Raw genomic sequence first — 52581 nt, forward strand, 5'->3', positions numbered from 1 at the left:
TCCCCCTTCCCCTCCCAACAACCGTCTGCCACAGAAAACACCCAACAGCGAGGGGGGGAGCGACGCAACGGAAAGGGGGGCCAGGGCAAAGCCCCCCCCCCCCCCCCCCCCCCCCCCCCGCCCGCCGCGCGGCGGGCGGGAGGCGCCGAACGGCAGGTGGGGATCGGCGTCCCGCAGCAGCTCACCTAGCGGACCAGGCCCCACCGGAAACCGAGCGCCACGGCGTGCGCGCGGTCCGAGGCGCCGAGCTTCTTGAAGAGCCGGCGGGCGTGCGTCTTGACGGTGTCCTCGGAGAGGAACAGCTCGCGGCCGATCTCCGCGTTGGAGCGGCCGTGGCTCATGCCCTCCAGCACCTGGATCTCACGCGCCGTGAGCGTCGGCGCCGCACCCATCTCGGCCGACCGCAGCCGGCGCGGGGCGAGCCGCCAGGTCGGGTCGGCGAGTGCCTGCGTCACCGTGGCCCGCAGCTCGGCGCGCGAGGCGTCCTTGTGCAGATAGCCGCGGGCACCGGCGGCGACGGCGAGCGCCACACCGTCCAGGTCCTCGGCGACGGTGAGCATGATGATGCGGGCACCCGGATCGGCGGAGAGCAGCCGCCGGACCGTCTCGACGCCGCCCAGACCGGGCATGCGTACGTCCATCAGAATCAGGTCCGAGCGGTCGGCGCCCCAGCGGCGGAGGACTTCCTCGCCGTTGGCCGCAGTCGTCACGCGCTCGACGCCGGGCACGGTAGCCACCGCGCGGCGGAGCGCCTCTCGGGCGAGCGGGGAGTCGTCGCAGACGAGGACGGATGTCATGACCGCCCTCCGCAGCTGATGCGCGTCACCTTGAGCCTCCAGGCTGGTACGAATCGTCACCTGTGCGGTCGACACTCGTGGACGGATTCTGCCGTCTGCCCGAGCGCTTGTTCCTTCAACCGCCTCGCACTCTCAACGATGGTCACTCGAAAGAGTTACGGGGCCGTCCGCCATCTTCGGCACTCTACGTGAGGGGGCGGACACGGTGCAGACATGCGCCACGGACCCTCAACGTTTCATCACAACCCATGCCCCATTTAGCCGGTTTTCTTCCCTTTTGCTGGTGTCTATGGCTAGATTCGCAATGAGTCATATTTTCATCTCCTTAGATCGTAGATGTACGGTCGGTGGGCACATACCAGCCCAGAACGGCAACAAGGGGACACGCAATGGCAGATTTCTCCCGCCTTCCCGGTCCGAACGCGGACCTCTGGGACTGGCAGCTCCTCGCGGCCTGCCGTGGGGTCGACAGCTCGCTCTTCTTCCATCCGGAGGGCGAGCGCGGTGCGGCACGGAGCGCTCGCGAGAACTCGGCCAAAGAGGTCTGCATGAGATGCCCCGTGCGCGCCCAGTGCGCAGCCCACGCCCTGGCGGTGCGCGAACCGTACGGCGTGTGGGGCGGACTGACCGAGGACGAGCGCGAAGAGCTGATGGGACGCGCCCGCAACCGGCTGGTCACGGCGACGAGCAGCGGTGGCCCCGCCGCCCCGTCGCACAACTGAAGGAACGTTTCTCCAAAGATGGGCACGCGCGGGCGTGCCCCTGCTTTTGGTGCGGTGCCGCCTGCCTCGGCGGTCCTTTTTGCGCGCCGCAGCCCGCCTCAGCGGTCTTTTGCCGCGCCGCCGCCCCGGCGGCCCCCGGGTGCGCTGCCGCCCGTCCTCAGCGGGCCGCGGCCCGGGCGAGCCGGTCGAGGGTCGCCGCCACCGCGGGCACCTGGGCGAGATCCGGCAGTGTGAGCGCCACGATCTCCCGCCGCACCGGGGGTTCCACCGTCACTGTGCGTACTCCCTTGGCGCGTACGGACTCGACGGCCAGTTCGGGAAGGACCGCGACACCGAGGCCCGCGCCGACCAGGCCGACCACCGCCGGGTAGTCGTCGGTGGCGAAGTCGATGCGGGGCACGAAGCCGGCGCTCTCGCAGGCCTCGATCAGCTGGCCGCGGCAGCGCGGGCAGCCCGCGATCCACGGCTCTCCGGCGAGATCTCCCATGGCGACCGACTCCGCCGTCCCCAGTCGGTGCCCTTCGGGGACGAGCCCGACGAGCCGGTCCACCAGCAGCGGCCGCACGACCAGGTCGTGCCATTCCTCGGTGGCCGCCGCTCCCTCGTAGCGGAAGGCGAGCGCGATGTCGCAGTCGCCCTCGCGCAGCATCTCCACCGAGCGCGGCGGTTCGGCCTCCTCGAGGGAGACGCGGGTGCCGGGGTGGTCGGCGCGCAGCGCGGCGAGCGCGGTCGGCACGAGGGTGGAGCTGCCGCTGGGGAAGGAGACGAGCCGGACGCGGCCCGCGCGCAGTCCGGCGATGGCGGCCACCTCCTCCTCCGCGGCGGTCAGCCCGGCGAGGATGCCCGCCGCATGGCGCACGAGAGCCTCGCCGGCCTGGGTCAGGCGCATCTCCCGGCCGGTGCGGATCAGCAGCGGCGTACCGACGGAGGACTCCAGCGCCTTCATCTGCTGGCTGACGGCGGGCTGGGTGCAGCCCAGTGCGCGCCCCGCCGCCGAGAACGAGCCGGTGGCGGCCACGGCGCGCAGGACACGGAGATGACGGGCCTCGATCACCCTTCGAGCATAAGTGACGCTTGGGTAGGGCGCCGAATACTGCGTCGACGCTTTGCCTTCCGGTCGCCTAACGTGCCGCCATGAAGCTTCTCTCACTGAACATCGGCCGGGCGCGGGCGGTCACCTACACGGATCAGCCGGAGGGCCTGACCGGCATCGACAAGCGGCCGGTGGACGGGCCCGTGCGGGTCGCGGCCCCGGGGCCCAAGGGGGTCGGCGCCGGCGGACTGGCCGGGGACGCCGTGTGCGAGAAGCGCCACCACGGCGGGGACGACCAGGCGGTGTACGCGTTCGCGCGCGAGGACCTCGACGAGTGGGAGCGGGAGCTGGACCGCCCGCTGGCCAACGGCGCGTTCGGCGAGAACCTGACCACGTCGGGACTCGACGTGTCCGGCGCCCGCATAGGCGAGCGGTGGGGCGTGGGTCCCGACGTCGTCCTGGAGGTGACCTGCGGACGCATCCCCTGCCGTACCTTCCAGGGCCACCTCGGCGAGCAGGGCTGGGTGAAGCGCTTCACCCGGCGGGGTGCGCCGGGCGCGTATCTGCGGGTGGTACGGCCGGGGGAGATCAGCGCGGGCGACCCGATCCGGATCCTGCACCGCCCGGACCACGACGTGACGGTGGCGCTCCAGTTCCGCGCCGTCACCCTGGAGCGGGCCCTGCTGCCGCGGCTGCTGGCGGCGGGGGACGCGCTGCATCCGGAGGTGCGGGACGACGCGCGCAAGTACGTGGAGAAGTACGGGTGTTAGCGCGGGGCGCAGGTGCGGCAGACCGGCGGGTACGGGCCCCGGCCTGGTGGGCGGGGCCGGGGCGCGTCCGTGGGGCCACCGGCCGGGCGGCGGTGCAGCGGTGCGGCGGCGAGAAGGCGGGTGGGGAGGCGGCCGGGGCGTGGCCGCGGGACCGCCGGGCACGGTGCGGTAACGGGCGGCGGCGGGCGCGGGCTCCTGCCGCGGTGGTCACTAACCTTGGTCCATGACAACGGCTTTGATTACGGGATCGACCGCGGGCATCGGCGCCGCCTTCGCGCGGCGGCTGGCGGCCGGCGGGCACAACCTCGTCCTGGTGGCGCGGGACACCAAGCGGCTGCGCGAGCAGGCCACCGAGCTGCACGACCGGCACGGCATCGAGGCGGAGGTGCTGACGGCGGACCTGGCGACGGACGAGGGCATCGAGGCGGTGGCAGCGCGCCTCACGGACCGCCGGAACCCGGTGGACCTGCTGGTCAACAACGCCGGTTTCGGCAACAAGGGCCGCTTCCTCGACGTGTCGACGGCAGACGAGCTGAAGATGCTCAAGGTGCACTGCGAGGCGGTGCTGCGGCTGACGTCGGCGGCGACCGAGGCCATGCGGGAGCGGGGCCGGGGCGGTGTCGTCAACGTCGCCTCGGTCGCCGCTTTCGTGCCGCGCGGTACGTACGGGGCCTCGAAGGCGTGGGTCGTGCAGTTCACGCAGGGCGTGGCGAAGGACCTGGCCGGCAGCGGCGTACGGCTCATGGCGCTGTGCCCCGGGTTCGTGCGCACGGAGTTCCACCAGCGGGCCGGGATGGGCACGGACAACATCCCGAAGTGGATGTGGCTCGACGCGGACAAGCTGGTCGCGTCGGCGCTGTCGGACCTGGCGCGGGGCAGGACGCTGTCCGTTCCGGACCCCCGTTACAAGGCCCTGATGGGCCTGGTGAAGGTGACCCCGCGGGCGCTGCTGGGCGGCGTCACGTCGAGGACCGGACGCAAGTACGGCCCGCAGTAGGGGCGTCCGCGCAGGTCGTGCCGCCGGGGAGCGGGCCTGGGCGTGGAGTGGATGGTGTCGTCCCTCCGGTGGGACGATGGAAGTGTTCCACCGGACCCAGGGGGCCGGAGGCGGCGCCATGACATTCGTACAGCTCATCGACTGCAGGACCAGCCGGTTCGACGAGATGAACCGGCTGATGGACACGTGGGTCGAACAGACCAGGGGGAAGCGGACCGCGACGCACAGCGTCATCGGCCGCGACCGGTCCGACGGGGACCATTTCGTGGAGATCGTGGAGTTCCCGTCGTACGAGGAGGCGATGCGGAACTCCGGCATGCCGGAGACGGAGCGGATCTTCCAGGACATGGTGGCACTCTGCGACGAGATGCCGACGTTCACCGATCTGGACGTGGTCCGGGACGATCAGCTCTGAGCGGCCGGCATCCGCAGGCGGCCGGCCGGGAAAAGGGGAAGCCCCCCTCACCCGGTGGGGGGAGGGGGACTTCTTCGAGGCGTCCTCCCTCTTCCCGTGGGGGGAGGGTGGGCTTCCTCAGGTGCTGCCGACCTCAGTGGGAGTGGCCGTGACCGTGGCCGTGGCCCGCGTCGCCCTCGTCCTCGGCCGGCTTCTCGACGACCAGGGTCTCGGTCGTGAGGAGCAGGGAGGCGATGGACGCGGCGTTCTCCAGGGCGGAGCGGGTGACCTTGACCGGGTCGATGACGCCAGCCTTGACCAGGTCGCCGTACTCGCCGGTCGCCGCGTTGAAGCCCTGGCCCTTGTCGAGTTCGGCGACCTTGGAGGTGATGACGTAACCCTCGAGGCCGGCGTTCTCGGCGATCCAGCGCAGCGGCTCGACGGCGGCCCGGCGGACGACCGCGACACCCGTGGCCTCGTCGCCGGTCTTGCCGAGGTTGCCCTCGAGGATCTTCACGGCGTGGACGAGCGCGGAGCCACCACCGGAGACGATGCCCTCCTCGACCGCGGCGCGGGTCGCGGAGATGGCGTCCTCGAGACGGTGCTTCTTCTCCTTCAGCTCCACCTCGGTGGCGGCGCCGACCTTGATCACGCACACGCCGCCGGCCAGCTTCGCGAGGCGCTCCTGGAGCTTCTCGCGGTCCCAGTCGGAATCCGTGGACTCGATCTCGGCCTTGATCTGGTTGATCCGGCCGACGACGTCCTCGGACTTGCCGCCACCGTCGACGATGGTGGTGTCGTCCTTGGTGACGGTCACGCGGCGGGCGGTGCCCAGCACGTCAAGGCCGACCTGGTCGAGCTTGAGGCCGACCTCCTCGGCGATGACGGTGGCACCGGTGAGGGTGGCCATGTCGCCGAGCATCGCCTTGCGGCGGTCGCCGAAGCCGGGGGCCTTCACCGCGACGGCGTTGAACGTGCCGCGGATCTTGTTCACGACCAGGGTCGACAGGGCCTCGCCCTCGACGTCCTCGGCGATGATCAGGAGCGGCTTGGAGGAGTTGGTCTGGATGACCTTCTCCAGCAGCGGCAGCAGGTCCTGGATCGAGGAGATCTTGCCCTGGTGGATGAGGATGTACGGGTCGTCGAGGACGGCCTCCATACGCTCCTGGTCGGACACCATGTACGGCGACAGGTAGCCCTTGTCGAAGGCCATGCCCTCGGTGAAGTCCAGCTCAAGACCGAAGGTGTTGGACTCCTCGACGGTGATGACACCGTCCTTGCCGACCTTGTCCATCGCCTCGGCGATGAGCTCGCCGACCTGGCTGTCCTGGGCGGACAGACCGGCGACGGCGGCGATGTCGGACTTCTCGTCGATCGGCCGGGCGGTCGCGAGGAGCTCCTCGGACACGGCCTTGACGGCGGCGTCGATGCCCTTCTTGAGGAGGGCGGGCGACGCGCCGGCGGCGACGTTCTTCAGGCCCTCGCGCACCAGCGCCTGGGCCAGCACGGTGGCGGTGGTCGTACCGTCACCCGCGATGTCGTTGGTCTTGGTCGCCACCTCCTTCACCAGCTGGGCGCCGAGGTTCTCGTACGGGTCGTCGAGCTCGACCTCGCGGGCGATGGTCACGCCGTCGTTGGTGATGGTGGGGGCGCCGAACTTCTTGTCGATGACGACGTTGCGGCCCTTGGGGCCGATCGTCACCTTCACCGTGTCGGCAAGCTTGTTGACGCCGCGCTCAAGGGCGCGACGGGCGTCCTCGTCGAACTTCAGGATCTTCGCCATGGAGCGATTCAGCCCTCTCGGAAAACTTGGGAGAAACGAACTGCGCCCCCAGCGCCCGGCTTATTAAGGTCGCGGGGGCCAGGGGCGCAGCTCACTGCAAAACTGGGATGAACTACTTCTCGATGATCGCGAGCACGTCGCGAGCCGAGAGGACGAGGTACTCCTCGCCGCTGTACTTCACCTCGGTGCCGCCGTACTTGCTGTACAGCACGATGTCGCCGGTCTTCACGTCGAGCGGCAGGCGCTCGCCGTTCTCGAACCGGCCCGGGCCCACGGCCAGGACGACGCCCTCCTGGGGCTTCTCCTTGGCAGTGTCCGGAATGACCAGGCCAGAGGCGGTGGTCTGCTCGGCGTCGAGCGGCTGGACCACAATGCGGTCCTCGAGCGGCTTGATGGCAACCTTGGAGCTGGTGGTCGTCACGATCCGACCTCCCCCTTCGGAGATCTCACGGGGTTAACTGTCTGAGGTGGCGACCAGGTGGATCCGTCGTCGCGGGTGCCGGACCTGCCCGTCGCTATTGGCACTCTCCAGGGGGGAGTGCCAGACCAGAGACTATGACCGCGATTAGCACTCGGTCAAGCGGAGTGCCAAACGAGGAGCGCGCGCCGCGCACTTTCCGCTCCCTTCGGGCACCCCCGTGCGCCGCTACAGGTAGTCCTCCAGGCGGGCCGGCGTGAGGCCCTGGGCCTGGATGCGCCGCAGCAGGCGCGTGGTCGTCGCCGTGAGGTCGGGTTCGTCGGTGCCGAGGAGGATGTCGCCGGGGCGCAGGCGGTCCCGGCCGGGCTCGCGGCCCAGCACCACGGCCGAGACCCCGCAGTCGGCGGCGGCGCGCAGGGTGGTGGCGTCGTAGGTGCCGTACGGCGGGCGGAGCAGCCGGGGCAGGACGCCGAAGCGTTCCCTGAGCTTGTCCCGCTGACCGCAGATCTCGGCGCGCTGGCCCGCGTACGGCAGTCCGCGCAGGGAGGAGTGGTCGAGCGTGTGGTTCTGCACGCTCGCGCCGACCGCCCGGAGGCGCGCGACGTGCCCGTACCCCGGCCCGACGACACGGTCGGTGAGGAACAGGCTGACCGGCAGCCGCAGTTCGCGGACCATGGCGGCGAAGCGCGGATCGCGTTCGGCACTGTCGTCGTAGGTCAGGAAGACCACCTTGTCGCGGGTGGGGACGCGGGCGAGGACCGGCGGCAGGCCGGGGCCCGCCGCGCGTACGGGGGGCCGCCGGCCGGGCGGCCGGGGGGCGGAGGCGAGCGGCGCGGTCAGCCCCCAGCGGCGGTAGGTCCCGGCGGGCCGCCCCGGCCGCGGAGCGGTCGGTTCCCAGCGGCGGTACGTCCCGGCGGGCGGCCCCGGCCGGCCGTGCGGGCGCACCTGCTGCGCCGCCTTCCTTCCCAGGCGCTCGATGGGGTCGACGGACTGGGCGCAGCCGGTGGCTCCGGCGAGCAGCCCGGCGACGAGCAGCCAGGCGAGCAGAGCGCGCCCACGCCCGGCCACCGCCCCCACCCCGGTCGCGGTCGCGGAGCACCGCTCGCCGCCGGCCACCGCCCCCACCCCGGTCGCGGGGCGCCCCCGGCACCCGGTCACCCTCCCGGCCCCCGTCTCCGGGCACCCTTCGCGCCCGGTCACCGGCGGCGCTCTCGGCGTGGAAGACCGCTCGCGGCCGTCCGGCGGGGCGCACCGCTCACAGGTAGTCCTCCAGCCGCGCCACGGCGTACCCCTCGTTCGTGACCTTCTTCAGGAAGCGGCGGACCATGTCCGGCATGGTGCCCTTCCAGTCCTCGCGGCCCCGGAAGTGGGTGAGGACGATGTCGCCGCGGTGCAGGGACCGGTCCCACTCGCGGTAGTCCCAGTGGTCGACGAAGACCTCCTCGTTCCAGAGCGGGGCCGCCTTGATCCCGCAGGACGCGGCGGCGCGCAGGGTGTTCTCGTTGTAGTTGCCGTAGGGCGGCCGGAAGAGCGTGGGGCGCTTGCCGAACTGCTTCTCCATCACGGTCTGCATCCCGCAGATCTCCCGTTTCTGCTCCGTGTACGAGAGGTTCGGCAGATACGGGTGGTGGAGGGTGTGGTTGTTCAGGGCGACGCCCGCGTCCCGCATCTTCCGGAAGTACCCGTAGTCCTCCTTGGCCAGGTAGTCGCTGAGGAAGGCGGTGTACGGGATCTTCAGTTCGCTCATCATCCTGAGGAACGCCGGGTCCTTCTCGGCGCCGTCGTCGATGGTGAGGAAGACGACCTTGTCCTTGGTGGGGACGGTCGTGAAGACGGGCGGCAGTTCGTCCTGGCCGTCCACCTCGAACCCCGCGCGGGTCGTGATCTCCGGCTTCCTCGCCGGCGGGGCCGGCGGGGTGAGCGGGACCCTGGCCAGCCCCCAGCGTCTGGCCGCGGCGACTCGCGCGACGTGCGCGGCGCGCAGCTTCGAGGCGTACGCGTCCAGGGCGCGGGCGGGCGGCGCGTTCAGCGGCTGCTGCCCGGAGGCCGGCCGCGCACCGGAGCCGGGGTCGGCGCAGCCGGCGGCGAGTGCCGCGGCGGCGAGCACGACGATGCCGCCCCGGACCCGCCGCACCGTCCTTCCGCCCGCCGTCCCACGAGGCACCGCACCACAAAACAGCGTCCGCTCCGAGCGATTTTCGTCATTTTGTCGTACTGGTCGCATGGTGCCGGATCCTCGCAGGCCACCTTCCGCGGGCCGGTCCGACACCGCCGCCGGACGCGCACCGTCCACCGACTGGCCCACAATGGGCCGGTGACCGATCTGGACCCGCTGGCCTCCTTCGCCTCCCTCCACACGCCCGAGGGCCGCGCCCTCCTCGACGAGGTGCGGGGCACCGAGCCCGCCCGGGAGCTGGCCGTCGCGACCCGGCTGCGCCGCGCGTACCCGGCGCCCCTGGTCACGGCGGCGCTCGCTCAGGCGCACCTGCGCCGACGGGCGGCGGCCAAGTTCGGGGCCGCGGACGCGGAGCGGATGTTCTTCACGCCCGACGGCGTCGAGCAGTCCACGCGGACGAGCGTCGCGGCGTACCGCGCGGAGCGGTTCCGGGCGCTCGGGGTGCGCTCCGTCGCCGACCTCTGCTGCGGCATCGGCGGCGACGCGATCGCCCTGGCTCGCGCCGGGATCCGGGTGCTCGCCGTGGACCGGGACCCGCTGACGGCGGCGGTGGCCCGCGCGAACGCCGAGGCGCTGGGCCTGGCGGAGCTGATCGAGGTGCGTGAGGCGGACGTCACCGAGGTGGCCACGGCGGAGTACGACGCCGTCTTCGTGGACCCCGCCCGGCGCGGCGGCCGGGGCCGGATCTTCGATCCCGAGGCGTACTCGCCGCCGCTGTCCTGGGCGACCGCGACGGCCCTGAAGGCGCCGCGGGCCGCGCTGAAGATCGCGCCGGGCGTCCCCCACGAGGCGATCCCGGCCGAGGCGGAGGCGGAGTGGATCTCGGACGGCGGGGACGTGAAGGAGGCCGTGCTGTGGTTCGGCACCGAGCCGGGGCTGGTGCGGGCCACGCTGCTGCCCGGTCCGCGCGGGCTGCGCGGGCGGGGACTCCCCGACCCGCCGGTGCGCCCGCCGGGCCGTTACCTGTACGAGCCCGACGGCGCCGCCATCCGCGCCCACCTCGTCGCCGAGGTGGCCGAGGAACTCGACGGCGGCCTGCTCGACGAGACGATCGCGTACATCACCTCCGACCATCTGCGCCCGACCCCGTACGCCACCGCGTACGAGATCACCGACCGGCTGCCCTTCAGCGTGAAGAAGCTGAAGGCGCTGCTGCGGACGCGGGAGGTCGGCATCCTCACCGTCAAGAAGCGCGGCTCGGCCGTCCAGCCCGAGGAGCTGCGCCGGAAGGTGAAGCCGCAGGGGCGCAACGCGGCGACGGTGTTCCTCACGCGGGTGGCGGGGGCGCCGACGATGCTGGTCGGGCACCCGGCGTAGGTCCCGTCCCCCGGCGTCAGGCGCGGTCCGCCGCGCGGGCCAGCAGCAGTGCGCGTTCCCGTTCGTTGCGGGCCAGGGACGCGGCCCGCTCGAACTCCGCGCGGGCCTCGGCCGTACGTCCGAGGCGTGCGAGCAGGTCCCCGCGCACGCTGGGCAGCAAGTGGTAGGAGCGCAGGGCGGGTTCGTCCGCGAGGGCGTCCACCAGGGCGAGGGCGGGCCCGGGGCCTTCGGCCATGGAGACGGCGACCGCGCGGTTCAACTCGACCACGGGGGACGGGGAACGGGCGGCGAGGACCCCGTACAGGGCGGCGATCCGCCCCCAGTCGGTGTCCTCGTACGCGTACGCCTGGGCGTGGCAGGCGGCGATCGCGGCCTGAAGGACGTACGGTCCCGGGCCGCCGGCGGATACGGCGTCGGCGCGGGCGAGAGCCGCGAAGCCGCGGCGGATCAGCATCCGGTTCCAGCGGCGGCGGTTCTGGTCCCTGAGCAGCACCGGTTCCCCGGACGGGCCGGTGCGGGCTGCCGATCTGGACGCCTGGAGCTCCAACAGCGCGGCCAGCCCGTGCACTTCGGGCTCCTTGGGCATCAGCCCGGCCAGCACGCGGGCCAGCCGCAGGGCGTCCTCGCACAGGCCGGGGCGCAGCCAGTCGTCGCCCGCGGTCGCGGCGTACCCCTCGTTGAAGACCAGGTAGATGACCTCGAGGACCGAGCCGAGGCGGGCCTCGCGCTCCGGGCCGCAGGGCACCTCGAAGGCGACGTTCCTGGTGGCCAGCGTCCGTTTCGCGCGGACGACGCGCTGCGCGACGGTCGCCTCCGGGACGAGGAGGGCGCGCGCGATCTCGGGCGTGGTCAGGCCGCCGACGAGCCGCAGCGTGAGCGCGATGCGGGCCTCGGCGGACAGGACCGGGTGACAGGCGGTGAAGACGAGCCGCAGCAGGTCGTCGTCGATGTCGTCGGGATCGGCGGGGGTGTCGAGGTGGTGCGGGGCGGCTTCGAGGTCCCGGCCGACCTCAGCGAGCTTGCGCGCGTACCGCTCCCGGCGGCGTACGAGGTCGACCGCGCGGTGCCTGGCCGTGGTCATGAGCCAGGCGCCCGGGTTGTCCGGGACCCCGTCGCGCGGCCACTGCTCCAGCGCGGCGACCAGGGCGTCCTGCGCGAGTTCCTCGGCGATCCCGACGTCCCGCACGGTCCGGGCGACACCCGCGATGATGCGAGCGGACTCGATCCGGAAGATCGCCTCGACCGCCTCGACCGCCCGCGCGGCGGCGGATGCGTCGGCGCCCGCCGCACGGGCCGGGCCGGCTACCGCGCCGGCGGAGGGGCCGGCGACACCGGCTGCCGCGGGGGCGGAGGGGCCGGCTGCCGCGTCGGCAGGGGGCTCGGCGACACCGGCTGCCGCGGGGGCGGAGGGGCCGGCGGGGGGCTGCTCGGTCACAGCTCACACCTTGGCACATCCGCGCCGCACGGGCCGGGCACCGGCTCAGCCCTCCATGATCTCCCGCACCTCGGAGGTGACCGTCCAGTACGTCTCGTGGACCTTCAGGAAGCGCGTGGTCCACTCGATCGCCTCGGCCTTGTCCTTGGCCTGGATGAGCGCGTAACCGCCGATGACCTCCTTGGACTCGGTGAAGGGACCGTCGGTGACGGAGATCTGCCCGTTCTCCCAGTGGACGCGGGTGCCCTGAGCGGTCGGGGTGAGCCCGGCGGTGTCCAGCAGGACCCCGGCCTTGGTCATCTCCTCCAGCAGCTCCCCCATCCGCTGCATCAGCTCGGGGCTCGGGCCCTCGGCGGGCGCGTTGTTCTCGTCGATGCGGACCATCGTGAGGTAGCGGGGCATGGTGGCTCCTTCGGTACGACGGCCGGCCGTACCGGTCGTCCCGGGCGGGGTCTCTCCCCGCTCTCACCCCTGCGTCGAACGGGAGACGTCCGGATCGACACGTCCTCCGAGATTTCTCCGGACTTTTTTCGCGACGCGCTCGCGGGGGCGGTGCTGCCACCGGATTCTCAGGCCGGACCGGGCTCCCCGTCGGGAACCCCGGGGCTCGCAGGGGCCGTGGGAACCGCGGGGCCCACCCCGCCGGGCGGCGGCGCCGTGCTGCTGCGCACCACCAGGCTCGTGGCCAGCTCGACCCGCGTCGCCGCCGACGACTCCTCCTCCCGGCCCAGTTCCAGGACCAGCTTCGCCGCCGCCTCCGCCATCTCCATCAGCGGCTGCCGCACCGTGGTCAGCGGCGGTCCCACCCAGCGCGCCACCGGCAGGTCGTCGAAGCCGACGACGCTCAGGTCCTCCGGAACGCGCAGGCCCAGCTCGCGCGCCGCCTCGTAGAGACCGAGGGCCTGGAGGTCGTTGCCCGCGAAGACGGCCGTCGGACGCTCCGGCGAACGCAGCAGCTCCAGGCCCGCGCGGTACCCCGTCTCGTGGTGGAAGTCCCCGGCCCGGATCAGCGCCTGGTCGACGGGCAGCCCCGCCGTCTCCAGCGCCGCGCGGTAGCCGTCGACGCGGGCGCGGCTGCACATCATCCGTGAGGGCCCGCTGATCGCGCCGATCCGTGTGTGCCCCAGCTCGACGAGATGGCGGGTCGCGGCGAGTCCGCCCTGCCAGTTGGTGGCACCGATGGACGGCACGTCGGCGCCCGGATCGCCCGCCGGGTCCATCACCACGAACGGGATGGAGCGGCTCGTGAGCAGCGCCCGCTGGGACTCGTCGAGGCCGGACAGGACGAGGATCACGCCGTGCGGCCTGCGTGCGGCGACCTGGTCGGCCCAGCTGCGGCCGGGGGTCAGCCGGCCCGCGCTCTCCGAGAGGACCACGCTGAGGCCCGCCTGCCGTGCCACGTTCTCGACGCCCCGGATGACCTCCATGGCCCAGGCGCTCTCCAGCTCGTGGAAGACCAGGTCGATGAGGGGCGAGCGGCCCGCCTCGGCCCGGCGGCGCCGGTAGCCGTAGGCGCGGAGCAGCTCCTCGACGCGGGTACGGGTCCCCGGGGCGACGTCGGCCCGCCCGTTGAGCACCTTCGAAACAGTCGGAGCCGACACGCCGGCCTCGCGGGCGATCTCGGCGAGTGTCGCGGTCTGCGACACAGGGCTCTTCACGGGTTTCATGGCCGCGATCGTATCCCCGCACCTACCACCGACGGACCCCCTGTACCGCCTCACCTTCCCGTAACTTTCGGCCACCGAGCCGAAACATTCGGCGAGGCGGCATCACGGGAGGTCCTGCCGGAAGCCCCCGGGGCGCCGCCGCCGGAGCCCCGCCGAGCCCCCTACGTCACCGACTCGAACCGCCACCGGTGCACTGCCCGGGTCACCAACTCCTCGTCCGGTTCGGGGAGTTCGGGAAGCTCGGCATCGTACGCCGCGTCCCACCACGTGATCACCAGCACCCGGTCCTGCGGCGCGCGCAGGATCTCCCGGCGCAGGGGCCGCCCCGCCGGGTCCTGCGCCCGCACCCAGGCCAGCAGGTCGTCGCCGCGGCCGGCGACGGCGCGGGCCTCCCACATCAGGGCCACGGTCACGAGTACAGGTTCTCCCTGCCGGTCTCGTGCATGTGGTCGTGGTCGTGCGCGTGGGAAGTTCCGGGCACGTGCGGCTCCGTCACCGGCAGCGAGGAGTCCGCCGACAGGTCCCAGTCGGAGGGGGCCCGGTTGCGGGCGACCATCTCCGCGCCGAGCGCCGCCACCATCGCGCCGTTGTCCGTGCACAGCTTGGGCCGCGGCACCCGCAGCCGGATCCCGGCGGCCTCGCAGCGCTCCTGCGCCAGGACCCGCAGCCGCGAGTTGGCGGCCACCCCGCCGCCGATCATCAGGTGGTCGACGCCCTCGTCCTTGCACGCGCGGACGGCCTTGCGGGTGAGCACGTCCACGACCGCCTCCTGGAAGGACGCGGCCACGTCGCGCACCGGCACCTCCTCCCCCGCCGCCCGCCTCGCCTCGATCCAGCGGGCCACGGCCGTCTTGAGACCGGAGAAGGAGAAGTCGTACGCCGGGTCGCGCGGGCCGGTGAGACCGCGCGGGAACGCGATCGCGCCCGGGTCGCCCTCCTTGGCGTACCGGTCGATGACGGGGCCGCCGGGGAAGCCCAGGTTCAGCACGCGCGCGATCTTGTCGAAGGCCTCGCCCGCCGCGTCGTCGATGGTCGCGCCCATCGGCCGCACGTCGGAGGTGATGTCCGTGGACAGCAGCAGCGACGAGTGGCCGCCGGAGACCAGCAGCGCCATGGTCGGCTCGGGCAGCGCGCCGTGCTCCAGCTGGTCCACGCAGATGTGGGACGCGAGGTGGTTGACGCCGTACAGCGGCTTGCCGAGCGCGTACGCGTACGCCTTCGCCGCGGAGACCCCGACGAGCAGCGCACCGGCGAGGCCGGGCCCCGCGGTCACGGCGATGCCGTCCAGGTCCCTCGCCGTCACGCCCGCGTCCTTCAGCGCCCGCCGGATGGTCGGCACCATCGCTTCGAGGTGGGCACGGGAGGCGACCTCCGGCACGACCCCGCCGAAGCGGGCGTGCTCGTCGACGCTGGAGGCGATCGCGTCCGCGAGCAGCGTCGTGCCGCGGACGATGCCGACGCCGGTCTCGTCGCAGGAGGTCTCGATGCCGAGGACGAGGGGTTCGTCGCGCGAGTCAGCCATTGGTCTCGGTTCCTTGTGTTCCTTGTACGGAGGTCGGGTCCGCGGCGGGCCCGCCGTCGGAGGCCATGGTCAGCCGCATCACGAGGGCGTCGACGTTCCCCGGCTGGTAGTAGCCGCGCCGGAAGCCGATGGCCTCGAAGCCGAAGCGCTCGTACAGCTTCTGCGCCCGGACGTTGTCGACGCGGCACTCGAGCATGACCTCGGCGCACTCGAAGGCGGTCGCGGCCCGCAGCAGGTCGGTCAGCAGCCGCGCGCCGAGCCCGGTGCCCCAGTGGTCGCGGCCGACGGCGATGGTCTGTACGTCGCCGACGTCCCCGGCGGCGGCGAGTCCCGCGTACCCGACGAGCCGGTCCCCCTCGACCGCGACGACATAGCGCCGGGTGGCCTCGGGGCCGCGGGCGTGGGCCAGCTCGGACCAGAACATCCCCCGCGACCAGGCGTCCTCGGGGAAGAGGTCCTTCTCCAGGGTCAGCACGGGTTCGATGTCCCACCAGCGCATCTCGCGCAGCTCGGCGGTCACTTGGGGGTGACCACCTTGTAGTTCCGGGGCACCTGGGCGTCCGGGCGGCGCAGGTACAGCGGCCGGGGCGGGGACAGCTCCTCGCCCGCGGCGAGCCTCTCCGCGGCCAGTGCGGCGAGGGCCGCCGCCGCGACGTGCTCGGGTTCACGGGCCACCGGGAAGGTGTCGGGGTAGAGCAACGCGCCGGCGCCCACGGCGGGCAGTCCGGCGACCGTCTCGGCGATCTCGGCGGGCCGGTCGACGGCGGGCCCGGTCACACGGGTACGGGCGTCGTCGTACCGCGCCCAGTAGACCTCTTTCCTGCGCGCGTCCGTGGCCACGACGAAGGGCTCGTCGAGACCGGAGGCGTACGCGAGCCCGTCGAGGGTGCACAGGCCGTGCACGGGGACCCCGAGCGCGAGTCCGAAGGTGTCGGCGGTCATCAGGCCCACCCGCAGCCCCGTGTAGGGGCCGGGGCCGACGCCGACGACGATGCCGGTGACGGCGTCGAGCGACGTACCCGCCTCGGCGAGCATCCGGTCGACGGCGGGCAGCAGCAGTTCCCCGTGCCGCCGTGCGTCCACCTGGCTCGACGAGGCGACGACGGACGCGCCGTCGTGCAGGGCGACGGTGACGGCGGGGGTGGCGGTATCCAGAGCGAGCAAGAGCACGCAAACAGCGTACGGCGCCCGGGACCGGGGCACGGCCGCCCCGGTCTGCCGCGCCCCGGCTGCTACCGTCACCACAAAGGACGTACAGGGCAGGTACGTGGTACGAGAGGTGGGCACACAAGGTGGCTAGGAGCAGCTCGGGATTCGTGGCCGGGCTCACCGTGGCGGCCGTCGCCGCAGTCGGATTCCTCGCCTACCAGGCGTCGGCCAACGTGCCGGACACGCTGGGGAAACCGCACGCGGCCAAGTCGCCCACGGCCACCACGTCGAAGGCGCCGCGGGACAAGAAGAACCCGGCGGCGCTGCCGGTCCGGTCCGGCACCGGCGAGCGGGTCGTCTACTCCGTTGACGACGACCGCGTCTGGCTGGTCGGCGCGGCCGGCAAGGTGCAGCGCACGTTCAAGGTCACCCCCAGCGCGGTCGACCCGCTCCCCGGCGCCTACACGGTCACGTCCCGGTCGAACGCCGTGACGGGCTCCGACGGCACGCCGATCGAGCACGTCGTCCGCTTCGCCACCAACCAGGGCGTCGCGATCGGGTTCAGTGCGGCGGTCAGCGGTTCCACCGCGCGGCCGGAGTCGGCCGCGAAGACGGGCGGCATCCGTGAGTCCCGCGAGGACGGCAGCGCGATGTGGGCGTTCGCGACGATCGGCCAGAAGGTCGTCGTCATCAAGTAGCCGTGTCCGCGCGGCGGACAGGGCACCCGGCGACCGCTTTCGGCGTGCCGGACAGGGTGCCGGGCCCTGGGACGGGTCCCGGACTCAGGCCGCCTCCTCGTGCCGTACGTCCGCGGGCTCGGTGCGCGGCGGGGCGGGCGCGCGGGGCGGGGTGGAGACCGCGTCGGCGGCCGCGCACGAGGCCAGCAGGTCCCGCATGGACACGGCGGCCACCACGCGCGGCAGCGTCTCGTCTCGTTCTGAAGCCGGCATGGACGCCTCCTGGGGCCGCGGGGGCAAGCGTGGTTAGGTAGACCTAACTACGAGCTGGTGTCCATGTGACCACGGCCGGGACGCGATGTGCAACACGTTGCCGACGCGTTGTCGGAACGTGTGGATTCCCCGCCCCGGCGCCCGCACCGCCGCCCGTCAGGCCGTGAGCACGCCCAGGCCGGCCCGCGCCCAGCGTCCGCCGAGCCCGGTCACCGTCACATGCCGTACCTCGTCCGTGGTGTCCCCGACCGCGCGGTGGATCACCACGTGCAGCCGGTCGTCGGTCAGCTCCTCGACCTTGCCCTCGCCCCATTCCACGACCACGACCGAGTCGGACAGCGAGACGTCGAGGTCGAGGTCCTCCATCTCGTCCAGTCCGCCGCCGAGCCGGTACGCGTCCACGTGCACCAGCGGCGGACCCTCGCCGAGGGACGGGTGGACGCGCGCGATGACGAAGGTCGGGGAGGTTACCGCGCCCCGGACGCCGAGTCCCTCACCGAGCCCCCGGGTCAGCGTGGTCTTGCCCGCACCGAGCTCCCCGTTCAGCATGACGAGGTCGCCGGCGCGCAGCAGCTGGGCGAGGCGGCGGCCGAGCTCCTGCATCTGTTCGGGGGAGGTGACGGTGATCCGGACGCTGACGCCCCCCGCGGCGGGCTCAGCCGGGCTGTGCGGTGCTGCTGGTGCTTCCATAGCCACCCACGGTAGCCCCTGCCGGTACGGCGCCCGCGCGCACGAGGAGGTCCGCGAGGCGGTCTATGACGAGCTCCGGGTGCTCCAGCATCACCAGGTGCCCGGCGTCCGGCACGAGCACCAGCTCGGCGTCCGGCAGCAGGTCCGCGATGGCCTCGCTGTGCTCGCTCGGGGTCACCAGGTCGCCGACGCCGGCCAGCACGAGCACGGGCAGCCCGGTGAAGTGCGCGAGGGCCTCGGCCTTGTCGTGCTCGGTGAACGCCGGGTAGAACTCGGCGACCACGTCGATGGGGGTGCCCTCGATCATCCGCTCGGCGAACCGCTCGACCGCCGGGTCGACCTCGCGGGAGGCGAACGAGTACCGCTGGATGATCCCCGCGAACAGGTCGGCCGTGGCCCGCCGCCCCTTCTCCACCAGTTCCGCCTGCTGTCCCAGTGCCTTCAGCACGCCGGGCAGGATCCGCCGCACGGCGTTCACGCCCGCGACCGGCAGCCCGAAGTTGACCTCGCCGAGCCGCCCGGACGAGGTGCCGACGAGGGCGACGGCGACGACCCGCTCCTCGATCAGGTCGGGGTACCGGTCGGCGAGGGCCATCACGGTCATGCCGCCCATGGAGTGGCCCACCAGCACGACCGGGCCCTCGGGCGCGGCGGCGTCGATGACGGCCTTCAGGTCCTGGCCGAGCTGGTCGATGGTGACCGGCTGCTGGTTCTCCACCTGGGCGACGCCCCGCCCGGACCGTCCGTGGCTGCGCTGGTCCCAGTGCACCGTGCGCACCACTCCGCGCAGCGCGGCCCGCTGGAAGTGCCAGGAGTCCTGGTTGAGGCAGTAGCCGTGGCTGAAGACGACGGTGACGGGGGCGGGGGCCTTGCGTCCGAAGAGCCGGCGGCGGCGCGGGGAGAGCGCGGCGTCCGTGTCGACCTCGTCCACCTCGAAGTACAGCTCGGTGCCGTCGTCCGCGTACGCCTTGCCCGGGGTGCCGCGCAGCGCGCCGTAGGGTCCCGTCGAGTCGAGCGCGAGCCGGGCCTTCCTGCGCATGCCGCGGCCGACCGTGAGCCGCTCGATCGCGACACCGGCGGCGGCGCCCGCGGCGACCACGCCTATCGCGGCACCGGCGAACCCGGCCCGGCGCCAGCTCCCGGCGGTACCGGCGGCGGAGGCGGCGACCGACACGGCGGCGTCCGTGACGGCCTCCGCACTGCTCTCGCTCACGTACCGCTCCTCTTCGCCGGGTTGCCGGCTGTCGTCCGGGGCCGGATCCCGGGCCGGGTCCGGAGGGGTGGGTGCTGCCGTCGACGACGGTACCCGGGGCGCGCGGGCCGTCGGACGGGTCATTTCCCGTTGTCCTGTGCAGGTCACCGTTGGCGGTTACCCGCGCTGTTGCTTCTTCACCTTGTTCTTTTCTCCGTACCGCACGGTCCGCGCTCCCCCGGGCGTCAGACGCCCGCGTCTTCCCGCACGTAGACGCGCGGGACGCGGGTGCCGATCCGCGTGACGATCTCGTACGCGATCGTGCCGGCCGCCTGCGCCCAGTCCTCGGCGGTCGGCTCACCGCGGTCGCCGGGTCCGAACAGCACCGCCTCGGCACCGGCCGGCGGCTCGTCCCCGCCGAGGTCGACGACGAACTGGTCCATCGCGATCCGGCCGGCGACCGTCCGCCACTTGCCGCCGACCAGCACCGGGCCGGTGCCGGAGGCGTGGCGCGGGATGCCGTCCGCGTAACCGACGGGCACCAGACCGAGGGTCGTTTCGCCCGGAGTGACATAGTGGTGCCCGTAACTGACGCCGTGACCGCCCGGCGCGTGCTTCACCAGCGCGAGCGACGCGCTCAGCGTCATCACCGGACGCAGACCGAAGTCCTCCGGCGTGCCGACCTCCGGGCTCGGCGAGATGCCGTAGAGCGCGATCCCCGTGCGTACGAGGTCGAAGTGGCTCTCGGGCAGGGTCAGCGTGGCGGGCGAGTTGGCGATGTGCCGCACCTCGGGGCGCGCGCCCTGCTCCTCCGCGTACGCCACCATCTCGCGGAACCTGCCGAGCTGGTCCGCGATCGAGGGGTGACCGGGCTCGTCGGCGCAGGCGAAGTGGGACCAGAGGCCGGTGATCCGGACGTGGCCCGCCCGCTCGGCCAGCAGCGCCTGCGTGACCAGCTCGGGCCAGTCGGCGGGCTGGCAGCCGTTGCGCCCGAGGCCCGTGTCGGCCTTCAGCTGCACCCGCGCGGCGACACCCGCGTCCCGGGCCGCACCGACGGCCTCCCGCAGCGCCCACATCCCGCTCACCGACACGTCCAGGTCCGCCTCGACGGCCTGCCGCCAGGGCCCGCCGGGAGTCCAGAGCCAGCACATGACGCGCCCGCTCAGCCCCGCCGCCCGCAGCGCCAGTGCCTCCTCCGGAGTCGCGGTCCCCAGCCAGGTGGCCCCCGCCTCCAGGGCGGCCCGGGCACACGGCACCGCCCCGTGGCCGTACGCGTCCGACTTCACGACGGCCATCAGGGCCGCGCCGGGCGCGTGGGCGCGCAGGCTCCGCACGTTGGCCCGCAGTGCGGCCAGATCGATCTCGGCGCGAGCGCGCAGGTGTGCTGTCTCAGTCATGGCGCCCTCAGTGTCTCAGAAGCACCGGGACAGCCCGCCCGGAGACGATGACGATCCAGCCCGTCCGGCGTTTGAGGACGAGCGCGAAGCGCGAAAGGGGGTCCGGGGTCGCAGCCCCCGGGAACGGGACGGGAAGGGGCGGAGGGGGCGAACGAACAGACCCGAGGTCACCCTGGGGACGACGGACCGGGCACACGCGGCCCGAGGTCACCCTGGGGACGACGGACCGGGCACACGCGGCCCGGGGTCACCCTGGGGACGACGGACCGGGCTCACGCGGCCCGGGGCAGGGGCGGCCCGCTCAGCCCCGCACGTCCCGCCACGCGTCGGGAACGGCCGCGGCCACGTCATGTGCCCCCGCCGGCGCCCCACCGGACGCGAACCGCCCCGCCAGCCCGTGCAGATACGCGGCGACACTCCCCGCGTCGAGCGCGGACAGCCCGGCCGCGAGCAACGACCCCGCCAGCCCCGACAGCACGTCCCCGCTCCCCGCGGTGGCCAGCCACGGCGTCCCCGTCGGGTTCACCCGCACCGCCCCGCCCCCGGCGTCGGCGACGAGCGTCGTCGACCCCTTCAGCAGCACGGTCGCCCCGTACAGCGCCGCAAGCTCCCTCACGGACGTCAGCCGGGCCCGCTCGACCTCCTCGCGCGCGACACCGAGCAGCGCGGCGGCCTCTCCGGCGTGCGGGGTGAGCAACGTGGGCGCCGTACGCCCCCGTACGGCATCGCGGTCGGTGAGGCGCAGCCCGTCCGCGTCCACGAGGACGGGCACGTCCGCCGCGACCACCTCGGCCACCGCGGACGCGTCGTCCCCGGCGCCGGGGCCCACGACCCACGCCTGGACCCGCCCGGCGTGCCGGGGCCCCCGGTCCGACACGAGCGTCTCGGGGAACCGGGCGATCACCGCGTCCCCGGCCGACCCGACATAGCGCACCGCCCCCGCGCCGCCCCGCAGCGCGCCGGCCACGGCGAGCACGGCGGCGCCCGGATAGCGGGCCGACCCGGCGGCGACGCCGACGACACCGCGGCGGTACTTGTCGCTCTCCGCTCCCGGCGCGGGCAGCAGCGCGGCCACGTCCGCGTGCTGCAACGCCTCCAGTTCGGGCTCGACGGGCAGGTCGAGCCCGATGTCGACGAGGCGCACGGAGCCGGCGTGCCCGCGCGCCGGATCGATGAGCAGGCCGGGCTTGTGGGTCCCGAACGTCACCGTCAGATCGGCGCGCACGGCGCTCCCGGAGACCTCGCCCGTGTCGGCGTCGACCCCGCTCGGCAGGTCCACGGCGACGACGGCCGCGCGGGACCCGGCGGCGTGCTCGGCCAGCGTGACCGCGTCACCCCGCAGGCCGCCGCTGCCGCCGATCCCGACGATGCCGTCGATCACGAGGTCGGCCCGCCGGATCAGCGGCTCGGCGGCGTCGGGTGCCACCGTCGTGCCGCCCGCGCGCCGCAGCGCCGTGAGACCGTCCGCGTGAGCGCGTCCGGGGGCCGTCAGCACCGCGGTGACGCCCGCCCCGCGCCGGGCCAGACGTGCCCCGGCGAAGAGGGCGTCACCACCGTTGTCCCCGCTCCCCACCAGCAGCACCACCCGGCTGCCGTACACCCGCCCCAGCAACTCGGCGCAGGCGGCGGCGAGTCCGGCCGCCGCGCGCTGCATCAACGCCCCTTCCGGGAGCCGCGCCATCAGCTCCCGCTCGGCAGTCCGCACGGTCTCCACTCTGTACGCAGTACGCATGACGTCGAGTGTCCCGTACGGCCGCCCGCACCGCGCCGGTGCCGCGCACGCACCGCTCCCGTACGCCCGCCCGCACCGAGCCCGTGCCCGCCACGCCGCACAGCCGACCGGCTCCGCCGCACGGCCGGTCTCCCCCCGCCGCACGGCCGGCCACCGTCGCGCTACCCCTCCGCCACCACCACCGCCGACGCCACCCCCGCGTCATGGCTCAGTGAGACGTGCCAGGAACGGACACCCAGGTCGGCGGCCCGCGCCGCCACCGTCCCCGTCACCCGCAGCCGCGGCCGGCCGCTGTCCTCCACGTAGACCTCGGCGTCCGTCCAGTGCAGGCCCGCCGGCGCGCCCAGCGCCTTGGCGAGCGCCTCCTTCGCCGCGAAGCGCGCGGCCAGGGACGCGATGCCCCGGCGCTCGCCGCTCGGCAGGTGCAGTTCCTGGTGCAGGAACAGCCGTTCGGCCAGTCCGGGCGTACGCTCCAGCGACACCCGGAACCGGTCGATCTCGGCCACGTCGATACCGACCCCGATGATGCTCATGCCCGCACCCTATGGCGGCCGCGGCCCCCGGTCCGGCGTCACTCCACCGTCACGGACTTGGCGAGGTTGCGCGGCTGGTCCACCTCGTTGCCGCGGGCCGTGGCCAGCTCGCACGCGAACACCTGGAGCGGGACGGTGGTCACCAGGGGCTGGAGCAGGGTCGGCGTCGCCGGGACGCGGATCAGATGGTCCGCGTACGGCACCACCGCCTCGTCCCCCTCCTCCGCGATCACGATGGTGCGCGCACCCCGTGCCCGGATCTCCTGGATGTTGGAGACGATCTTGTCGTGGAGGACCGAGCGGCCGCGCGGCGAGGGGACGACCACGACGACCGGCAGGTCCTCCTCGATCAGCGCGATCGGCCCGTGCTTCAGCTCGCCCGCCGCGAAGCCCTCGGCGTGCATGTACGCCAGTTCCTTCAGCTTCAGCGCGCCTTCGAGGGCCACGGGATAACCCACGTGCCGGCCGAGGAACAGCACCGTGTTCTTGTCGGCGAGGGAACGCGCCAGCTCCCGCACCGGCTCCATGGTCTCCAGCACCCGCTCGACCGAACGGGAGATCTCCGCCAGGTCCCGGATCACCGCCCGGATCTCGTCGCCCCACTTGGTGCCCCGCACCTGGCCGAGGTACAGCGCGACCAGGTAGCAGGCGACGAGCTGGGTGAGGAACGCCTTCGTGGACGCGACGGCGACCTCGGGGCCCGCGTGCGTGTACAGCACCGCGTCGGACTCGCGGGGGATCGTCGACCCGTTGGTGTTGCAGATGGCCAGCACCCGGGAGCCCTGCTCGCGGGCGTGCCGCAACGCCATCAGCGTGTCCATGGTCTCGCCGGACTGCGAGATGGCGATCACGAGCGAGCGCGGGTCGAGGATCGGGTCGCGGTAGCGGAACTCGCTGGCCAGCTCCACCTCACAGGGCACCCGGGTCCAGTGCTCGATGGCGTACTTGGCGATGAGCCCCGCGTGGAAGGCGGTACCGCAGGCCACGATGACGACCTTGTCGATCTCGCGCAGCACCGAGACGGGGATCCGCACCTCGTCCAGCGACAGCGAGCCCGCCGCGTCGATGCGCCCCAGCAGGGTGTCGGCGACCGCCTTGGGCTGCTCGGCGATCTCCTTGAGCATGAAGTAGTCGTAGCCGCCCTTCTCGGCCGCGGAGGCGTCCCAGTCGACGTGGTACGACCGGACGTCGGCGGGCCGGCCGTCGAAGCCGGTGACCGTCACCCCGTCCCGGCGCAGCTCCACCACCTGGTCCTGGCCCAGCTCGATCGCCGACCGCGTGTGGGCGATGAAGGCGGCGACGTCCGAGGCGAGGAAGGCCTCGCCCTCCCCCACGCCCACCACGAGGGGCGAGTTCCGCCGCGCCCCGACCACCACGTCCGGCTCGTCCGCGTGCACGGCGACCAGCGTGAACGCGCCGTCCAGCCGGCGGCACACCAGCCGCATCGCCTCCGCGAGGTCGGCGCACGAGGAGAACTCCTCGGCGAGGAGATGCGCCACCACCTCGGTGTCCGTCTCCGACGTCAGGTCGTGCCCGCGCTCGGACAGTTCGGCGCGCAGCGCGGCGAAGTTCTCGATGATGCCGTTGTGCACGACGGCGACGCGGCCTGCGTTGTCCAGATGGGGATGGGCGTTCGCGTCCGTCGGGCCGCCGTGCGTGGCCCAGCGGGTGTGTCCGATGCCGGTCGATCCGCTCGGCAGCGGCCGGTCGACCAGCTCCTTCTCCAGGTTGACCAGCTTCCCGGCCCGTTTCGCGGCGGCCAGCCCGCCGTCCGCGAGCACCGCGACGCCCGCCGAGTCGTACCCCCGGTACTCCAGCCGCTTCAGTCCGGCGACCACCACATCGAGTGCCGACTGCGACCCCACGTATCCCACGATTCCGCACATGGCTGGCAGCCTAAGGGCCCGTACTCGCCGCGGCCCGGCACCGCGTGCCCGATATCTGAAACCGGGCCCCCGCCCGGCTCAGTCCCCGCATTCGATGCGCTCGATCGCGTCCCGGACCATCCCGAGGTACTCGGCCTCCTCGCAGCGCGGCTTGCTGCCCAGCTCGTAGAGGGCGAGACAGTCGTCGAGGTCCTCGCCCAGGTCCTCGTCGGGCAGGTCGACGGCCAGCTCGCTGCACACGCGGCCGGCCAGGTCCGGGGGCGCGGCCACCGGGGCGGGCGCGGACCTGCGGCGCAGGACATCACGGATGCGCATGGCGTTCGCCACTCCCAACCCCCCGCGCTTCCGGGGTGCGGCGCTGCCTCCCGGATGGCGGGAACCTATCGGCGCCGACCGCCCCGGTCCAGGCCTGGGACACGGTTGTCACCCGGTCGTGCGTGACGGATCCCACCTCTCGTCCCGTTCAAATCCCCGTAACAATGGACTGTGATCTCTCCGGTCTCCTCGTTGCCGCGGAGCGCCCACCGGCCCAGGCCGGAGGCGACTCCCTACGTCGACCTCACCCGTACCGAGTGGAGCGCGCTGCGCGAAAAGACGCCGCTCCCGCTGAACGCCGAGGAGGTCGAGAAGCTGCGCGGCCTGGGCGACGTGATCGACCTCGACGAAGTACGGGACATCTACCTCCCGTTGTCCCGGCTGCTCAATCTGTACGTCGGCGCCACCGACGGGCTGCGGGGCGCCCTCAACACGTTCCTCGGCGAGCAGGGCTCCCAGTCCGGCACCCCCTTCGTCATAGGGGTCGCCGGTTCCGTCGCGGTCGGCAAGTCCACGGTGGCCCGGCTCCTGCAGGCCCTGCTGTCCCGCTGGCCGGAGCATCCGCGGGTCGAGCTGGTGACCACGGACGGTTTCCTGCTCCCCACGAAGGACCTCGAGGCGCGCGGGCTGATGTCGCGGAAGGGTTTCCCCGAGTCGTACGACCGGCGCGCCCTCACCCGTTTCGTCGCGGACATCAAGGCCGGCAAGGCCGAGGTGACGGCGCCCGTCTACTCGCACCTGATCTACGACATCGTGCCGGACCAGCGGCTGACCGTCCGCCGTCCCGACATCCTCATCGTCGAGGGCCTGAACGTGCTGCAGCCGGCGCTCCCCGGCAAGGACGGCCGCACGCGCGTCGGTCTCGCCGACTACTTCGACTTCAGCGTGTACGTCGACGCCCGGGCCGAGGACATCGAGCGCTGGTACCTCAACCGCTTCCGCAAGCTGCGCGCGACCGCCTTCCAGAACCCCTCCTCGTACTTCCGCAAGTACACCCAGGTCTCGGAGGAGGAGGCCCTCGACTACGCCCGCACGACCTGGCGGACCATCAACAAGCCCAACCTGCTGGAGAACGTGGCCCCCACGCGCGGCCGTGCGACCCTCGTCGTGCGCAAGGGGCCGGACCACAAGGTGCAGCGCCTGAGTCTGCGCAAGCTGTAACGAGCCCTGTAGAAAGACCTCATGCTGCATCTGCGCCTCATCACCCCGTCCGACAAGACCGACGCGGTGGTGCACCTGATCGACCGGACGGTCGGCACCACCCATCTCGTGGTCCTGCCCGGCGCCGCACGCAATCCGGCCGGCGACGTGGTGACGTGCGACGTCGCGCGCGAGGCCGGGGACGAACTGATCGGCGCGCTGCGGGAGCTGGACCTCGACAAGTGCGGGTCCATCGCCGTCGACAACATCGGCCTGTCCCTGTCGGAGCGCGCGGACCGGGCGGAGGAGGACGCGCCGGGCGAGGGCGCGGACGCGGTCCTGTGGGAGCAGCTGAGGGACGTCACGCACGAGGAGTCGACCCTCAACGTCACCTACATCGCGTTCCTGACGGTCGCCACGATGCTCGCGGCCTGCGGTGTGATGCTCGACAACGCGATCCTGATCGTCGGCGCGATGGCCGTCGGGCCGGAGTTCGGGCCGCTGGCCGGCATCTCCACGGCCCTGGTGCAGCGCGCCCCGAAGCTGGTCTGGCGCTCGCTGTGGGCGCTGCTCGCCGGTTTCGCCGTGGCGATGGTGCTGACGGCGGGCTTCAGCTGGCTGATGGACGTCTTCGGGCTCTTCGAGAAGTCGATGGTGGAGGCGGACCGGCCCAACACCGCCTTCATCTGGAAGCCGGACATGATGTCCTTCGTGGTGGCGTTCCTGGCCGGCATCGCGGGCACCCTGTCGCTCACCTCGGCCAAGTCGGGCGCCCTGATCGGCGTCGCGATCTCGGTGACCACGGTCCCGGCGGCCGCGAACGCGGCGGTGGCCTTCAGCTACGCGGACTACTCCCAGACGTGGGGCTCCACCTGGCAGCTGCTGGCCAACCTCGGCGGCATCGTGGTCGCGGGCACGCTCACGCTGCTCGCCCAGAAGGCCTTCTGGGCGATACAGCGCACGCGCACTCCGTCGCAGCGGGCCTGAGCGCGAGAGGGCCCGGACCTCATGGGTCCGGGCCCTCTGCGTTTCCCGGCCGTACGCGTTCCAGCTCTACGCGTCCTAGCCGAGCGAGGACTTCACCGCGTCCGCGAGCCGGCCGGCCACCGACCGCGCGTGATCGATGTCGGCGGCCTCCACCATCACCCGCACCAGCGGCTCGGTACCCGACGAGCGGAGCAGCACCCGTCCGGTGGCCCCGAGTTCACGCTCGGCCTCGGTGACGGCGGCGGCCAGCTCGGCGGAGGTCCTCACCCGCGACTTGTCGACGTCCGGCACGTTGATGAGCACCTGCGGCAGCCGCTCCATGACGGACGCGAGGTCCTGGAGCGTACGGCCGGTCCGGGCCACCCGGGCCGCCAGCAGCAGGCCGGTCAGCGTGCCGTCGCCGGTGGTCGCGTGGTCGCTGATGATGACGTGCCCCGACTGCTCGCCGCCCAGCGCGTAGTCGTGCTCCTTCATCTCCTCCAGGACGTAACGGTCACCGACCGCCGTCTGCACCACGGAGACGCCCTCGCGCTCCATGGCCAGCTTGAAGCCCAGGTTGGACATGACCGTCGCGACAACGGTGTCGGACCGCAGGGCCGAGCGCTCCCGCATCGCCAGCGCGAGGACGGCGAGGATCTGGTCGCCGTCCACCTCGGCGCCCGTGTGGTCCACGGCCAGGCAGCGGTCGGCGTCGCCGTCGTGCGCGATGCCGAGGTGGGCGCCGTGCTCGACGACGGCGGCCTTCAGCAGGTCCAGGTGGGTGGAGCCGCAGCCGTCGTTGATGTTGAGCCCGTCCGGCTCGGCACCGATCGTGACGATCTCCGCGCCGGCCCGTGTGAAGGCCTCGGGCGACACCCGGGACGCCGCGCCGTGCGCCTCGTCGAGGACGACCTTCAGCCCGTCGAGACGGTTCGGAAGGACACTGACGAGGTGCGCGACGTACTTGTCGAAGCCCTCCTCGTACGCCGTCACCCGGCCGACCCCGGCACCGGTCGGGCGGTCCCAGGGAGCGCCGGTGCGGTGCTCCTCGTAAATGGCCTCGATCCGGTTCTCGAGCTCGTCGGCGAGTTTGTGACCGCCGCGCGCGAAGAACTTGATGCCGTTGTCGGGCATCGCGTTGTGGCTGGCCGAGAGCATCACGCCGAGGTCCGCGCCGAGCGCGCCGGTGAGATACGCCACCGCGGGCGTGGGCAGCACACCGACCCGCAGGACGTCCACGCCCGCGCTGGCCAGTCCGGCGACCACGGCGGCCTCCAGGAACTCCCCGGACGCACGCGGGTCCCGCCCGACGATCGCCACCGGCCGGTGGCCCTCGAACGTACCCGCCTCGGCCAGTACGTGAGCCGCCGCGACGGAGAGACCGAGTGCCATCTCGGCCGTCAGATCCGCGTTGGCGACACCGCGCACGCCGTCCGTGCCGAAGAGTCGTCCCACTTGCTGTCCTCCGAACTATCGGAAATCCCGAAGAAACCGTCCGAGGCCTCGACCCTGACGAGGACTCAGAAAGTGAAGGAAGCCCCGTATGAGGCTTCTATAAGCATCCGAGCAGCCAAAGCTTTGAACGCCTTATGCCGTTATACGCCCACAGCTGTGATAAACGAACGCCCCGGCGGCACACAGCGTGCCGCCGGGGCGAACGAACGTACGAAGCAGGCAGCGATTAGCGCTTGCTGTACTGCGGGGCCTTGCGGGCCTTCTTGAGACCGGCCTTCTTGCGCTCGACCGCACGGTCGTCGCGCTTGAGGAAGCCGGCCTTCTTCAGCGGGGCGCGGTTGTTGTCCACGTCCGCCTCGTTCAGGGCGCGGGCCACGCCGAGGCGCAGGGCGCCGGCCTGACCGGACACGCCGCCACCCGAGATGCGGGCGACGACGTCGTAGCGGCCCTCGAGCTCGAGCACCTTGAACGGCTCGTTGACTTCCTGCTGGTGCACCTTGTTCGGGAAGTAGTCCTCGAGCGTGCGCCCGTTGATCTTCCACTTGCCGCTGCCCGGCACGATGCGCACACGCGCGATGGCGTTCTTGCGGCGGCCCAGGCCGGCGGCCGGCTGCGGGTCACCGAAGCGGGACGCCATCGACTCGGAGGTGTACTCACCCTCGACGGGGACCTCGGACTCGGTGGTGTAGTTCTCGACGTCGACGAGCTCAGTCTCTTCGACCGGCTGCTCAACAGTGGTCTCGGCCACGATTCTCCTCAGATTCTCTTCAGTCTTAGGTGGTGGCCGGAACTACTGCGCGACCTGGGTGATCTCGAACGGCACCGGCTGCTGGGCAGCGTGCGGGTGCTGGTCGCCCGAGTAGACCTTCAGCTTCGAGAGCACCTGGCGGCCCAGGGTGTTCTTGGGGATCATGCCCTTGATGGCCTTCTCGACGGCCTTCTCGGGGTTCTTCGCCAGCAGCTCGTCGTAGCGGACGGAGCGCAGACCACCCGGGTAGCCGGAGTGGCGGTACGCCAGCTTCTGGGTCTTCTTGTTGCCGGAGAGGTGCACCTTGTCCGCGTTGATGATGATGACGAAGTCACCAGCGTCGACGTGGGGCGCGTAGATCGGCTTGTGCTTGCCCCGCAGGATGTTCGCGGCAGTGGTCGCCAGACGTCCCAGGACGACATCCTGGGCGTCGATGACGTACCACTGGCGAGTGATGTCGCCGGGCTTGGGGCTGTACGTACGCACGGTCGTAGCCTTCGCTTCTTCAGTGAGTGGGTCCTGACATGGCCACCACGGACGATCACGACAGCCCTGACCGCACAGCGGTGACGCAAACCGCGTGCTGGTCGCTGGTCATCGGCCCGGTGGACCGGTGTAAGGGCCCCTCACGTGAGAATGAGCAAGCCAATACACATAACGAACTGCAAGAGTACCGTCCTGCCCCGGACGGGTCAAAACGCGCGTGCGCCACCCGTCCGGCGGCTGTCGCCGCGACCGTGCCGGCCACTGTGACGCTACCGCTGAGGGCAGTCCTCCCGCTGTGCGGGGCGGGCCGGAACGGGCCGGGACACCGGGCGCCGGGCAGCGGTCCGCGGGAGGAGTCCGGGCCGCACGGCCGCCGAGGCGGCCAGTACGCACAGCGTAAGACAGTCCTTGAAGGCCCGCCTGGTCCCCGGCTCCAGGTACGGCCAGGCGAAACCGGGCACCTGCGGCACCAGCGCCAGCCAGAACCACGGCGAGCGGGCCACCGACCCCGCGGACAGCGCCCCGGCGAGCAGCAGCGGCACCACGACCAGCAGATAGTGGTCGTACGACGGGCGCGAGACCAGGAACGCCGACAGCATCAGCAGCACCGCCGTCTCCACGATCCGCTGCGGACCGGGACCGCCGAGCCGCCACCGCCGGTACGCGCACCACGTACCGCACGCCGCCGCCGCCAGCCCGAGCAGCGCGGCGGCCCCGGCCGGCACCCCCAGCCGCGGCAGCACCGCCGCGGGCGACGCCTCGTAGAGCCGGACGAAGCCGTCCCGCCCGCGCAGCAGGAACGGCAGCGTCCGCGTGAAGAACCCCGCGGGATCCGGCATCAGCAGCGCCGCCCCGCCCGAGGCCGCCGCCGGCACCAGCACCGCCGCGGCCAGCGCCCGCCACCGCCCGGCGAAGACGAACAGCAGCGCCACCGGCGCGAGCAACGGTTTCAGCGCGACCGCGGTGCCGATCACGGCACCCGCCGCGACCCAGCGCCCGCGCACCGCACACAGCAGGGCGAGGGGCAGGGCCGCCGCGGCGGTCACGGTCCAGTTGCCGAGCCGCACCAGGTGCCCGAAGGGCGCGAAGCCCATCGCGAGGCCGGCCAGCCCGAGCACGGCGAAGCGGCTGCGCCACGGCACCTCGTGGATCCGCAGGGCGCACGCCCAGCCCGCCACCAGCAGCACCGTCACGGCCAGCGGCACCAGCACCCTGAGCGCGTACGACGGGAGGAGCGCCTGAGGCACCGCCGCGAGCACCGCGCTCGGCAGATAGAGGAAGTGCGGATCGGCGTACGGGGAGCCGCCGTCCAGCCAGGTCCTGGCGGCCCGGACGACGATGGCGTTGTCCATCCCGCCGTCGGCCCTCCGGCGCGCGACGCCCACGACGCCGGCGCAGAGCACCACCGCCGGTACCGGCCACGCGTGCCAGGACGCCCGACGCACCAACCACCCGGAGATGTCACTTTTGCCCGTGTGCACTCAGGTCACGCTAGGGGCTCGACCGCCCTTCGGGGCGGAACGGCACCCCGTGCGGCACGTCTAAGATGCGGCCCATGAGTTATGGGCAGGGGGAGCCCCCGTGGGATCCCTGGAAACCGGGTTCTCAGCAGCCGCAGTGGGACAACTCGACGCCGGACTGGGCGGCGCTCGCCGAGGCGTCCGAGTCCCGCAACCGACGGCGCAGGCTGCTGCTGGTCGGCGGTGCCGCCCTGGCGACCGTCGCGGTGGGCGCGGCGGTCGCGGTGGCCGTCGTCTCCTCGGACGGTGACAACGGGGCCTCCGGCACGCCCAGCGGGCTGCCCGCCACCGCGGACATCCCGAGCGGCACGGCCGAGCCCACCCCCTCCTTCGAGCCGACCTCGGCCCCTCCCCCGCTGGATCCGAAGGACTTCGTGTCCAGCGCGAAGAAGGACACGGCGCCGCTCAGCCCGGACATCCTGTTCCCGGGCTCGCAGCTGACGATGGGTGAGCGCGTCTACCGCAAGGGCCCGACCGCCTCCACGACCGCCTGCGCGTCCGCCGCCAGGAACACGCTCCCCGCGGTGCTCACGAAGAACGGCTGCACACGGGTCATGCGCGTCACCTACGCCAGGGACGGCGTCGCGGTGACCGTCGGTGTCGCCGTCTTCGACACCGAGGCACAGGCCACCCGGGCCAAGACGGACGCCGACAAGAAGAGCATCGTCGCCTCCCTGCCCGGCCAGGGCGTCCCCGCCTTCTGCCAGACGGCGATCTGCCGCTCGACCACCAACTCCTACGGCCGGTACGCCTACTTCACGCTCGCCGGGTTCACCGACGGCAAGGACGTGACGACGAAGGACGCCAAGGTGTTCACCACCGGCGACGACCTCGCCGAGTTCACCTTCCGGCAGATCCGCCGCCGCGGTGAGGCACAGGCGTCGGCGGCGGCCAACCAGTAGCGCCGCGCCGGGAGTTCAGCAGCAGCCCGGCTGGGCTCCCGGCAGTGTGCGCCGGTTGCGCGCCTCCTTGCTGCGCGCGGCGAGCAGTTCGTCGGCCGGGTAGCCGACCTCCTCCAGCGTCAGCCCGTGCGGCCGTACGACATGCACGGCGGAGTCGCGGACCCCGGCGGCCAGCACCTTCCCCGGCCACTCGGGCCCGCGGTGCCCGTCCCCCACGAACAGCAGCGCCCCGATCAGCGAGCGCACCATGTTGTGGCAGAAGGCGTCGGCGCGGACGGTCGCCGTGATGACCCCGCCGTCCCCGCGCACCAGGCTCAGCTCCTGCAGCGTGCGGATGGTGGTCGCCCCCTCCCGCTTCTTGCAGTAGGCGGCGAAGTCGTGCTCCCCGACGAGCCGGGAGGCGGCCTCGTTCATGGCGTCGACGTCCAGCGGCCAGTCGTGCCACAGCACGTGTCCCCGCAGCAGCGGGTCGACTCCGCCGGGGTTGTCGGTGACGCGGTACGCGTAGCGCCGCCAGACCGCCGAGAAACGGGCGTCGAAGCCGCTCGGGGCCTCGGCCAGGGACCACACCCGCACGTCCTTGGAGAGCCGCCCCGCGAGCCGCTTGAGCAGCTTCTCGCGGTGTTCCGCCCACAGCTCCGCGGGCAGGTCGACGTGGGCCACCTGCCCGCGGGCGTGCACCCCGGCGTCCGTCCGTCCGGCCACGGTCAGCTCGTACGTGGTCTCCCCCGAGCGCGTGACCGTGCGCAGCGCGTCCTCGATCTCGCCCTGCACGGTCCGCCGCCCGCCGGCCTGCTTGGCCCACCCGGAGAATTCGCTGCCGTCGTACGACACGTCCATCCGCACCCGCACGAACCCGGGCTGTACTTCGTCACTCACACGCTGATCCTCTCAGGACCGGATTCTGTCCGGACACGGGGAAGCGGGCCCGCCCCCGAAGGGACGGACCCGCTCACAGCCAGGCAGAGCCTCAGGCGTCCTTGGACTCCTCGGCGGCGGCCTCGTCGGCCGGCTTGGCGTCCTCGACGGCCTCGTCGGACTTGGCCGGAGCCTCGTCCTTCTTGGCGGAGTCCTCCTTGACGGCACGCTTGGTGGCCGCCTCGGCCTCACCGGTGGCCTCCTGGGCCACGGTCAGGGCCTCCACCAGCTCGATGACGGCCATGGGCGCGTTGTCGCCACGGCGGTTACCGATCTTGGTGATACGGGTGTAGCCACCCGGGCGGTTCTCGTAGCGCGGGCCGATCTCGGTGAAGAGCGTGTGCACGATGCTCTTGTCCGTGATCACCGAGAGCACCTGACGGCGGTTGTGAAGGTCGCCCTTCTTCGCCTTGGTGACCAGACGCTCCGCGTAGGGACGCAGGCGACGGGCCTTGGCCTCGGTGGTGGTGATGCGGCCGTGCTCGAAGAGCGACTTCGCGAGGTTCGCGAGGAGCAGCTTCTCGTGCGCGGCGCTGCCGCCCAGACGGGCACCCTTGGTGGGCTTCGGCATGGTCGTTTCTCCTAGGTGTCTGCCCCGGCCGTATCAGGTACCGAGGTCAGTGTCCGAGCAGGCGATCGCCTGTCGGAGATCCAGGCCCCCGGAGGGGCCTGGAAGAGGCGCGGGGAACTGCGCGATCGAGCACAGCGCACCCGCACTTGCGAACGGACCGTCCGGCCCGAGTTCTCAGTACTGCTCGGTCTCGACGAATCCGGCGTCGGCGTCGTCGTCGGCGCCGAAGGCGTCGGCGGCGGCGGTCGGGTCGAATCCGGGCGGGCTGTCCTTGAGGGCCAGGCCCATGCCGGCCAGCTTCGCCTTGACCTCGTCGATGGACTTCGCGCCGAAGTTGCGGATGTCCAGGAGGTCGGCCTCGGAGCGGGCGACGAGCTCACCCACGGAGTGGATGCCCTCACGCTTGAGGCAGTTGTACGACCGAACGGTGAGCTCGAGCTCCTCGATCGGCAGGGCGAGATCGGCGGCGAGCGCGGCGTCCGTGGGGGACGGGCCCATGTCGATGCCCTCGGCGTCGATGTTCAGCTCGCGGGCGAGACCGAACAGCTCGACCAGGGTCTTACCGGCGGAGGCCATGGCGTCACGGGGACGCATCGCCTGCTTGGTCTCGACGTCGACGATCAGCTTGTCGAAGTCGGTGCGCTGCTCGACACGGGTCGCCTCGACCTTGTAGGTGACCTTGAGAACCGGCGAGTAGATCGAGTCGACCGGGATGCGCCCGATCTCCTGACCGACCTGCTTGTTCTGGACGGCCGAGACGTAGCCGCGACCGCGCTCGACGGTCAGCTCCATCTCCAGCTTGCCCTTGCCGTTGAGCGTGGCGAGGACGAGGTCGGGGTTGTGGACCTCGACACCGGCCGGGGGCGCGATGTCGGCGGCGGTGACCAGACCCGGACCCTGCTTGCGCAGGTACATCACGACCGGCTCGTCGTGCTCCGAGGAGACGACCAGCTGCTTGATGTTGAGGATCAGGTCGGTGACGTCCTCCTTGACACCCGGCACGGTGGTGAACTCGTGCAGGACGCCGTCGATGCGGATGGACGTGACCGCCGCACCCGGGATCGAGGAGAGGAGCGTACGGCGCAGGGAGTTGCCGAGGGTGTAGCCGAAGCCCGGCTCCAGCGGCTCGATCACGAACCGGGAGCGGAATTCGTCGACGACCTCTTCGGTCAACGAGGGGCGCTGAGCGATCAGCATGTGTGGATCAGATCCTTCTTTCGTGGACGCCCGCTATTTGACGCCCGACGGACCGCACGTTTCGACGGTGCGGGTACTGCAAGGGTACGGGCGGCACGGCCGAAGAGCCGTACCGCCCGAATCCTCAAGACGACCGAGCCTCAGACGCGGCGGCGCTTGGGCGGACGGCAGCCGTTGTGCGGGGTGGGGGTGACGTCCTGGATCGAGCCGACCTCGAGGCCGGTGGCCTGGAGGGAGCGGATCGCGGTCTCACGGCCGGAGCCGGGACCCTTGACGAAGACGTCGACCTTGCGCATGCCGTGCTCCTGCGCGCGGCGGGCGGCCGACTCGGCGGCCATCTGCGCGGCGAAGGGGGTGGACTTGCGCGAGCCCTTGAAGCCGACGTGGCCGGCGGAGGCCCAGGAGATCACGTTGCCGGTCGGGTCCGTGATGGACACGATCGTGTTGTTGAACGTGCTCTTGATGTGCGCGTGGCCGTGAGCGACGTTCTTCTTTTCCTTGCGGCGCACCTTCTTGGCGGCGCCCTGACGTCCCTTGGGGGGCATGTCTTGTTCTCCTACGGGAGGTGGTCGGTCCTACAGCGAAGACCGCTGGAATGCGGGCGTCCGGGACGCACCCGGACGCTCCGCAGCGTCCGCTGAGGACTACTTCTTGCCCGGCTTCTTCTTGCCGGCGATGGCGCGACGCGGGCCCTTGCGGGTACGGGCGTTCGTGCTGGTGCGCTGACCGTGGACGGGCAGGCCACGACGGTGACGCAGGCCCTGGTAGCAGCCGATCTCGACCTTGCGGCGGATGTCGGCCTGAACCTCACGACGGAGGTCACCCTCGGTCTTGATGTTGCTGTCCACGAACTCGCGGATCTTGACCAGCTCCTCCTCGGAGAGGTCGCGAACGCGGGTGTTCGGGTTGACGCCGGTCTCGGCCAGCGTCTTCTGCGAGAGGGTCCGGCCGATGCCGAACACGTAGGTGAGGGCGACCTCCACGCGCTTGTCGCGCGGGATGTCAACACCGGAAACGCGTGCCATTCAATGGCTCCAGTTGTCGTTCGGAGGTCTTCCGCAGAACCGGATCCCGCCCGCCGTCGTCCTCCCTCGGGAAGAGCCGGTACGGCCCGGGTCCCCGGCCTCCGACCGGGGGTATCAGGCCTGAGAGAACTCAGCCCTGGGCTCTGCGTATGAACATGTACTGCTTGCGTCGCGCGAAGTACCTGCGGATGCAGAAGGTGCGGTCGTGCGTCAGCCCTGGCGCTGCTTGTGGCGCGGGTTTTCGCAGATGACCATGACCCGGCCGTGACGGCGGATCACCCTGCACTTGTCGCAGATCTTCTTGACGCTCGGCTTGACCTTCATTGGTGAGGTTCTCCGGGTCAGTGCCACCGCCCCGCGGACACGGGGCACAGGCAAGATCTACTTGTACCGGTAGACGATCCGGCCACGTGTCAGGTCGTACGGAGACAGCTCCACCACGACCCGGTCGTCAGGGAGGATGCGGATGTAGTGCATGCGCATCTTGCCGCTGATGTGTGCCAGGACCTGGTGGCCGTTCTGGAGCTCAACCTTGAACATGGCGTTCGGAAGAGACTCGACGACAGTGCCCTCGATCTCGATGGCACCTTGCTTCTTGGCCACGCTTCGCCCTTCGAATCGACTACCTTGATCGACTCCGTGCGAGCGCATGCAGGCATGCGGGTGCACCAGAGCCGACGCGTCAGTCTACGTCAGCGCACCCGGAAAGACGAATCGAAGGAGTCTGCCCCACGAGGCTGATCCTTAAGCAAGGGGATCGGGCGCGACCGTGACGCCGTACTCGGCGAGCTTCGCCCGGCCGCCGTCGGGAGCCGTCAGCACCAGCGGCCCCTGCTCCGTCAGCGCGACGGAGTGCTCCCAGTGCGAGGACCACGTGCCGTCCGTCGTGATGACCGTCCAGTCGTCCTCGAGCACCTCGGTCCTCGGGGTGCCGAGGGAGACCATGGGCTCGATCGCGAGGCAGAAGCCCGGCACCAGCTTGGGGCCCTTGCCGCGGCGGCGCTCGACGTAGTTCAGCAGGTGCGGGTCCATGTGCATCTCGGTGCCGATGCCGTGGCCGCCGTAGTCCTCGACGATCCCGTACCTGCCGCCGCCCGGCTTGGGCTGGCGGCGGATGTACGTCTCGATGGCGCGGGAGACGTCGACCAGGCGGTTGCCCAGCTTCATGGCCGCGATGCCCGCCCACATCGACTCCTCGGTCACCCGGGAGAGCTCGACCAGCTCCGGAGCGTGTCCGGTGCCCACGAACGCGGTGTACGCGGCGTCCCCGTGCCAGCCGTCGACGATGGCGCCGGCGTCGATGGAGATGATGTCGCCGTCCTTGAGGACGGTCTTCTCGTCCGGGATGCCGTGCACGACGACCTCGTTCACCGAGGTGCAGATCGTCGCGGGGAAACCGCCGTAGCCGAGGAAGTTCGACTTGGCGCCGTGCTCGTCGAGCACCTTGCGCGCGACGTCGTCGAGGTCCTTCGTGGTGGCGCCGGGCACCGCCGCTTCACGCGTGGCGGCATGGATGGCGGCGACGACCAGGCCCGCCTCACGCATCTTGGCGATCTGCTCGGGGGTCTTGATCTGCACCATGGCGGCCTGCGCTCTCCGTCTTCTGCGACATCCGGTTACGTACACAACACTACGGCCGCGGCGCCCGTCGAGGGCACCGCGGCCGGAGCAGCCGTTCACTACTACTTGCGCTTGAGCGCATCCATGGCGCGCGCGGTGACGTCCTCGACCTTGCCGAGCGCGGTGATCGTGACGACCAGGCTCTGCGCCCGGTAGTAGTCGATGATCGGCTCGGTCTGCGTGTGGTAGACCTCGAGTCGCTTGCGGACGGTCTCCTCGGAGTCGTCGTCGCGCTGGTACAGCTCGCCGTCGCAGACGTCGCAGACGCCTTCCTTGACGGGCTTCTTGTACTCCACGTGGAACACGTGGCTCGAGTCCTTGCGGCACACCCGGCGGCCGGCGATGCGCTTGACCACCTCGTCCTCGGGGACCTCCAGGTCCAGGACCGCGTCCAGCTTCATGCCCTCGGCCTGGAGCATCGTGTCCAGGGCCTCGGCCTGGAGCACGTTGCGCGGGAACCCGTCGAGCAGGAAGCCGTTCTCGGCGTCCGGCTGCTCCATGCGGTCCTTCGCCATCGCGATCGTGACCTCGTCCGGCACCAGGTTGCCCGCGTCCATGTAGGACTTCGCGAGCTTGCCCAGTTCCGTCTGCCGGCTGATGTTGGCGCGGAACAGGTCGCCCGTGGAGATGTGCGGGATCGACAGGTTCTGGGCGAGGAACGCGGCCTGCGTTCCCTTGCCGGCACCGGGCGGCCCGACGAGGACGATTCGCATCAGCGGAGGAACCCTTCGTAATTGCGCTGCTGAAGCTGGCTCTCGATCTGCTTCACCGTCTCGAGACCGACACCCACGATGATCAGGATGCTGGTACCACCGAACGGGAAGTTCTGGCTTGCCCCGAAGCCAACCAACGCCATCGTCGGTACGAGAGCGATCAGGCCCAGATACAGCGAACCCGGCCAGGTGATCCGGTTGAGTACGTAGCTGAGGTACTCAGCGGTCGGCCTGCCAGCCCGGATGCCCGGGATGAAGCCACCATACTTCTTCATGTTGTCCGCGACTTCCTCGGGGTTGAACGAGATCGCCACGTAGAAGAACGCGAAGAAAACGATCAGAAGGAAGTACATAGTGATGTAAATCGGGTGGTCGCCCTTGGTCAGATTCTGCTCGATCCACGTCTTCCAGCCCGAGGTGCCGTTCGAGAACTGGGCGACCAGGGCGGGAATGTAGAGCAGCGACGACGCGAAGATGACAGGAATCACACCTGCCTGATTCACCTTCAACGGGATGTACGTGGACGTACCGCCGTAGGACCGGCGACCGATCATGCGCTTCGCGTACTGGACCGGGATGCGGCGCTGGGCCTGCTCGACGAAGACCACGAGACCGACCATGACCAGACCGACCAGGATCACGGTGCCGAACTCGATCCAGCCGTCGGCCAGCGAGCCCTGCTGCTTGATCGCCCACAGGGCGGCCGGGAAGCTGGCGGCGATCGAGATGAACATCAGGATCGACATGCCGTTGCCGATGCCGCGGTCGGTGATGAGCTCACCGAGCCACATGACGACGGCCGTACCCGCGGTCATCGTGATGACCATGGTGATGGTCACGAAGATGGACTGGTCGGGCACGATCTGGTTGGCGACGGGGCAGGTGCTGAACAGCGCACCGCTGCGGGCGGTGGCCACCAGGCCGGTGCCCTGCAGGATGGCCAGCGCCACCGTCAGGTATCGGGTGTACTGCGTGATCTTCGAGGTGCCGGCCTGACCCTCCTTCTTGAGGGCCTCGAGGCGCGGGATCACCACGGTCAGCAGCTGGAGGATGATGCTCGCGGTGATGTACGGCATGATGCCGAGCGCGAAGATCGTGATCTGCAGCAGCGCGCCACCGCTGAACATGTTGACCAGACCGAACAGACCCTGGCTGCCGCCTTGCGACGCCGCATCGATACAGGTCTGGACGTTCTTGTAGTCGACTCCCGGGATCGGGATGTGGGTACCGACCCGGTAGACCACGATGATGGCGAGCGTGAACAGCAGCTTCTTGCGCAGGTCGGGCGTCCTGAACGCCCGGGCGAACGCGGTGAGCACGGTGCCTCCTGCGACCCCCGCGTATCGTCGCGTGAGGTGATGGTCAAAAGGGATGATGGCCTGTCAAACGAGATTACGGCACCGCAGCAACGCATTGGGTACCAGCGGCACAGCCTACCGATACCGGCGGCATCTCGGAACGACGATCTCCGCCCAAACACTCGGCCACTGCTGCGGACCGCGCATACGCCGACCGGGGATGCCTCTTGGAGGCATCCCCGGTCGGGTCGTTCAGGTCAGCGAGACGTCGGGTCAGACGAGCTCGGTGACGCTACCGCCGGCGGCGGTGATCTTCTCCTTGGCGGAGCCGGAGACGGCGTCGACCGTCACCTGCAGCGCCACGGAGATCTCGCCCTGGCCGAGGACCTTGACGAGGCTGTTCTTGCGAACGGCACCCTTGGCGACGAGACCCTCGACGGTGACCTCGCCACCCTCCGGGTACAGCGACGCCAGCTTGTCGAGGTTCACGACCTGGAACTCGGTCTTGAACGGGTTGCGGAAGCCCTTCAGCTTCGGAAGACGCATGTGGAGGGGCATCTGGCCACCCTCGAAGCGCTCCGGAACCTGGTAGCGGGCCTTCGTGCCCTTGGTACCACGACCAGCCGTCTTACCCTTCGACGCCTCACCACGACCCACACGGGTCTTGGCGGTCTTGGCGCCCGGGGCGGGACGGAGGTTGTGGATCTTGAGCGGGTTGTTCTCCGCCATGATCAGTCGACCTCCTCAACCGTCACGAGGTGGCGGACGGTGTGCACCATTCCGCGGAACTCGGGGCGGTCCTCCTTGACGACCACGTCGTTGATCCGCTTGAGGCCAAGCGAACGAAGGGTGTCGCGGTGGTTCTGCTTGCTGCCGATGTAGGACTTCGTCTGCGTGATCTTGAGCTGAGCCATGATTACGCACCCGCTCCCGCACGCGCACGCAGCAGAGCCGCGGGGGCGACGTCCTCGAGGGGCAGACCGCGGCGGGCCGCGATCTCCTCGGGACGCTGCAGGCCCTTGAGGGCCGCCACGGTCGCGTGCACGATGTTGATCGCGTTGGACGAGCCGAGCGACTTCGACAGGATGTCGTGAACGCCGGCGCACTCGAGCACCGCACGCACCGGGCCACCGGCGATAACGCCGGTACCGGGGGAAGCAGGCTTGAGCAGGACGACGCCCGCGGCCTTCTCGCCCGTGATCGGGTGCGGGATGGTGCCCTGGATACGGGGGACCTTGAAGAAGTGCTTCTTGGCCTCCTCAACACCCTTGGCGATGGCGGCCGGCACCTCCTTGGCCTTGCCGTAACCGACGCCGACGGTGCCGTCACCATCGCCCACCACGACCAGCGCGGTGAAGCTGAAGCGACGACCACCCTTCACAACCTTGGCGACGCGGTTGATCGCGACTACGCGCTCAACGTACGCGGTCTTCTCGGCGGCAGCAGCGCCGCCGTCACGGCCCTTCCGGTCCCGCCGCTCGCCGCCACCGGCACCGCTTCCGCGGCGCTGGGGTCCAGCCATTGGAATTACCTCTCTCTGTTTCCGCTAGCTACGCGCCAACGATTTTTGTCGCTGACGCGACGGGCGACTCAGAACTTGAGTCCGGCTTCGCGGGCGGCGTCCGCCAGAGCGGCAATGCGCCCGGCGTACTGGTTACCACCACGGTCGAATACGACAGCCTCGACGCCGGCGGCCTTGGCGCGCTCGGCGACCAGGGCGCCGACCTTGCCGGCCTGCGCCGACTTCTCGCCCTCGCCGCGGATCGACGCGTCCAGGGTCGACGCCGACGCCAGGGTGTGACCCTTGATGTCGTCGATGACCTGGGCCACGATGTGGCGGTTGGAGCGCGTCACGACCAGGCGCGGACGCTCGGCCGTACCCGAGATGTGCTTACGGATCCGGATGTGACGACGCTTGATGGCAGCACGCTTGTAAGCGTCGCCCTTAGCAATCTTGACACCGTATGCCATGGCTTACTTACCCGCCTTTCCGACCTTGCGGCGGATGACTTCGCCTTCGTACTTGACGCCCTTGGCCTTGTACGGGTCGGGCTTGCGCAGCTTGCGGATGTTGGCCGCAACCTCGCCGACCTTCTGCTTGTCGATGCCCTCGACCGAGAAACGGGTCGGAGCCTCCACCTTGAAGGTGATGCCCTCGGGCGCCTCGACAGTGATCGAGTGGCTGTAGCCGAGCGAGAACTCCAGGTTGGAGCCCTTCGCCAGGACGCGGTAACCGACACCGCTGATTTCGAGCTTCTTCACGTAACCCTGGGTCACGCCGGTGATCATGTTCGCCACCAGCGTGCGGGACAGGCCGTGGAGGGCCTTGTTCTGACGCTCGTCGTTCGGGCGGGTGACGTTCAGAACGCCGTCCTCACCCTTAGCGATCTCGATCGGCGCCGCGATGGTGTGGGAGAGGGTCCCCTTCGGGCCCTTCACCTGCACCGTACGGCCGTCGATGGTGACGTCCACGCCGGCGGGAACCGTGATGGGGAGCTTGCCAATACGCGACATAGCTGTTTCCTCCGTTCCCTTCCGCTACCAGACGTAGGCGAGAACTTCTCCGCCTACGCCCTTCTTGCCGGCCTGCTTGTCGGTGAGGAGCCCGTGGGACGTGGAGATGATCGCCACGCCGAGGCCACCCAGCACCTTGGGCAGGTTGGTGGACTTCGCGTACACCCGGAGACCGGGCTTGGAGATCCGCTTGATGCCCGCGATGGAGCGTTCACGGTTCGGGCCGAACTTCAGCTCGAGGACGAGGTTCTTGCCGACCTCGGCGTCCTCGACCTTCCAGCCGGTGATGAAGCCCTCCTGCTGGAGGATCTCCGCGATGTGCGACTTGATCTTGCTGTGCGGCATACCCACGGTGTCGTGGTACGCCGAGTTCGCGTTACGCAGACGCGTAAGCATGTCTGCGATCGGATCAGTCATGGTCATGAATTGGCCTTCGGCCTCTCTCGCCGGGGTTTCCTGTATGCGCCATCCCTCTCCCCACTCAGTGGCGGGACGGGTGCGGTGCGGGGACCTACGGCGTAGTAAGTCGTACGGGCGGTCAGACGCCCAACCCTCCTAGCCTAAGCCATGGAGAGCTGGGCCCTGACCGAACCTCTACTTACCGAGAGCTTCCGGAATCCCGAAGTAGGGGATTACCAGGAGCTCTTGGTCACGCCCGGGAGCTCGCCACGGTGAGCCATCTCACGAAGGCACACGCGGCAGAGGCCGAACTTGCGGTACACGGAGTGCGGACGGCCGCAGCGCTGGCAGCGCGTGTAGCCACGAACGCCGAACTTGGGCTTACGAGCAGCCTTGGCAATCAGAGCCTTCTTCGCCATCTCGCTTACGCCTCCTTGAAGGGGAAGCCGAGGTGACGGAGAAGGGCACGGCCCTCAGCGTCGTTGGTCGCCGTGGTGACCACGGTGATGTCCATACCCCGGACGCGGTCGATCTTGTCCTGGTCGATCTCGTGGAACATGACCTGCTCCGTGAGACCGAAGGTGTAGTTGCCACGGCCGTCGAACTGCTTGGGGGACAGACCGCGGAAGTCGCGGATGCGCGGCAGCGCGAGCGACAGGGTGCGGTCCAGGAACTCCCACATGCGGTCGCCACGGAGCGTGACGTGAGCACCGATCGGCTGACCCTCACGCAGCTTGAACTGCGCGATGGACTTGCGGGCCTTGGTGACGGCCGGCTTCTGACCGGTGATCGTGGTCAGGTCACGGACGGCACCGTCCATGAGCTTCGAGTCACGGGCGGCGTCGCCGACACCCATGTTCACCACGATCTTGACCAGGCCGGGGGTCTGCATGACGTTCTCGTACGAGAACTCTTCCTGCAGCTTGGCCTGGATCTCCTCGCGGTACTTCGTCTTGAGACGCGGAGTGGTGGTGGTAGCCATCAGATGTCCTCACCCGTCCGCTTGGCAACGCGGATCTTGTTGCCCTCGTCGTCGAAGCGGTAACCGACACGCGTGGCGACCTTGTTGCCGTCCTTCTCCACGACGAGCTGAACGTTGCTCACGTGGACAGGGGCCTCGGTCGTGACGATGCCACCGGCCTGCGAACCCTTGGCGGTCGGGCCGGCCTTGGTGTGCTTCTTGACCCGGTTGACACCCTCGACCAGGACGCGGTCCTCGCGGGGGTAGGCCGCGATGACCTTGCCCTGCTTGCCCTTGTCCTTACCGGTGATGACCTGAACCAGGTCGCCCTTCTTGATCTTCATGCTTACAGCACCTCCGGCGCGAGCGAGATGATCTTCATGAACTTCTTCTCGCGCAGCTCACGGCCGACCGGGCCGAAGATACGGGTGCCGCGAGGGTCGCCGTCGTTCTTCAGAATGACGGCGGCGTTCTCGTCGAAGCGGATGTACGAGCCGTCCGGACGGCGGCGCTCCTTGACGGTGCGAACGATGACCGCCTTGACGACGTCACCCTTCTTCACGTTGCCACCGGGGATCGCGTCCTTGACGGTGGCGACGATGACGTCACCGATGCCCGCGTAGCGGCGACCGGAGCCACCGAGCACACGGATGCAAAGGATTTCCTTCGCACCAGTGTTGTCGGCGACACGCAGTCGCGACTCCTGCTGGATCACGTCTATCTCCTGATTGTCTGCCGGTTCCCGGCAGGGGCTGCCTCTTCACGAGGCGGAGCCCCTGCCGAGCCTGGCGGAACGAACCCGAGGGGCCCCCAGATTTTCCGGGGCCTCAGGTGTGTCGTTGGAATCCCCTCGCGGGGATTTCCCTACTTGGCCTTCTCGAGGATCTCGACGACGCGCCAGCGCTTCGTCGCGGACAGCGGCCGGGTCTCCATGAGGAGGACACGGTCGCCGACGCCCGCGGCGTTCTGCTCGTCGTGGGCCTTGAGCTTGTTCGTACGGCGGATGACCTTGCCGTACAGCGCGTGCTTGACGCGGTCCTCGACAGCGACGACGACGGTCTTGTCCATCTTGTCGCTGACGACCAGGCCCTCACGGGTCTTGCGGAATCCGCGCGTCTCGTTGGTCTCAGTCACGTTGCTCTCGCTCATCAGGCGCTCTCCACCGTCTCGATGCCCAGCTCGCGCTCACGCATCAGGGTGTAGATCCGCGCGATGTCCTTGCGGACGGCCTTGAGCCGCCCGTGGTTCTCGAGCTGACCGGTCGCCGCCTGGAAGCGGAGGTTGAACAGCTCTTCCTTGGCTTCGCGAAGCTTCGCAAGAAGCTCCTCGTCACCCAGTTCGCGCAGCTCGGACGCCTTGGTACCGGCCGACATCACGCTTCACCTGCCTCGCGCTTGACGATCCGGCACTTCATCGGCAGCTTGTGGGCTGCGCGAGTGAGCGCCTCACGCGCAATCTTCTCGTTGGGGTAGGACAGCTCGAACATGACCCGGCCCGGGTGCACGTTCGCAACCCACCACTCGGGAGAACCCTTACCGGAACCCATGCGGGTCTCGGCGGGCTTCTTCGTCAGCGGGCGGTCCGGGTAGATGTTGATCCAGACCTTGCCGCCACGCTTGATGTGGCGGGTCATCGCGATACGCGCCGCCTCGATCTGGCGGTTGGTGACGTACGCCGGCGTGAGGGCCTGAATGCCGTACTCGCCGAACGAAACCTGCGTACCGCCCTTGGCCTGACCACGGCGCTTCGGGTGGTGCTGCTTGCGGTGCTTGACCCTACGGGGGATCAGCATTTCGGTCAGGCCTCCGTTCCGGTGCTCTCAGCCGGAGCGGCAGCGGCGGCGGGAGCCTCGGCCTTGGGGGCCTCGGCAGCCGGCGCGGACTGCTGCTGCGGCTTGCGGCCGCGACCGCCACGCTCGCCACCACGGCCACCACGGGCCGGGCGGTCGTTGCCGCCGCCGCGGGCCGGGCGGTTACCCGCACGGGCAGCGGCGTTCTCGGCGCGGACCTCGGCGATGTTCTTGACGTCGCCCTTGTAGATCCAGACCTTCACACCGATGCGGCCGAAGGTCGTCTTGGCCTCGAAGAAGCCGTAGTCGACGTTCGCGCGGAGCGTGTGCAGGGGCACGCGGCCCTCGCGGTAGAACTCCGAGCGGGACATCTCGGCGCCGCCGAGACGGCCACCACACTGGATCTTGATGCCCTTGGCGCCGGCCTTCATCGTGCCCTGCATGCTCTTACGCATGGCGCGACGGAAGGAGACGCGGGAGGACAGCTGCTCGGCGACGGCCTGGGCAACCAGCTGAGCGTCGGTCTCGGGGCTCTTGACCTCGAGGATGTTCAGCTGGACCTGCTTGCCCGTGAGCTTCTCGAGGTCGCCGCGGATGCGGTCGGCCTCGGCGCCACGGCGGCCGATGACGATGCCGGGACGCGCGGTGTGGATGTCCACCCGCACGCGGTCACGGGTGCGCTCGATCTCAACCTTCGAGATGCCGGCGCGCTCCATGCCGGACGTCATCATCCGACGGATGGCGACGTCTTCCTTGACGTAGTCCTTGTACAGCTTGTCGGCGTACCAGCGGGACTTGAAGTCCGTGGTGATGCCGAGCCGGAACCCATGCGGGTTAACCTTCTGGCCCATTACCGGGTTCCTTCCTTGCTGCTGACGACCACGGTGATGTGGCTGGTCCGCTTGCGGATCCGGTAGGCGCGACCCTGGGCGCGCGGCCGGAACCGCTTAAGGGTCGGGCCCTCGTCGACGTACGCCTCGGAGATGAAGAGGCTGTCGGCGTCGGTGTGGTCGTAGTTGTGCGCGGCGTTGGCAATGGCGCTGTCAAGCACCTTGCCGACCGGCACGCTCGCGGCCTGCGGGGCGAAACGCAGGACCGCCTGAGCCTCCGTGGCATCCATGCCACGGATAAGGTCCACCACGCGGCGGGCCTTCATGGGCGTAACGCGGATGTACCGCGCCTGGGCCCTGGCTTCCATGGTTGTCCTTCCAGTGTCTGTCATGGTCATTCCACCCCGCGTTAGCGGCGCTTCGACTTCCGGTCGTCCTTCACGTGACCCCGGAAGGTGCGCGTCGGCGAGAACTCGCCGAGCTTGTGGCCGACCATCGACTCGGTGACAAACACCGGAATGTGGGTCTTGCCGTTGTGCACCGCGATCGTGTGGCCGAGCATGGCCGGGATGATCATCGAGCGACGGGACCAGGTCTTGATGACGTTCTTGGTACCGGCTTCGTTCTGAGCGTCCACCTTCTTTACAAGGTGTCCGTCGACGAAGGGTCCCTTCTTGAGACTGCGCGGCATCTAAACCCGCTCCTAGCGCTTCTTGTTCGTCTTGCGGCGGCGGACGATGTACTTGTTCGAAGCCTTCTTCGGCGAACGAGTACGACCCTCCTTCTGACCCCACGGCGAGACCGGGTGGCGACCACCGGAGGTCTTGCCCTCACCACCACCGTGCGGGTGGTCAACCGGGTTCATCGCCACACCGCGAACGGTCGGGCGGACGCCGAGCCAGCGCTTGCGGCCGGCCTTGCCCCAGTTGATGTTCGACTGCTCGGCGTTGCCGACCTCGCCGACGGTGGCGCGGCAGCGCACGTCGACCAGGCGGATCTCTCCGGACGGCATGCGCAGGTGGGCCATCTGGCCCTCCTTCGCGAGCAGCTGCACGGAGGCGCCGGCGGAGCGGGCGAACTTGGCACCGCCACCGGGACGGAGCTCGATCGCGTGGATCGTGGTACCGACCGGGATGTTGCGGAGGGCCAGGTTGTTGCCCGGCTTGATGTCGGCCCCGGGACCGTTCTCGACGCGGTCACCCTGCTGCAGGTTGCGCGGGGCGAGGATGTAGCGCTTCTCGCCGTCCGCGTAGTGCAGCAGCGCGATGCGCGCGGTGCGGTTGGGGTCGTACTCGATGTGCGCGACCTTCGCCGGCACGCCGTCCTTGTCGTGACGACGGAAGTCGATCACGCGGTAGGCGCGCTTGTGTCCGCCACCCTGGTGGCGAACGGTCACACGACCGGCGTTGTTACGGCCGCCCTTGCTGTGCAGCGGGCGGACCAGCGACTTCTCCGGCGTGGACCGCGTGACCTCGACGAAGTCGGCGACGGAGGAGCCACGGCGGCCCGGCGTCGTCGGCTTGTACTTGCGGATTCCCATTTCTCAGTCCTCGTCCGATATTCGGACCAGGGCGCTCCGTTAGGAGGCCTGGCCGAAGATGTCGATACGGTCGCCCTCAGCGAGGGTCACGATCGCGCGCTTGCTGTCCGCACGCTTGCCGAAGCCCGTCTTGGTCCGCTTGCGCTTGCCCTGACGGTTGATCGTGTTGACCCCGGTGACCTTGACCGAGAAGACCGCCTGGACGGCCTCCTTGATCTGCGTCTTGTTGGCGCCGGGCGCGACGATGAAGGTGTACTTGCCCTCATCGAGGAGCGCGTAGCTCTTCTCCGAGACGACCGGCTTGAGAAGCACGTCACGGGGGTCCGTGAAGGACTTGCTCAGCGGGGTCTCGACGGTGTTCTTGCCCTCGGTGGCGTGGCGCTTCGCCTTGGCGACGCGCGCTGCCTTGGCGACCTTGGCGGCCTTCGAGGCGATGCTCGGGTGACGCGTAGCCATCAGGCTTCGCTCCCTTCGGTGTCAGCAGCCGACGACTGCGGCGCGCCAGACACGAAGGACTCGAAAGCGGCCTGGGTGAAGACCACGTCGTCCGAGACGAGAACGTCGTACGTGTTCAGCTGGCCCGGCTCCAGGATGTGCACCTGGGGCAGGTTGCGCGCGGAAAGCAGCGCGGCCTCGTCGGAGCGCTCGATGACCAGGAGCACGTTCTTGCGCTCGCTGACCTTGCCGAGGAAGCTCTTCGCGGCCTTGGTGGAGGGGGTCTCGCCCTCGATCACGCCGGTGATGACGTGGATGCGAGCGTTGCGGGCCCGGTCGGTGAGGGCGTGGCGCAGGGCCGCGGCCTTCATCTTCTTCGGGGTCCGCTGCGAGTAGTCACGCGGCGTGGGGCCGTGGACGACACCACCGCCGGCGAACTGCGGCGCACGGGTCGAACCCTGGCGGGCGCGGCCGGTGCCCTTCTGGCGGTAAGGCTTCCTGCCACCACCGCGGACCTCGCCACGACGCTTGACCTTGTGCGTGCCCTGACGGGCGGCGGCCAGCTGCGCGACGACGACCTGGTGAAGCAGCGGGATGCTGATCTTCTCGACGTCGAAGATCTCGGCCGGGAGCTCTACGGTCCCGGCGTTGTCGCCGGAGGGCGACAGAATGTCAATGGTGCTCATAGTCCTCAGGCCCCCTTGGCCGCGGTGCGGACCAGGACGAGGCCGCCGTTCGGACCAGGAACCGCGCCCTTGATAAGGAGCAGGCCCTTCTCCGCGTCAACGGCGTGAACGGTCAGGTTCTGGGTGGTGACCCGCTCGTTGCCCATGCGACCCGCCATGCGGAGGCCCTTGAACACACGGCCCGGGGTGGCACAGCCACCGATGGAGCCGGGAGAGCGGTGCTTGCGCTGGGTGCCGTGACCGGCGCCGAGGCCCTTGAAGTTGTGACGCTTCATGACACCGGCGAAGCCCTTGCCCTTGCTCTTGCCGGTCACGTCCACCTTGACGCCGGCCTCGAAGGTCTCGGCGGTGATCTCCTGGCCGAGGGTGTACTCGCTGGCGTCAGCGGTACGGATCTCGACGAGGTGACGACGGGGGGTGACGTCGGCCTTGGCGAAGTGACCCTTGAGGGGCTTGTTCACCTTGCGCGGGTCGATCTCGCCGAAGGCGATCTGGACCGACTCGTAGCCGTCGGTGTCATTGGTGCGGACCTGGGTGACGACGTTCGGGCCGGCCTTGACGACGGTGACCGGAACAACACGGTTGTTCTCGTCCCACACCTGCGTCATGCCGAGCTTCTCGCCCAGGATGCCCTTGATCTGCTTAGCCATCTTCAGATCACCGGCCTTCAGAGCTTGATCTCGATGTCGACACCGGCCGGGAGGTCGAGTCGCATCAGAGAGTCAACGGTCTTGGGGGTCGGGTCGAGGATGTCGATCAGGCGCTTGTGCGTGCGCATCTCGAAGTGCTCGCGCGAGTCCTTGTACTTGTGCGGCGACTTGATGACGCAGTACACGTTCTTCTCAGTGGGCAGCGGCACCGGGCCCGCGACCGACGCACCAGTACGCGTCACCGTCTCGACGATCTTCTTCGCCGAGCTGTCGATGACCTCGTGGTCGTAGGCCTTGAGCCGGATGCGGATCTTCTGTCCCGCCATGGCTACTCAGTAGTCCTTTGTCTCGAATAAACGCTCTGGTACCCGGGAGGTTCGCGTCCTACCTCCGACCCACGCGGTCGGGCGTGTCGCGTCCTCGCTGACAAAGATCTCCACGAATGGAATTCCCTGCCGAGGGACGCGGCCCAAGGACCGCAGGACCGGGGGCTGAACACCCACCGAGCGCCTGGCCGGCACCCCGCTGACACTTCCCGGAAGATTCCCGTACGTCCGCTCCAGCGCTGCCTCACGGCAGTTGGAGCGACGAGTACTGTGGGACTCGCTTCCGGTCCTCCCGGCGGGAGGCGCGCAGCATCGGCACTCGACCGAGCAACCCCGCTAGTCTGCCATACGGGGCATGTCGCTGGCCAATCGAGCCGAGGACTTTACCCCGAAGGTGACGCAGGTCAAACCCTGCCGGGCCCTGAAGCCGCTTGGCCCCTGCCCCGAGGGCGGCCCGCACCATGTGACGAGTCTCACGGGGGGCCGCTGACAGCCGCCGGTAGGGGGTGCCCTGGCAGGCCCTCTCATAGCATTCCTTCACGGAAGCCCGTGCAGATCATCGCCACCTTCTGCCAGTAGTCGCACCGGAAGCGCAACTGCCCGTCGCAGACGTTGCGTTGCTCCGGTTGCACTTGTGATGATGTGCCGCATGTCTGAGCACGGGGGCAGGACGACAGGACCGCCGCAGGACGGCGTACCCAGGTCGAGTCTCGCCGCATACGCGGAGATGGCCGGACCGCCGAGGGGAATTCAGGATGCGGGGAGCCTGCGACGAGTGAGACCGGAGGATGCGCCTCCGGAAGGCCCCACGCTCGTTCCTCCCGCCGCGCCGACGATGAGCGATCCGCATCCTCCCGATGAAGACCCTTTGCTCGTCGAGCGGCGTCTCGGGTATGCCGCGTTGCTGGACGAGTTCCGGCGAACGCCGGTCCTGGTGCCCCTGGGTGAGGGCCAGGGTCCCGATGATGAGCGCGGCATGCTGACCGCCGACCTCAATGGCGTCCGCTTCATCCTTGCCTTTTCGGACGAGCAGGCTCTGGCCCGTTACGCCCTGGCCCGTGAAGAGTTCCACCGTGAGTGGGCCTTTCAGACCGTCCTCGGCTCGCGCCTGCTGGATGTGGCCGTACCAGCGGCCGGCACGGCGTGCGGAGTGGCGCTGGACTGTGCGGACGGACCTGACGGCGGTGCGGTCTTCCCGCCGGTGCGGGGGATTGTGCCCATCGAGGCCGCTGTCGATGGGTCCGGGAGGGGGAACCGATGAGCGACGAGGGCAAAGACCTAAGGGCTCAGGGTCTCGGTCTCATCGCCAAGGGTTTGACCGACGCGCTCTGTGAGCTGAAGGAGCTGGGCATGGTCGGTGAGGCCGGCGCCGGTCGCGGCTTCGGGGATGTGTCCCTCTCCGGAATGGAACTGGGCCACGAAGGGCTGGTCGGCGTCTTCACCTCGTTCTGCGAGCGCTGGGAATGGGGCGTCCGCTCCCTCATCAATGAGGGCAACGGGTTCGCGGTGAAGACCGACCTGTCCGCCGGCACGTACTACGAGACCGAGCAGTACGTCGAGGGCAGTTTCAAGGTTGTCGCCAACGCCGCGATCGGCAACCCCTACGCCTCCGAGGACGAGGTCACCCGACAGGGTTGGGGCGACATCGCGACATCCGGCGCTTTCGGCGGTGCCGATTACAGCCAGGAGTCGTTCGACCTGGCCGGGGAGAACATCAAACAGGGCTGGAAGGACGCGAGCCGCGATGTGATGACTTCGCGCACCATCGGACCGGTGGGACTCAACCCCGCAAGCCTGCACAGCAGCTTCGGCGTATCCGATGCCGAGTACGACCGGACGCTGGATGACACCTTCGGCCCGTCTCCGGAGGAACGGGCCGCGGCGGCTCAGCAGCAACAGGGCAATGGTGAAGGCTGATGGGCGTCTTCGGCAACATAGGCAATGACCTCAAAGGCCTGGGCCGCGACATCAAAGATGGTGTCAACGACGGCTTGGGCGCCATCGAGGACGGCGTCGACGAGGGCAAGCGGCTCGTCGGGGTGGGCGTCGACTGGGGCACCGACAAGGTAGGGGACGGCCTGGACAAGGTCGGCCTGCATGGTGCCGCCGACGCTGTCGAGGACTGGGGCGACGACCTCGCGTCCGATCTCGGTGCGACCCCGGGCGAGCAGCAACTCGGTCAGACTGAGGATCCGGACGAGCTGCTCCACGGCAAACCCGCCAGGATCCGTGCGAGTGCGCAACACCTCAGAGACTTCCACGGAGCCTTCGACAAGGTCGGCCAGGGGATGCGCAAACTCGACTCCTCGCACTGGCGGGGCGAAGGGGGTGACACCTTTCGCCAGAAGTTCGAGCTGCACCCCACGAAGTGGCTCCGGGCGTCGGACGCCTGCGAGACGGCGGCAAGCGCCCTTGACGGTTACGCCGATACCGTCAAGTGGGCTCAGGGGCAGGCCAAGGACGCCATTGACCTGCACAAGAAGGGCAAGAAGGCCTCTGAAGAGGCCGTGCGCGCGTACAACAAGCGCATCGACGCGTACAACGCGAAGGTCAGAGCCGACCAGGATCCGGGGCCGGTGCCCGAACCCTTCAAGGATCCCGGCAGGGCCGACATCCAGGCGGCCCGGGAGAAGCTTGCCGAGGCCCGGAAGCAGCGCAACACGGCAGCCGCGATCGCTCAGCGCAAGATCAAAGCAGCATTGGAACACGCTCCTGCCGAACCACCGCCTCTCGACCGCCTCGGCGGCAACCTCATCGACGGTTACCAGGCCATCGACGTGGAACTAACACATGTCGTCGGCGGCGCCCTCAAAGGCGGCGCAGGCCTCGTCAACTTCGTCCGCGGACTCAACCCCACCGATCCCTACAACCTGACCCATCCCGCCGAGTACCTCCAGAACGTCAATATGACGCTGACCGGGTTGGTGTCCACAGCCGCACATCCCGAACGGGCCGTCCAGGCGGCGGTGGAGGGATTCAAGAAGGACCCTTCCGAATTTTTCGGCCGTCTCATCCCG

General features: G+C 70.2%; 67 protein-coding genes and 1 pseudogene (1 of these 68 cut by a window edge). 12 read left to right on the forward strand and 56 right to left on the reverse strand.

Translation table 11 applies throughout. The annotated features are described in order from the left end of the window. Window positions 1-185: 185 nt before the first annotated feature. Window positions 186-797 (reverse strand): response regulator transcription factor, encoded by a 612-nt coding sequence (locus tag AC069T_RS01105; protein WP_003948568.1) that lies wholly within the window; start codon window positions 795-797, stop codon window positions 186-188. Window positions 798-1186: 389 nt separating this feature from the next. Here AC069T_RS01105 and AC069T_RS01110 point away from each other — a divergent pair, with 389 nt between their 5' ends. After that, window positions 1187-1519, forward strand: coding sequence for a WhiB family transcriptional regulator (locus AC069T_RS01110; RefSeq protein ID WP_476753424.1), 333 nt, complete (start codon window positions 1187-1189; stop codon window positions 1517-1519). 157 nt (window positions 1520-1676) lie between these two features. Here AC069T_RS01110 and AC069T_RS01115 read toward each other — a convergent pair whose 3' ends face one another. Further along, a complete protein-coding gene (locus tag AC069T_RS01115) occupies window positions 1677-2573 on the reverse strand; it encodes a LysR family transcriptional regulator (protein WP_358855246.1) in 897 nt (298 codons plus the stop codon). 80 nt (window positions 2574-2653) lie between these two features. Here AC069T_RS01115 and AC069T_RS01120 point away from each other — a divergent pair, with 80 nt between their 5' ends. From AC069T_RS01120 to AC069T_RS01130, 3 genes and pseudogenes are all read left to right on the forward strand, one after another. Continuing rightward, window positions 2654-3322 (forward strand): MOSC domain-containing protein, encoded by a 669-nt coding sequence (locus AC069T_RS01120; RefSeq protein ID WP_478780714.1) that lies wholly within the window; start codon window positions 2654-2656, stop codon window positions 3320-3322. 223 nt (window positions 3323-3545) lie between these two features. Beyond that, the gene (locus AC069T_RS01125; RefSeq protein ID WP_478780715.1) at window positions 3546-4319 is read left to right on the forward strand and encodes an SDR family NAD(P)-dependent oxidoreductase; all 774 of its coding nucleotides are present in this window, start codon (window positions 3546-3548) and stop codon (window positions 4317-4319) included. Window positions 4320-4437: 118 nt separating this feature from the next. Continuing rightward, window positions 4438-4731, forward strand: a pseudogene (locus AC069T_RS01130) (ester cyclase); the annotation flags it as partial. 136 nt (window positions 4732-4867) lie between these two features. On the opposite strand, the gene groL reads toward AC069T_RS01130, so the two are convergent. The 4 genes from groL to AC069T_RS01150 form a co-directional block, all read right to left on the reverse strand. Continuing rightward, entirely contained in the window at window positions 4868-6496 is a 1629-nt protein-coding gene (gene groL / locus AC069T_RS01135; protein ID WP_478780716.1) for a chaperonin GroEL, read from the reverse strand. Window positions 6497-6608: 112 nt separating this feature from the next. Beyond that, complete coding sequence (gene groES / locus AC069T_RS01140; RefSeq protein ID WP_019066754.1) at window positions 6609-6917, reverse strand: co-chaperone GroES; 309 nt, start codon at window positions 6915-6917, stop codon at window positions 6609-6611. Between the two features lie 225 nt (window positions 6918-7142). Next, on the reverse strand, window positions 7143-7982 hold the full coding sequence (locus tag AC069T_RS01145) for a polysaccharide deacetylase family protein (protein ID WP_478780717.1): 840 nt from the start codon (window positions 7980-7982) through the stop codon (window positions 7143-7145). Window positions 7983-8169: 187 nt separating this feature from the next. Further along, a complete protein-coding gene (locus AC069T_RS01150; RefSeq protein WP_478780718.1) occupies window positions 8170-9138 on the reverse strand; it encodes a polysaccharide deacetylase family protein in 969 nt (322 codons plus the stop codon). A 90-nt stretch (window positions 9139-9228) separates the two neighbouring features. On the opposite strand from AC069T_RS01150, the gene AC069T_RS01155 reads away from it, so the two are divergent. Further along, window positions 9229-10407 (forward strand): class I SAM-dependent methyltransferase, encoded by a 1179-nt coding sequence (locus AC069T_RS01155; protein WP_478780719.1) that lies wholly within the window; start codon window positions 9229-9231, stop codon window positions 10405-10407. Window positions 10408-10423: 16 nt separating this feature from the next. Here AC069T_RS01155 and AC069T_RS01160 read toward each other — a convergent pair whose 3' ends face one another. The 7 genes from AC069T_RS01160 to tsaB form a co-directional block, all read right to left on the reverse strand. Next, the gene (locus tag AC069T_RS01160; RefSeq protein WP_478780838.1) at window positions 10424-11641 is read right to left on the reverse strand and encodes an RNA polymerase sigma factor; all 1218 of its coding nucleotides are present in this window, start codon (window positions 11639-11641) and stop codon (window positions 10424-10426) included. 246 nt (window positions 11642-11887) lie between these two features. Beyond that, window positions 11888-12244: a YciI family protein gene (locus tag AC069T_RS01165; protein WP_478780720.1), complete on the reverse strand. Its 357-nt coding sequence runs from the start codon at window positions 12242-12244 to the stop codon at window positions 11888-11890. A gap of 167 nt (window positions 12245-12411) precedes the next feature. After that, window positions 12412-13509, reverse strand: a complete 1098-nt coding sequence (locus tag AC069T_RS01170; RefSeq protein WP_478780721.1) for a LacI family DNA-binding transcriptional regulator — start codon at window positions 13507-13509, stop codon at window positions 12412-12414. A gap of 161 nt (window positions 13510-13670) precedes the next feature. Continuing rightward, window positions 13671-13922, reverse strand: a complete 252-nt coding sequence (locus tag AC069T_RS01175; protein WP_478780722.1) for a hypothetical protein — start codon at window positions 13920-13922, stop codon at window positions 13671-13673. Beyond that, on the reverse strand, window positions 13919-15031 hold the full coding sequence (gene tsaD / locus AC069T_RS01180) for a tRNA (adenosine(37)-N6)-threonylcarbamoyltransferase complex transferase subunit TsaD (protein WP_478780723.1): 1113 nt from the start codon (window positions 15029-15031) through the stop codon (window positions 13919-13921). Before tsaD ends, AC069T_RS01175 begins: the two co-directional genes overlap by 4 nt. After that, the gene (gene rimI / locus AC069T_RS01185) at window positions 15024-15530 is read right to left on the reverse strand and encodes a ribosomal protein S18-alanine N-acetyltransferase (protein WP_478780839.1); all 507 of its coding nucleotides are present in this window, start codon (window positions 15528-15530) and stop codon (window positions 15024-15026) included. Before rimI ends, tsaD begins: the two co-directional genes overlap by 8 nt. Before the next feature lie 17 nt (window positions 15531-15547). After that, window positions 15548-16201 carry a tRNA (adenosine(37)-N6)-threonylcarbamoyltransferase complex dimerization subunit type 1 TsaB gene (gene tsaB / locus AC069T_RS01190; RefSeq protein ID WP_358855256.1) on the reverse strand — a complete coding sequence of 218 codons (654 nt, stop codon included), beginning with the start codon at window positions 16199-16201 and terminating at the stop codon, window positions 15548-15550. 122 nt (window positions 16202-16323) lie between these two features. Between tsaB and AC069T_RS01195 the strand changes: the two genes are divergently transcribed. Further along, a complete protein-coding gene (locus AC069T_RS01195; RefSeq protein ID WP_478780724.1) occupies window positions 16324-16878 on the forward strand; it encodes a hypothetical protein in 555 nt (184 codons plus the stop codon). 84 nt (window positions 16879-16962) lie between these two features. Here the strand turns inward: AC069T_RS01195 and AC069T_RS01200 are convergent, their stop codons facing one another. The 8 genes from AC069T_RS01200 to AC069T_RS01235 form a co-directional block, all read right to left on the reverse strand. Further along, the gene (locus AC069T_RS01200) at window positions 16963-17130 is read right to left on the reverse strand and encodes a hypothetical protein (RefSeq protein WP_478780725.1); all 168 of its coding nucleotides are present in this window, start codon (window positions 17128-17130) and stop codon (window positions 16963-16965) included. Between the two features lie 156 nt (window positions 17131-17286). Then, window positions 17287-17820, reverse strand: a complete 534-nt coding sequence (tsaE, locus tag AC069T_RS01205) for a tRNA (adenosine(37)-N6)-threonylcarbamoyltransferase complex ATPase subunit type 1 TsaE (protein WP_478780726.1) — start codon at window positions 17818-17820, stop codon at window positions 17287-17289. Beyond that, window positions 17786-19033: an alpha/beta fold hydrolase gene (locus tag AC069T_RS01210; RefSeq protein WP_478780727.1), complete on the reverse strand. Its 1248-nt coding sequence runs from the start codon at window positions 19031-19033 to the stop codon at window positions 17786-17788. The genes tsaE and AC069T_RS01210 overlap by 35 nt, the downstream gene beginning before the upstream one ends. A 224-nt stretch (window positions 19034-19257) precedes the next feature. Then, a complete protein-coding gene (gene alr, locus AC069T_RS01215) occupies window positions 19258-20409 on the reverse strand; it encodes an alanine racemase (RefSeq protein ID WP_478780728.1) in 1152 nt (383 codons plus the stop codon). 301 nt (window positions 20410-20710) lie between these two features. After that, window positions 20711-22141, reverse strand: a complete 1431-nt coding sequence (locus AC069T_RS01220) for an NAD(P)H-hydrate dehydratase (protein ID WP_478780729.1) — start codon at window positions 22139-22141, stop codon at window positions 20711-20713. 161 nt (window positions 22142-22302) lie between these two features. Then, the gene (locus AC069T_RS01225; protein WP_478780730.1) at window positions 22303-22674 is read right to left on the reverse strand and encodes a holo-ACP synthase; all 372 of its coding nucleotides are present in this window, start codon (window positions 22672-22674) and stop codon (window positions 22303-22305) included. Between the two features lie 38 nt (window positions 22675-22712). Next, on the reverse strand, window positions 22713-24560 hold the full coding sequence (gene glmS / locus AC069T_RS01230; RefSeq protein ID WP_388787902.1) for a glutamine--fructose-6-phosphate transaminase (isomerizing): 1848 nt from the start codon (window positions 24558-24560) through the stop codon (window positions 22713-22715). A 78-nt stretch (window positions 24561-24638) separates the two neighbouring features. After that, window positions 24639-24875 (reverse strand): hypothetical protein, encoded by a 237-nt coding sequence (locus tag AC069T_RS01235; protein ID WP_478780731.1) that lies wholly within the window; start codon window positions 24873-24875, stop codon window positions 24639-24641. A 171-nt stretch (window positions 24876-25046) separates the two neighbouring features. On the opposite strand from AC069T_RS01235, the gene coaA reads away from it, so the two are divergent. Further along, window positions 25047-26036, forward strand: coding sequence for a type I pantothenate kinase (gene coaA / locus AC069T_RS01240; protein WP_478780732.1), 990 nt, complete (start codon window positions 25047-25049; stop codon window positions 26034-26036). Window positions 26037-26057: 21 nt separating this feature from the next. Beyond that, window positions 26058-27002: a DUF389 domain-containing protein gene (locus tag AC069T_RS01245; protein ID WP_478780733.1), complete on the forward strand. Its 945-nt coding sequence runs from the start codon at window positions 26058-26060 to the stop codon at window positions 27000-27002. A 75-nt stretch (window positions 27003-27077) separates the two neighbouring features. On the opposite strand, the gene glmM is transcribed toward AC069T_RS01245, so the two are convergent. The 4 genes from glmM to AC069T_RS01265 form a co-directional block, all read right to left on the reverse strand. After that, window positions 27078-28436, reverse strand: a complete 1359-nt coding sequence (gene glmM / locus AC069T_RS01250) for a phosphoglucosamine mutase (RefSeq protein WP_478780734.1) — start codon at window positions 28434-28436, stop codon at window positions 27078-27080. Window positions 28437-28662: 226 nt separating this feature from the next. Further along, window positions 28663-29184 carry a 30S ribosomal protein S9 gene (gene rpsI, locus AC069T_RS01255; protein WP_476753448.1) on the reverse strand — a complete coding sequence of 174 codons (522 nt, stop codon included), beginning with the start codon at window positions 29182-29184 and terminating at the stop codon, window positions 28663-28665. 42 nt (window positions 29185-29226) lie between these two features. After that, on the reverse strand, window positions 29227-29670 hold the full coding sequence (rplM, locus tag AC069T_RS01260; RefSeq protein WP_010986363.1) for a 50S ribosomal protein L13: 444 nt from the start codon (window positions 29668-29670) through the stop codon (window positions 29227-29229). 269 nt (window positions 29671-29939) lie between these two features. Then, entirely contained in the window at window positions 29940-31151 is a 1212-nt protein-coding gene (locus AC069T_RS01265) for a glycosyltransferase family 87 protein (protein ID WP_478780735.1), read from the reverse strand. A gap of 74 nt (window positions 31152-31225) precedes the next feature. Here AC069T_RS01265 and AC069T_RS01270 point away from each other — a divergent pair, with 74 nt between their 5' ends. Then, window positions 31226-32092 (forward strand): hypothetical protein, encoded by an 867-nt coding sequence (locus tag AC069T_RS01270; RefSeq protein ID WP_478780736.1) that lies wholly within the window; start codon window positions 31226-31228, stop codon window positions 32090-32092. A 15-nt stretch (window positions 32093-32107) separates the two neighbouring features. Here AC069T_RS01270 and truA read toward each other — a convergent pair whose 3' ends face one another. The 31 genes from truA to rpsJ all read right to left on the reverse strand — a co-directional run bounded on the left by truA (window position 32108) and on the right by rpsJ (window position 49564). After that, window positions 32108-32971, reverse strand: a complete 864-nt coding sequence (gene truA, locus AC069T_RS01275; RefSeq protein ID WP_478780737.1) for a tRNA pseudouridine(38-40) synthase TruA — start codon at window positions 32969-32971, stop codon at window positions 32108-32110. Window positions 32972-33062: 91 nt separating this feature from the next. Further along, window positions 33063-33581 carry a 50S ribosomal protein L17 gene (gene rplQ, locus AC069T_RS01280; RefSeq protein ID WP_358852948.1) on the reverse strand — a complete coding sequence of 173 codons (519 nt, stop codon included), beginning with the start codon at window positions 33579-33581 and terminating at the stop codon, window positions 33063-33065. A gap of 174 nt (window positions 33582-33755) precedes the next feature. Beyond that, entirely contained in the window at window positions 33756-34778 is a 1023-nt protein-coding gene (locus AC069T_RS01285) for a DNA-directed RNA polymerase subunit alpha (RefSeq protein ID WP_003966937.1), read from the reverse strand. A gap of 140 nt (window positions 34779-34918) precedes the next feature. Beyond that, on the reverse strand, window positions 34919-35323 hold the full coding sequence (rpsK, locus tag AC069T_RS01290) for a 30S ribosomal protein S11 (RefSeq protein WP_003948617.1): 405 nt from the start codon (window positions 35321-35323) through the stop codon (window positions 34919-34921). A 99-nt stretch (window positions 35324-35422) separates the two neighbouring features. Continuing rightward, a complete protein-coding gene (rpsM, locus tag AC069T_RS01295) occupies window positions 35423-35803 on the reverse strand; it encodes a 30S ribosomal protein S13 (protein ID WP_355780853.1) in 381 nt (126 codons plus the stop codon). A gap of 210 nt (window positions 35804-36013) precedes the next feature. Further along, entirely contained in the window at window positions 36014-36127 is a 114-nt protein-coding gene (gene rpmJ, locus AC069T_RS01300; RefSeq protein ID WP_003998809.1) for a 50S ribosomal protein L36, read from the reverse strand. Window positions 36128-36184: 57 nt separating this feature from the next. Next, window positions 36185-36406 (reverse strand): translation initiation factor IF-1, encoded by a 222-nt coding sequence (gene infA, locus AC069T_RS01305; protein ID WP_003948620.1) that lies wholly within the window; start codon window positions 36404-36406, stop codon window positions 36185-36187. 141 nt (window positions 36407-36547) lie between these two features. Next, the gene (gene map / locus AC069T_RS01310; protein WP_478780738.1) at window positions 36548-37384 is read right to left on the reverse strand and encodes a type I methionyl aminopeptidase; all 837 of its coding nucleotides are present in this window, start codon (window positions 37382-37384) and stop codon (window positions 36548-36550) included. Between the two features lie 101 nt (window positions 37385-37485). Next, window positions 37486-38136 (reverse strand): adenylate kinase, encoded by a 651-nt coding sequence (locus AC069T_RS01315; RefSeq protein WP_358852950.1) that lies wholly within the window; start codon window positions 38134-38136, stop codon window positions 37486-37488. Continuing rightward, complete coding sequence (secY, locus tag AC069T_RS01320) at window positions 38136-39455, reverse strand: preprotein translocase subunit SecY (RefSeq protein ID WP_476753454.1); 1320 nt, start codon at window positions 39453-39455, stop codon at window positions 38136-38138. Before secY ends, AC069T_RS01315 begins: the two co-directional genes overlap by 1 nt. A gap of 252 nt (window positions 39456-39707) precedes the next feature. Beyond that, the gene (gene rplO / locus AC069T_RS01325) at window positions 39708-40163 is read right to left on the reverse strand and encodes a 50S ribosomal protein L15 (RefSeq protein WP_356167236.1); all 456 of its coding nucleotides are present in this window, start codon (window positions 40161-40163) and stop codon (window positions 39708-39710) included. 2 nt (window positions 40164-40165) lie between these two features. Next, window positions 40166-40348, reverse strand: a complete 183-nt coding sequence (rpmD, locus tag AC069T_RS01330; protein WP_033319647.1) for a 50S ribosomal protein L30 — start codon at window positions 40346-40348, stop codon at window positions 40166-40168. A gap of 2 nt (window positions 40349-40350) precedes the next feature. After that, window positions 40351-40956, reverse strand: coding sequence for a 30S ribosomal protein S5 (gene rpsE, locus AC069T_RS01335; protein WP_006376045.1), 606 nt, complete (start codon window positions 40954-40956; stop codon window positions 40351-40353). A 68-nt stretch (window positions 40957-41024) separates the two neighbouring features. Further along, on the reverse strand, window positions 41025-41405 hold the full coding sequence (gene rplR / locus AC069T_RS01340; protein ID WP_121405505.1) for a 50S ribosomal protein L18: 381 nt from the start codon (window positions 41403-41405) through the stop codon (window positions 41025-41027). Window positions 41406-41408: 3 nt separating this feature from the next. Beyond that, window positions 41409-41948 (reverse strand): 50S ribosomal protein L6, encoded by a 540-nt coding sequence (gene rplF / locus AC069T_RS01345; RefSeq protein ID WP_121405504.1) that lies wholly within the window; start codon window positions 41946-41948, stop codon window positions 41409-41411. Window positions 41949-41972: 24 nt separating this feature from the next. After that, complete coding sequence (rpsH, locus tag AC069T_RS01350; RefSeq protein WP_010986352.1) at window positions 41973-42371, reverse strand: 30S ribosomal protein S8; 399 nt, start codon at window positions 42369-42371, stop codon at window positions 41973-41975. 209 nt (window positions 42372-42580) lie between these two features. Next, a complete protein-coding gene (locus AC069T_RS01355) occupies window positions 42581-42766 on the reverse strand; it encodes a type Z 30S ribosomal protein S14 (RefSeq protein ID WP_003948630.1) in 186 nt (61 codons plus the stop codon). A gap of 5 nt (window positions 42767-42771) precedes the next feature. After that, window positions 42772-43329, reverse strand: a complete 558-nt coding sequence (gene rplE, locus AC069T_RS01360; protein ID WP_358852952.1) for a 50S ribosomal protein L5 — start codon at window positions 43327-43329, stop codon at window positions 42772-42774. Further along, a complete protein-coding gene (rplX, locus tag AC069T_RS01365) occupies window positions 43329-43652 on the reverse strand; it encodes a 50S ribosomal protein L24 (RefSeq protein WP_383237636.1) in 324 nt (107 codons plus the stop codon). The genes rplE and rplX overlap by 1 nt, the downstream gene beginning before the upstream one ends. A 2-nt stretch (window positions 43653-43654) precedes the next feature. Beyond that, window positions 43655-44023, reverse strand: coding sequence for a 50S ribosomal protein L14 (rplN, locus tag AC069T_RS01370; protein WP_003998823.1), 369 nt, complete (start codon window positions 44021-44023; stop codon window positions 43655-43657). Between the two features lie 149 nt (window positions 44024-44172). Beyond that, window positions 44173-44457, reverse strand: a complete 285-nt coding sequence (rpsQ, locus tag AC069T_RS01375; protein WP_358852953.1) for a 30S ribosomal protein S17 — start codon at window positions 44455-44457, stop codon at window positions 44173-44175. Further along, window positions 44457-44681 carry a 50S ribosomal protein L29 gene (gene rpmC / locus AC069T_RS01380; RefSeq protein ID WP_003998824.1) on the reverse strand — a complete coding sequence of 75 codons (225 nt, stop codon included), beginning with the start codon at window positions 44679-44681 and terminating at the stop codon, window positions 44457-44459. Before rpmC ends, rpsQ begins: the two co-directional genes overlap by 1 nt. Further along, entirely contained in the window at window positions 44681-45100 is a 420-nt protein-coding gene (rplP, locus tag AC069T_RS01385; RefSeq protein WP_099500627.1) for a 50S ribosomal protein L16, read from the reverse strand. The genes rpmC and rplP overlap by 1 nt, the downstream gene beginning before the upstream one ends. 5 nt (window positions 45101-45105) lie before the next feature. After that, window positions 45106-45948 (reverse strand): 30S ribosomal protein S3, encoded by an 843-nt coding sequence (gene rpsC, locus AC069T_RS01390; RefSeq protein ID WP_476753455.1) that lies wholly within the window; start codon window positions 45946-45948, stop codon window positions 45106-45108. Next, entirely contained in the window at window positions 45948-46295 is a 348-nt protein-coding gene (gene rplV / locus AC069T_RS01395; protein WP_003974262.1) for a 50S ribosomal protein L22, read from the reverse strand. Before rplV ends, rpsC begins: the two co-directional genes overlap by 1 nt. A gap of 41 nt (window positions 46296-46336) precedes the next feature. Next, window positions 46337-46618, reverse strand: a complete 282-nt coding sequence (gene rpsS, locus AC069T_RS01400; RefSeq protein ID WP_015035577.1) for a 30S ribosomal protein S19 — start codon at window positions 46616-46618, stop codon at window positions 46337-46339. A 12-nt stretch (window positions 46619-46630) separates the two neighbouring features. After that, window positions 46631-47467 (reverse strand): 50S ribosomal protein L2, encoded by an 837-nt coding sequence (gene rplB, locus AC069T_RS01405; protein WP_059192905.1) that lies wholly within the window; start codon window positions 47465-47467, stop codon window positions 46631-46633. 39 nt (window positions 47468-47506) lie between these two features. Beyond that, window positions 47507-47923 (reverse strand): 50S ribosomal protein L23, encoded by a 417-nt coding sequence (gene rplW / locus AC069T_RS01410; RefSeq protein ID WP_388787922.1) that lies wholly within the window; start codon window positions 47921-47923, stop codon window positions 47507-47509. Next, entirely contained in the window at window positions 47923-48588 is a 666-nt protein-coding gene (gene rplD, locus AC069T_RS01415) for a 50S ribosomal protein L4 (protein WP_358852955.1), read from the reverse strand. The genes rplW and rplD overlap by 1 nt, the downstream gene beginning before the upstream one ends. 5 nt (window positions 48589-48593) lie before the next feature. Then, complete coding sequence (gene rplC, locus AC069T_RS01420; protein WP_355782961.1) at window positions 48594-49238, reverse strand: 50S ribosomal protein L3; 645 nt, start codon at window positions 49236-49238, stop codon at window positions 48594-48596. 17 nt (window positions 49239-49255) lie between these two features. Then, window positions 49256-49564 carry a 30S ribosomal protein S10 gene (gene rpsJ / locus AC069T_RS01425; protein WP_003948644.1) on the reverse strand — a complete coding sequence of 103 codons (309 nt, stop codon included), beginning with the start codon at window positions 49562-49564 and terminating at the stop codon, window positions 49256-49258. Window positions 49565-50339: 775 nt separating this feature from the next. Between rpsJ and AC069T_RS01430 the strand changes: the two genes are divergently transcribed. The 3 genes in view from AC069T_RS01430 to AC069T_RS01440 are tightly spaced (each overlapping or abutting the next) and all read left to right on the forward strand, a layout consistent with a single transcriptional unit that may run on beyond the window. Further along, window positions 50340-50825, forward strand: a complete 486-nt coding sequence (locus AC069T_RS01430) for a hypothetical protein (RefSeq protein ID WP_478780739.1) — start codon at window positions 50340-50342, stop codon at window positions 50823-50825. Then, the gene (locus AC069T_RS01435; RefSeq protein WP_478780740.1) at window positions 50822-51481 is read left to right on the forward strand and encodes a hypothetical protein; all 660 of its coding nucleotides are present in this window, start codon (window positions 50822-50824) and stop codon (window positions 51479-51481) included. Before AC069T_RS01430 ends, AC069T_RS01435 begins: the two co-directional genes overlap by 4 nt. After that, window positions 51481-52581 carry the 5' portion of a putative T7SS-secreted protein gene (locus AC069T_RS01440; protein ID WP_478780741.1) on the forward strand. The gene runs 642 nt beyond the window's last position, so only the first 1101 of its 1743 coding nucleotides appear in the window; the start codon lies at window positions 51481-51483; its stop codon lies off the right edge, out of view. Before AC069T_RS01435 ends, AC069T_RS01440 begins: the two co-directional genes overlap by 1 nt.

It is taken from the genome of Streptomyces sp. NPDC043867, from assembly GCF_056435845.1.

What these genes read in the sequence shown, in the direction of transcription:
- AC069T_RS01105 (WP_003948568.1), bottom strand. Translation starts at nt 797, where the DNA reads ATGACATCCGTCCTCGTCTGCGACGACTCCCCGCTCGCCCGAGAGGCG.
- AC069T_RS01110 (WP_476753424.1), top strand. Translation starts at nt 1,187, where the DNA reads ATGGCAGATTTCTCCCGCCTTCCCGGTCCGAACGCGGACCTCTGGGAC.
- AC069T_RS01120 (WP_478780714.1), top strand. Translation starts at nt 2,654, where the DNA reads ATGAAGCTTCTCTCACTGAACATCGGCCGGGCGCGGGCGGTCACCTAC.
- AC069T_RS01125 (WP_478780715.1), top strand. Translation starts at nt 3,546, where the DNA reads ATGACAACGGCTTTGATTACGGGATCGACCGCGGGCATCGGCGCCGCC.
- groL (WP_478780716.1), bottom strand. Translation starts at nt 6,496, where the DNA reads ATGGCGAAGATCCTGAAGTTCGACGAGGACGCCCGTCGCGCCCTTGAG.
- AC069T_RS01150 (WP_478780718.1), bottom strand. Translation starts at nt 9,138, where the DNA reads ATGCGACCAGTACGACAAAATGACGAAAATCGCTCGGAGCGGACGCTG.
- AC069T_RS01165 (WP_478780720.1), bottom strand. Translation starts at nt 12,244, where the DNA reads ATGCCCCGCTACCTCACGATGGTCCGCATCGACGAGAACAACGCGCCC.
- AC069T_RS01170 (WP_478780721.1), bottom strand. Translation starts at nt 13,509, where the DNA reads ATGAAACCCGTGAAGAGCCCTGTGTCGCAGACCGCGACACTCGCCGAG.
- tsaD (WP_478780723.1), bottom strand. Translation starts at nt 15,031, where the DNA reads ATGGCTGACTCGCGCGACGAACCCCTCGTCCTCGGCATCGAGACCTCC.
- rimI (WP_478780839.1), bottom strand. Translation starts at nt 15,530, where the DNA reads ATGCGCTGGTGGGACATCGAACCCGTGCTGACCCTGGAGAAGGACCTC.
- AC069T_RS01200 (WP_478780725.1), bottom strand. Translation starts at nt 17,130, where the DNA reads ATGCCGGCTTCAGAACGAGACGAGACGCTGCCGCGCGTGGTGGCCGCC.
- tsaE (WP_478780726.1), bottom strand. Translation starts at nt 17,820, where the DNA reads ATGGAAGCACCAGCAGCACCGCACAGCCCGGCTGAGCCCGCCGCGGGG.
- alr (WP_478780728.1), bottom strand. Translation starts at nt 20,409, where the DNA reads ATGACTGAGACAGCACACCTGCGCGCTCGCGCCGAGATCGATCTGGCC.
- AC069T_RS01220 (WP_478780729.1), bottom strand. Translation starts at nt 22,141, where the DNA reads ATGCGTACTGCGTACAGAGTGGAGACCGTGCGGACTGCCGAGCGGGAG.
- AC069T_RS01225 (WP_478780730.1), bottom strand. Translation starts at nt 22,674, where the DNA reads ATGAGCATCATCGGGGTCGGTATCGACGTGGCCGAGATCGACCGGTTC.
- glmS (WP_388787902.1), bottom strand. Translation starts at nt 24,560, where the DNA reads ATGTGCGGAATCGTGGGATACGTGGGGTCGCAGTCGGCACTCGATGTG.
- AC069T_RS01235 (WP_478780731.1), bottom strand. Translation starts at nt 24,875, where the DNA reads ATGCGCATCCGTGATGTCCTGCGCCGCAGGTCCGCGCCCGCCCCGGTG.
- AC069T_RS01245 (WP_478780733.1), top strand. Translation starts at nt 26,058, where the DNA reads ATGCTGCATCTGCGCCTCATCACCCCGTCCGACAAGACCGACGCGGTG.
- AC069T_RS01270 (WP_478780736.1), top strand. Translation starts at nt 31,226, where the DNA reads ATGAGTTATGGGCAGGGGGAGCCCCCGTGGGATCCCTGGAAACCGGGT.
- rplQ (WP_358852948.1), bottom strand. Translation starts at nt 33,581, where the DNA reads ATGCCGAAGCCCACCAAGGGTGCCCGTCTGGGCGGCAGCGCCGCGCAC.
- AC069T_RS01285 (WP_003966937.1), bottom strand. Translation starts at nt 34,778, where the DNA reads ATGCTGATCGCTCAGCGCCCCTCGTTGACCGAAGAGGTCGTCGACGAA.
- rpsK (WP_003948617.1), bottom strand. Translation starts at nt 35,323, where the DNA reads ATGCCCCCCAAGGGACGTCAGGGCGCCGCCAAGAAGGTGCGCCGCAAG.
- rpsM (WP_355780853.1), bottom strand. Translation starts at nt 35,803, where the DNA reads ATGGCACGCGTTTCCGGTGTTGACATCCCGCGCGACAAGCGCGTGGAG.
- rpmJ (WP_003998809.1), bottom strand. Translation starts at nt 36,127, where the DNA reads ATGAAGGTCAAGCCGAGCGTCAAGAAGATCTGCGACAAGTGCAGGGTG.
- map (WP_478780738.1), bottom strand. Translation starts at nt 37,384, where the DNA reads ATGGTGCAGATCAAGACCCCCGAGCAGATCGCCAAGATGCGTGAGGCG.
- AC069T_RS01315 (WP_358852950.1), bottom strand. Translation starts at nt 38,136, where the DNA reads ATGCGAATCGTCCTCGTCGGGCCGCCCGGTGCCGGCAAGGGAACGCAG.
- rplO (WP_356167236.1), bottom strand. Translation starts at nt 40,163, where the DNA reads ATGGCGGAGAACAACCCGCTCAAGATCCACAACCTCCGTCCCGCCCCG.
- rpmD (WP_033319647.1), bottom strand. Translation starts at nt 40,348, where the DNA reads ATGGCTCAGCTCAAGATCACGCAGACGAAGTCCTACATCGGCAGCAAG.
- rpsE (WP_006376045.1), bottom strand. Translation starts at nt 40,956, where the DNA reads ATGGCTGGACCCCAGCGCCGCGGAAGCGGTGCCGGTGGCGGCGAGCGG.
- rplR (WP_121405505.1), bottom strand. Translation starts at nt 41,405, where the DNA reads ATGGCATACGGTGTCAAGATTGCTAAGGGCGACGCTTACAAGCGTGCT.
- rplF (WP_121405504.1), bottom strand. Translation starts at nt 41,948, where the DNA reads ATGTCGCGTATTGGCAAGCTCCCCATCACGGTTCCCGCCGGCGTGGAC.
- rpsH (WP_010986352.1), bottom strand. Translation starts at nt 42,371, where the DNA reads ATGACCATGACTGATCCGATCGCAGACATGCTTACGCGTCTGCGTAAC.
- AC069T_RS01355 (WP_003948630.1), bottom strand. Translation starts at nt 42,766, where the DNA reads ATGGCGAAGAAGGCTCTGATTGCCAAGGCTGCTCGTAAGCCCAAGTTC.
- rplE (WP_358852952.1), bottom strand. Translation starts at nt 43,329, where the DNA reads ATGGCTACCACCACCACTCCGCGTCTCAAGACGAAGTACCGCGAGGAG.
- rplX (WP_383237636.1), bottom strand. Translation starts at nt 43,652, where the DNA reads ATGAAGATCAAGAAGGGCGACCTGGTTCAGGTCATCACCGGTAAGGAC.
- rpsQ (WP_358852953.1), bottom strand. Translation starts at nt 44,457, where the DNA reads ATGAGCGAGAGCAACGTGACTGAGACCAACGAGACGCGCGGATTCCGC.
- rpmC (WP_003998824.1), bottom strand. Translation starts at nt 44,681, where the DNA reads ATGTCGGCCGGTACCAAGGCGTCCGAGCTGCGCGAACTGGGTGACGAG.
- rplP (WP_099500627.1), bottom strand. Translation starts at nt 45,100, where the DNA reads ATGCTGATCCCCCGTAGGGTCAAGCACCGCAAGCAGCACCACCCGAAG.
- rpsC (WP_476753455.1), bottom strand. Translation starts at nt 45,948, where the DNA reads ATGGGCCAGAAGGTTAACCCGCATGGGTTCCGGCTCGGCATCACCACG.
- rplV (WP_003974262.1), bottom strand. Translation starts at nt 46,295, where the DNA reads ATGGAAGCCAGGGCCCAGGCGCGGTACATCCGCGTTACGCCCATGAAG.
- rpsS (WP_015035577.1), bottom strand. Translation starts at nt 46,618, where the DNA reads ATGCCGCGCAGTCTCAAGAAGGGACCCTTCGTCGACGGACACCTTGTA.
- rplB (WP_059192905.1), bottom strand. Translation starts at nt 47,467, where the DNA reads ATGGGAATCCGCAAGTACAAGCCGACGACGCCGGGCCGCCGTGGCTCC.
- rplW (WP_388787922.1), bottom strand. Translation starts at nt 47,923, where the DNA reads ATGGCTACGCGTCACCCGAGCATCGCCTCGAAGGCCGCCAAGGTCGCC.
- rplD (WP_358852955.1), bottom strand. Translation starts at nt 48,588, where the DNA reads ATGAGCACCATTGACATTCTGTCGCCCTCCGGCGACAACGCCGGGACC.
- rplC (WP_355782961.1), bottom strand. Translation starts at nt 49,238, where the DNA reads ATGGCTAAGCAGATCAAGGGCATCCTGGGCGAGAAGCTCGGCATGACG.
- rpsJ (WP_003948644.1), bottom strand. Translation starts at nt 49,564, where the DNA reads ATGGCGGGACAGAAGATCCGCATCCGGCTCAAGGCCTACGACCACGAG.
- AC069T_RS01435 (WP_478780740.1), top strand. Translation starts at nt 50,822, where the DNA reads ATGAGCGACGAGGGCAAAGACCTAAGGGCTCAGGGTCTCGGTCTCATC.